Source organism: Ruegeria sp. CDSA141, assembly GCF_059612005.1.
Map to the genome: position 1 here is coordinate 1 of NZ_JBXWPT010000011.1, position 56,317 is coordinate 56,317.

The window sequence follows — 56,317 nt, forward strand, 5'->3', positions numbered from 1 at the left end:
CCTTAACGGCTTCGATGAACCAGAAATCCTCCGTTGCTCAAACCCCAAATCTGTCCGGTAGGCGCTGACGTCAGACACTATCCAGTCGTTGGTTGACGGTATTGCTTTGACCGGAAACCTTTGCGTTTTGATTTATGTTGGTTGCACCTTTTCTTCTCCAAAGAAACAATCCCACGACAGCCGCACCTGCCGTTACGATCCCTGCAATCCAGTAAATTTGTTCTAACATCTAAGCGCCCTAGCATTGTGTCATAACGAAAATGATCGGTAGCAAGTCGCACACTGGATGCTTCCACCGACATAACCAATGCCAACTAGATAGAGTGTTCAATTCAAAGACACCAGAACAACCTGTGGTGGACAAGTACGCATTTAGTCAAATGTCAACATTATACACACTGGCGAAGTTTTCGCAGTTGTAGAGAACGTCCGGTATCCATTCACAAGTACCCTTTTCATAGTCTTAGACTGCATTCCCAACGAACCAATTCCTCGAACAGTGAGTTCGATGTTTCTCCCTTCAGGTGCACCAGAAAAAAACCTGATCAAACAGAGGTCGGCGTTCCAGACGCCCGCTACCCCACTGACAGGCGCGCTAAGCGCGTTTCTCTCCGATCGAGGCGACGCCCAGAACGTCCAGTACTTTCGCCTCGATATGTTCGGCATTCATGCCGGCCACAGAATACATGTCCGCAGGATTCGCTTGATCAATGAAGATATCAGGTAAAACCATCGAGCGGTACTTCAGCCCCAGATCAAATACACCTTCTTCCGCCAGTAATTGCGCGACATGGCTGCCGAATCCACCAACAGCCCCTTCTTCGATGGTAATCAAAGCTTCGTGGCTGGACGCCAGATCCAGGATAAGGTCGCGATCAAGAGGTTTGGCAAAACGAGCGTCGGCAATCGTGGGCGTTATGCCCTTGGCTGAAAGGGATTCCGCCGCCTTCTGGACCTCGGCCAGACGTGTACCAAAGGAAAGCAGAGCCACCCGCGCGCCATTCTGGAGAATGCGGCCCTTGCCGATCTCAAGAATCTCTCCACGTTCGGGCAAATCAACTCCGACGCCTTCACCGCGCGGATAGCGGAAGGCGATAGGGCCTTCATCATGTGCGGAAGCAGTTGCCACCATATGCATCAGCTCGGCCTCATCAGCGGCAGCCATGACGACCATACCTGGAAGATTGGCCAAATAGGCAATGTCGAACGACCCTGCGTGGGTGGCGCCGTCGGCCCCGACCAACCCTGCCCGGTCGATTGCAAAACGTACGGGCAAGCGCTGAATTGCCACGTCATGTACAACCTGGTCATAGCCCCGCTGCAGGAAGGTAGAATACATAGCGCAAAACGGCTTCATTCCTCCTGCTGCAAGCGCAGCCGAAAACGTCACGCCGTGCTGCTCGGCAATCGCCACATCAAAGCAGCGCGACGGATAGCGTTCAGCGAACAGGTTCAGACCGGTACCGTCCGGCATTGCAGCGGTCACTGCGACGATCTTGTCGTCTCGCGCGGCCTCGTCCACCAGTGCCTTGCCAAATACAGATGTATAAGATGGCGCGTTTGAGGGCGCCTTCTTCTGTTCCCCAGTCACCACATCAAACTTTGCCGTGGCATGACCTTTGTCGCGTGCCTGCTCGGCGGGGGCATAGCCCTTGCCTTTTTTCGTCAATACATGGATCAGGATCGGCCCGGTTGCCCGCGATTTCACAGTGCGCAGAACCGGCAGCAGCTGGTCCATGTCATGGCCATCTATCGGGCCGAGATAGGAAAACCCAAGCTCTTCAAACAGCGTGCCGCCCACCGCCAAGCCTTTTAGCATCTCCTTGGCGCGCTTGGCGCCTTCTCGGAATGGCTCAGGCAACAATGAGACAGCGCCTTTGGCAGCAGCTTTCAGATCGTGAAACGGTTCTTCGCTATAGATACGCGACAAATAGCTGGACAAGGCACCAACCGGGGGCGCGATGCTCATCTCGTTGTCGTTCAGAATGACAATCAGACGCTTTTTCAGGTGGCCTGCATTGTTCATCGCCTCAAAAGCCATGCCCGCAGACATCGAGCCATCGCCGATCACTGCAATTGCGTCACCCAACCCTTCAGGCGTTACGCCCCCCAGATCCCGTGCGACAGCAAAACCCAGGGCAGCGCTGATCGACGTGCTGGAATGCGCCGCGCCAAATGGATCATAGGGGCTCTCGCTGCGCTTGGTGAAGCCGCTGAGGCCATCCTTCATGCGCAGAGTTCGGATGCGATCACGTCGCTCGGTCAGGATTTTGTGCGGATAGCACTGATGACCCACATCCCAGATGATCTTGTCTCGGGGCGTATCAAACACAGCGTGCAACGCCGTAGTCAATTCAACGACACCCAAGCCAGCCCCCAGATGCCCGCCGGTGACGGAAACAGCCGAGATCGTTTCCGCCCGCAGCTCCTGAGCGACCTGGTGCAGTTGCGCGTCCGAGAACTGCTTGAGATCCGCAGGGCGGCTTACAAGGTCCAGCAGTGGCGTGTTTGGGCGGTCAGACATGTGGCGCGTTCCTGGCTTAGCTGTCCCGGGCAATAACGAAGCGGGCGGCTTCCTTCAAGGTTTCTGCCTTCGGACCATACCCATCCAAAGCTGTACAGGCCTGATCCACAAGCTCACCTGCGCGGGCTTTGGCAGCGGGCAGACCCAAAAGTGAAACAAAGGTGGCTTTCCCTGCCTCGGTATCCTTTTGCAAACGTTTGCCTGCCTTTTTGGCATCGCCCTCAATATCAAGGATGTCATCGGCGATCTGAAAAGCAAGGCCCAGTGCCCGGGCATATTGGCGCAACGGTTCCGGGTCTGAATGGGCCATAGTTGCTCCAACGCAGGCAGACCACTCGATCAGAGCGCCCGTCTTGCCGGCCTGAAGACGCGTGATCTCGTCCAGCGACAGCGGTTCGGCGGCGGTTTCAGCTGCAATGTCCAGCGCCTGTCCCAGCACCATCCCTTGTGCGCCGCTGGCTCTGGCCAGCGTCAGGGCAAGATCTGCACGAATGTCTGCTCCTCCCACCTCTGTATGCATGCACAGCTCGAAAGCAAGCGTGTGAAGGGCATCGCCGGCCAGAACCGCTGTCCCTTCATCCCATTCCACGTGAACAGTGGGACGACCGCGGCGCAGGTCATCGTCATCCATGCAGGGCAGGTCGTCATGCACCAAAGAATAAGCGTGCAGCGCTTCTATAGCCGTTGCAGGCCAGATCGCACGACTCTCTTCGACATCATGAAGTCGGGCACTTTCCAAAGCCAGAAACCCGCGCAATCGTTTGCCGCCTCGGGTGGCATATGCCATGGCCCGGGTCACATCGACGTCTTCAAATGCGCCTAGAACCAGATCAAACTGGCATTGAATGCTGGCTGCATCCTGCGCAAGTCTTTCGGGGAACATTCACAGACCTTCGGCGGGCGTCGTACCAGTTGGCTGACCGTTGGCATCCAGAGTGATCGCTGCGACTTTTTCTTCTGCGCGCTTCAACTCATCCTCGCACCGCTTCTTCAGCGCCGCGCCGCGTTCATAGAGCGCAATTGATTGATCCAGCGCGACGTCGCCACGTTCCAGCTGGCCAACTACGGCCTCAAGCTCTTTCATCGCCTGTTCGAATGTCATCTGGTCTACGGAGGTCTCAGTCATCGGGCTGCCTTTATCAATTCTTCCACATGGGCGCGTGTGGCCTCAGCCAGTGCGTTCAGATCATACCCGCCCTCCAGAGTCGAGACGATACGACCGCTACAGACCTCGTCGGCAATTCTGCACAGCTCTGCGGTGATCCAGGCAAAGTCATCGGTAGCCCAGTTCAGATTGGCGAGCGGGTCGTCCTGATGGGCGTCGAACCCGGCGGAAGTGATGATCAGTTCCGGCCTAAAAGCCCGCAAGCGCGGAAAGGCCTTTGTTTCATAGGCGGCCCGCATCTCGGATCCGCCACTGCCTGGCGCCAGAGGGATGTTGACAACCGTATCATGAACACCCGTTTCCTCGGGCCGGCCCGATCCGGGCCACAAAGGCATCTGCTGGCTGGTTATCACCAATGCCCGTGCTTCATCCCACAACAGGTCCTGGGTTCCATTTCCATGGTGTACGTCGAAATCGACTACGGCCACACGATTCAAACCGTGATGGTCCAGCGCGTGTTTCGCCGCCAATGCTGCATTTCCAAACAGGCAAAAGCCCATTGCCGTTTCGGTTTCCGCATGGTGCCCCGGCGGGCGAACGGCACAGAACGCATTCGAGGCTTCACCGCTCAATACCAGGTCAACCGCCCGTACCACCGCACCCGCCGCGCGGTAGGCTGCGTCCACCGATCCCGGAGACAGGAACGTATCCCCGTCGATCTGTGCGAACCCATTCGAAGGGCGCGCGGATCGAATGTCTCGAATATAACTCTCTGGATGAATGCGCAGAAGATCGTCATCCGCAGCCAGCGGAGCCGTCACCCGCTCCAGGTCCAGGTCCAGCGCTTCCAATGCATGCAAAATGTGCTCCAGCCGCGCCACACGCTCCGGGTGCCCGTCAGGCGTCACATGGCTCAGACAATCGGCATGGGTCAATAGTGCAGTCGTCATTGGGATCCCATCTTCATCTGGCTAATAATATCCTCGCCGAAGGCCGAAATAGGCCGCGTAGCGGCACCTCAATCCGGCGCAAGCATATACCCTGCGCCCCGCACAGTCTGCAAATAGCGTGGCTGCTTGGGGTCCTGTTCGATTTTGCGTCGAAGGCGCGTGATCTGCACATCCACCGCGCGCTCCTGCGCCTGGCCCTTGTCGCGACCCAGATCCTCGACCAGCTTGGCACGGCTGATCGGCTCTCCGGGCTGGGCCGAGAATATCTTCATCAACTGGCTTTCGGTTGCGGTCAGACGGACCGGGTCTTCGCCCTGCCACATCTCACCGCGTTCAATGTCATAGCGGAAGGGCCCGAGGTTCAGGATCTTCGCCGTGGTTTCTTCTGCCGGCGTTTCCGGCATCCGGCGCAGGATCGCGTTGATCCGCAACAGCAGTTCTTTCGGCTCGAACGGTTTTGCCAGGTAATCATCCGCCCCGGCCTCAAGGCCCGCGATCCGATGTTCCGTCTCACCCTTTGCGGTCAGCAGCAGGATCGGTGTCGTATGCGTTTCCCGCAAAGCACGGGTCAGACTGACACCATCCTCGCCCGGCATCATCACGTCCATGACGATCATGTCGAAATCCAACCCCGACAATACGCGCCGCGCGTGGGCCGCATCCCGTGCCGCTGTAACCAGAAACCCGTTTCGCATCAGAAACTTCTTGAGCAGATCGCGAATGCGCTCGTCATCGTCGACAATCAGCAGATGGGCATCCATATCGCTCATGAGGTCGTATCCCGAAGTTTCGTATAGGCATGACGCATATCAGCATCCATCATTGCTTCAAGCACTTTGCGAAATCCAGCCACGGCTTCGGGACCGGCATCCTTGTAGGCGGCACGCATTCTGGCCCGCTGGGCATCTGACAGCGTGGTTTCCAGCACCGTCCCCTGTTCTGTCAGAAATAGGTGGCGTTCGCGTTTGTCCACTGTCCCCACGCGGCTTTCCACCAGACCATCCTCGATCAAGGTTCGCAAAACCCTGTTTAGAGACTGCTTTGTCACGCCAAGGATGGCCAACAAGTTGTTGACCGTCGTGCCCGGCGCGCGGTTGATGAAGTGGATTGCCCGGTGGTGGGCGCGGCCATAGGCCAGTTCCGCGAGGATACGATCGGGATCAGCGGTAAAGCCGCGATAGGCGAAGAACATGGCCTCGATCCCCTGCCGCAATTGCTCATCAGTCAAAAACAACAGGCTCTCGCCCCCATAACGCGGGGTCGGGCGGATGTCGGACATATCATGCCTCATTCGTTACTCCGGGGCCGAGTTTATGTCAGCGTTATTGACATTCCAAGAGGAGAGCGGTATCGAATCGCAGTTTTTGCGCAATATTGTGTCCGTATCGGACTTAATTGACGCAATAATCGAAAACCCAACCCGGTTCAGGAGGTTTCGCATGGCGGGGTATGATGATCGTGATGGCACCATTTGGATGGATGGCAAACTGGTGCCCTGGCGTGAGGCCAACGTGCACATTCTGACCCACGCAATGCACTATGCGTCATCGGTATTCGAAGGCGAGCGCGCATACAACGGTAAGATCTTCAAAAGCCGCGACCATTCCCGGCGTCTGATCGCCTCGGCCGAGGCGCTGGATATGCCAATGCCTTATTCGGTTGATGAAATCGAAGCCGCCAAGGAAGAAGCGCTGAAGGCCAGCGGTTTGCAGGACGCGTATGTGCGGGCGCTGGTCTGGCGCGGCTCGGGTGAGGATATGGGCGTCGCGTCGGCCCGCAACCCTGTTCGCATGGCGGTCGCGGTCTGGCCCTGGGGTGCCTATTACGGCGATGCCAAGATGCAGGGTGCCAAGCTGGACATTGCCGAATGGAAACGCCCCAGCCCGGAAACCATCCCGGTTCACGCCAAGGCAGCAGGTCTCTACATGATCTGCACCATTTCCAAGCACAAGGCCGAAGCCAAAGGATGCTCGGACGCTTTGTTCATGGACTGGCGCGGATACGTGGCCGAGGCCACCGGTGCGAACGTGTTTTTCGTCAAGGATGGCGAGGTGCATACCCCGCTGGCAGACTGCTTCCTGAACGGCATCACACGCCAGACGGTGATCCAGATGCTGAAAGACAACGGCATTACCGTGCATGAACGCCGCATCAAGCCCGAAGAAATGGCTGACTTCGAACAGTGCTGGCTTACCGGCACCGCGGCCGAGGTCACGCCTGTCGGGCAGATCGGCGCATACACATTCGAGGTCGGCGACCTGACCCGCCAAATCGCCGAAGACTACGAGAAACTGGTCCGCTCGTAAGCTTTTGCGCTCTGCTTTGTCGGGGTGTGTTTGTTACCAAACGTGCAAATTATTGTGCAAACCGTTCAGTCGTCTGGACGGATTGCACAGATTGCGTATCTTCAGCACATGTTGGACCTTCTCAGCGATATTCTCACCCGCCTTTCCCTGCGTGGCACATTTTATTTCCGCACGTCGTTCACGCCGCCCTTCGGAATTCAGGTGCCGGGGTTCGAAAACGTGGCCCGGTTTCATTTTGTGCAGCGTGGCGAGCTCAAGGTACATGTCTCGACCACGGGGGAAACCCTGCGGTTAAGGCAGGGGGACTTGATCCTGATACCCCACGGGGCGCCGCACGCGTTGCTCTGTGCCGAGGTAAAGCCGTTGGATGCACTGCCTCTGGAGCAGGTGCTGGAGCGTGCGGGCTACAAGGGCGAGGGCGTGCTGGTCTATGGCGGTGATGACGAGGAAAGGGATACGCAGCTGATCTGCGGTCATTTCTCTTTTACCGGCCCGGCCGGCCGAAACGGCACCGGGCATATGCTGATCGACCGCCTGCCGCCCTATATCCTGATCGAGAATTATGGCGAAGAGGCCGGATCGTGGATGGAATCCACCCTGCGCATGATTGGCTCTGAGGTTTCAGGCGCAAGAATCGGTGGCGACCTGATCGCGCTGAAACTGTCCGAGGTCCTGTTTGCACAGGCGATCCGGGCCTATCTGGAACGTCAGAGCCCGCAGGATTCTGCGTTGGCAGGATTTGCTGATCTGCGTATCTCGCGGGCGTTGACCGCGTTCCACCAGGCCCCGGCCAATGACTGGAGCGTTGCGTCATTGGCACGTGTGGCGGGTATGTCGCGCACTGCCTTTGCTCAGCTTTTTGCTGAAAAGATGGGTACAACACCGATACAGTACCTCACAGATTGGCGGATGCAGATCGCGTGCCATGGTCTGACCGAGGCACGATGGAACGTGGCAGATGCAGCCGCCGAGGTTGGGTATGCCTCTGAGGCAGCTTTCTCACGTGTGTTCAAGAAACAGGTTGGGCTATCGCCGGCTGCGTACCGGGCGATGCATTGATCCACCAAGTATTCTGAACGATCTGCATGGTATCAGAGACGATCAGGAATTCAGCGTTCACCTTCGGCGTCCTACCTTCTCTTTATCATTGATTGAGAAAAGGAAGATCTCATGTCCCTGCGTTTCGTTACCCGCTCTGTCCATGCTTACCTCGACTACCCTGTTGCCATTGCCCTCATGACGTTGCCGCTCCTGCTGGGATTGGGTCAGTCCAACCCACTGGCCCTGTGGCTTTCCGTTGTCACCGGTGCCGCTGCATTTGTTCTGACGGTTCTGACCGATCATCATCTTGGGATTTGGCGGGTCCTTCCCTATAAGCTTCATCTGGCCGTAGACTTGATCGTCGGCATCACCTTCCTGTTTGCCCCCAACGTTCTGGGTTTCTCAGGGCTGGATGCGGTGTTCTACTGGCTGAATGGTGCGGCTGTCGTGCTCGTCATCTCACTCAGCGCCCCCGAGCAGGAAGTCGTCGCATAAAACCGTTGCCTGCGGGTATCCCGGTTTAACAGTAACGCCTCAAAGTCTGAGCCGCCGGGATCTCTAACCGGCGGTCCTCTTTTGCAAGCAGCCAGGGTCAGGCTGGATTGATTTTCGGTGCGCTGCGTGATTCACGGCTCTCAAAACCGAGCGGTGACCTGAGCGACCTTTATTGGCTAACCGACGAGCAGATGGCGAAGCGCGCCCCCTTCTTCCCGAAGTCGCACGGCAAGCCTCGGGGTGATGACAATCGGGTGTTGGGTAGAATTATCTTCATCAATCGCAATGGTTTGCGCAGGCGAGATGGCTCTGGCGAATACGGGCCTCACAAAACGCCGATCAAGTACGACAAGCGCAGATACAAATCGCATCGAGATTATGTTTGGCAGGCTCAGGGATTGGGGGCGCGTGGCGACACGCCATGATCGTTGTCCCAAGGTCTTCATCTCAGCAATCGCACTCGCGGCAACCGTCAACTGCTGATTATGAATACTGACCTCAGGCATTTGCCGAACGAAAACTGAGCCCGCAAGTGGTTTCCTCGCGTCATTGTGGCTGATTGTTTTTCTAGCCGCGCTGTTTTGATGTCTTCACACCCCGGAAGATGGATTCGCCCCGTCACGCTGATTAAGAGCTTAACCCGACTTGAGCCTGAGCCAAGAAAAATTCCGACCGGCCCGAGCCCCGATGCGCCAACAAAGGCGGATGTGAAACTGCATTCAAATGGCACTGGGCGTTCAGGTCAGAATGGAGCAGGTTCGCGCTGAAACAACTCTTGGATATTGGCGAAATCCAGCGTGCATTCCCGGCTTGCTGGCAGCTCTGGCAGGCGTAAGATGGCAGCGATGAAAAATTCAGGAACCACGATGTCAAACAGCCTGTTTTCCCTTCCCGATCCCGTAACCATCCCTGTCGTTGGCGAGACGGCCGGGTATCCTGTCGGACACATTTTCTGCGTCGGGCGAAACTACGCCGCGCATGCAGCAGAGATGGGAAATGAAGTGGATCGCGATGCGCCGTTCTATTTCACCAAATCCGCGCCAAACGCGATCCTGTCCGGCGCGACGGTTCCGTACCCGGCGGGGACGACGAATTACCATCACGAAATGGAGCTGGCGCTGGCCATCGGAAAGCCGGTTTTTAGCGCCTCGAGTGCGCAGGCGTGGGATGCGGTTTATGCCTATGGCTGTGCGCTCGATATGACCCGCCGTGATCTGCAATTCCGCGAGCGGGACAAACAGCGGCCTTGGGACCTAGGTAAAGATGTCGAAAACGGAGCAGTCTTCGCGCCGCTGACCCCTGCGGCGGCCTGGTCACCGGACGATGACAAAAACATCCGCTTGAGTGTGAACGGCGAACTGCGCCAGGACGCTACTCTGAAAGAGCTCATCTGGAAGATCGATGAAATTGTCAGCCATCTGTCCGGTTTCTACCATTTGCGCCCCGGCGATCTGATCCTGACAGGTACACCGGCCGGCGTAGGCCCGGTTGTGGCCGGGGACATGATAGCCGGAGAGATTGATGGACTGGAGCCGATCAAACTGACCCTGACTGACGCGGAATAGGCCCTATTTAGGGTCTTTCAGCCAACCCCTTGCAAACTTGACCTGTTCAACGCCTGCCAGCCGGCGTATCCGATCCAGCTCGGCGTTCAGGCGTCGGCTGCGGGCGTCAGACCAGCGCACCCCGCGTTCGGGCCAGAGTGCCTTGACATGCAGCAGGTCGCGATCGCGATGTGCCTTCATGTCGATCCGGCCGATCAATCGATCACCTTCAAGCAAGGGGAAGACGTAATACCCATATTTCCGCCTGGCTTCGGGCACGAAAACTTCGATGCGATAGTGAAACCCAAACAGCCGCTCGGCCCGGTTTCGGTCCCGAAGCATCGGATCAAACGGGCTGAGCACTCGGATCCGTCCGGGCGGTTGCGGCAAGTCGGTTGCCCGATCCATCAAATTCGGGCGGGCAAAGGTTTTGCGCAGGCGTCCATCGGCGCAAGAGATTTCGATCTCTTCGATATTTCCTTGAGCCAACGCAGTGGCACACCAGTTTTTGGTCTCTGCAGCGCTGACCGTATCCCAGAATGCGGCGAGCTCTCCGGACGTTGCAAACCCCAACCGGTCCAGTGCCGCGTTGCACAGCCAATCCACGGTCGATTTTGCATCACACGGCATGTTACCGGGGCATAACCGGGTTTCAATCACGCGCTCGGTCAGGTCATAGCGTTTCTTGAACCCATCGCGGCCCACAACGGTCAGGGCCCCGGAACGCCACAGAAACTCCAAAGCGGTTTTTGACGGATGCCAATCCCACCAACCGCCCGAGCCTTTCTTTTCATCCTTGCCAACGTCTGACGAACACACTGGTCCATGGTCGCGGATATGTTGCAAGACCGTCTCGAACTGCTGTTCGAACCCATCCCGCCGCCAGTTCTTCCAACGGGCCTTCAAAAGATCCGCATCTCGCTGAAAGCGCAGATGCCAGTGCGGATAGAACGACATCGGGATCACGGCAGCATCATGTGTCCAGTGTTCGAACAGCGCTTTTTCCCTTTCATAGAGCCTTTTTAGGTTGGCGCTGCGATACGCAGGCCGTCGGGAAAACAGGATCATATCATGGGCGCGGGCAACCGTGTTGATGCTGTCGAGCTGTACGAACCCCAGCCGCTGGATGAGGTCCAGAAGCTCGGCGCCCTTGGCCGCCCCCGAGGGTTGTTCGGCCAATGCGTGACGATCCATGAAAATAGCCCGGGCCGTCCGGTTGTCGAGCCGTTTCAGGGGGGCGCTCATCGCCGTTTCAGAGTATCGCCATAGCTGATCTTGGGGGTCAGGGTGACCCGTGTCTCGATTTCAGAATCCGGATCCTTCAGGCGTTCAGCGATGATCTGTGCGGCCTGACGGCCTATATCCAGACGGCAGGCATCCATCGTCGCCAATTTGCGCGGCAGACCCTGCAAAAGCTCGACGTTGTTGAACCCGGCCAGACCGATCTGCCCCGGAATATCTACGCCCTGTTCCAGCAGGTACAATAGACCACCAGCGCCGATCATGTCGTTGGAATAATACAGGAAATCCAGTTCGGGCGAGCGTTCAAGCATGGCCTGCGTCATCTCGCGCCCTTTGGCCAGGGCAGAGCCGCCAGAATAGAACTCGCGATCTTCGATCTCGATCCCGTGTTTGCCCAGTACTTCGGTAAAACCTTCAAAGCGCTTCCGGGCGCGGTGATCCAACGGCATCTTGGTGCCCATGAAGCCAATATGCTGATACCCGGCCTTCAGGATCGCCTGCGCCATTTCACGTCCGGCCCGGCGGTGTGAAATGCCGACCATCGCGTCAACAGGTTTGCCATCGGTATCCATGATCTCGACCACGGGAATACCTGCCGAATCCAGCATGGCGCGGGCCGCGTCAGTGTGTTCAAGCCCTGCAATGATCACGCCCGAGGGTCGCCACGAAAGCATCTCGTACAGCACCTTTTCCTCTTTCTCGGGCAGATAATCCGTCACGCCAACCACAGGCTGCAACTCGGTATCTTCGAGCACCTGATTGATGCCGGTCATCACCTCGGGGAACACCATGTTCGAAAGCGAAGGGATGATCACCGCGACAAGGTTGACCCGGCTGGATGCCAGCGCGCCCGCGATCTTGTTGGGGACGTATCCCAGATCTTTGGCGGCGGCCAGAACGCGGGTGCGGGTGGCGTCGGACACATCCCCCCTGTTACGCAGAACCCGGCTCACCGTCATCTCTGAGACACCGGAAGCCTCGGACACATCACGAAGGGTAAGCGGGCGTTTGGTTTCACTGTTCACGGGAGGCACCTGCGTTGTTGTTTTGCCCGATGGTAGCGTGAACACGTCGGTGTGTACAACAATTGTGCAAAGGCGATGACAACCCGGAAAATCCCAGTTACAGAAGGCAAAACGCGGCCCCGTGGCTCAACTGGATAGAGCAGCCCCCTCCTAAGGGGCAGGTTGCAGGTTCGAATCCTGCCGGGGTCGCCATACTTAAATGATAACACGTTGAATTAAAACGGGTAATCACCATTCTTGGCGGATTTACCCCACGCTTTTGCCCACGATTGTCAATTAACTGGCGCAAAAAGCTCGCAATTTAGATTCGTTACCTGACGTTTGGAGTTTTTCCTGCAAGCGCACGTTTTCGGGCGTTCAGACTCAAGAAAAGCTGAGTTGCCTGTTCTTGGCTAGGCTCAGGACCCATTGGTTTTCTCTTAGCCTCGTGATTCACGGTTCGAAAACGAGCGGTGAACATGTCTGATCTTTTCTGGCTGACCGATGCGCAGATGGCACGTCTTGAACCTTTCTTTCCCAAGTCTCATGGCAAGCGAAGCGTTGATGACCGGCGTGTGTTGAGTAGAATTATCTTCATCAATCGCAATGATTTGCGCTGGCGAGATGCCTCTGGCGAATACGGGCCTCACAAAACGCCGGTCAAGTACGACAAGCGCAGATACAAATCGCATCGAGATTATGTATGGCAGGCTCAGGGATTGGGGGCGCGTGGCGACACGCTATGACCGTTGTCCCAAGGTCTTCATCTCAGCAATCGCACTCGCGGCAATCGCCATCTGCTGGTTATGAATACTGACCCTAAGACTGTTTCGGAGAGCATAGGTGCATGGCCTTCCCCCAAAGGCTAGAAGACCCTAATCAGAGCCACATATCAGGCTCGTCATATATTCCGATGCGCGGGCCGGACCGTCAGGCTAGGCGTGAGGCAACCGGCCTTAGGCCAGGCCTAACCCAAACCCGAGTCTGGCCGCCCCGTCTGAGATACCCTCTAAAATCTCCGGCGGGGTCCTTGCACAAGATTCTGATGTGCGCGACCAACGTCAGGTTTTGAGGTCTTTCAGCTCATTCAATAGATCCAGCAACAGTTCGTGTTTTTCCGGCCCCAGTTGGGAACGAATGCGTTCCGCCTGCGCCATGCTGGCGGATAGATTGGCGTGAATGATCTGAACACCGCGCTCACTGATCTCGACAATCTGGCGGCGACGGTCCGCGGGATGGCATCGTCGGGAGATCAGGCCGCGGTGTTCCAATTTTTGCAATATACGCGTCAGGCTTGGCAATAGCAGACAGGCGCGTTCGGCAATATGCGTCGGTTCCTGCGGGCCTTCTTCGTTCAAAACCCGCAACACGCGCCACTGCTGTTCCGTGACACCGGCGTCGGCCAGCATTGCTCGTATGGGTCCCATAACCTTTTCCCGCGCCCGCAAAAGCGCAATAGGCAAAGATCGCGACGTCAGTGGGAGGTCGTCGGTCATAAAAAAAATTATCACCGAAATCCGTGATTTACGCAAGGGAACCCTTGGTTTCCAATTGAAACACAAAAGCCCCTGAACCGTAGAAAACCATGAGAGCTGCGCCAACCCCACCTTCAATCTCATGGCGCACAGCCGCATTCAGACTGGACAATTCGGCACCGCAGAAGAAGATGTGGAAACGTCCAATTTCACGGTCACCGTGCACCGAAGGCTTTGCATAAAGGGAAACAGCATGACTGCGCCACGAAACTCATTCAAACAGGCTCTATTACAGGGAAAAACGCAGATTGGTTGCTGGATGAGCTTTGCTGAATCCATCACGGCCGAGATAATGGGAACGGCAGGTTTCGATTGGCTGGTGATCGATGGAGAGCATGCCCCAAACGACATCCGGTCAATCCGGGACCAGCTCTTGGCCCTTGCAGCAAGCGACTCTCATGCGGTTGTGAGGGTCCCCGTGGGTGAGACCTGGCTGATCAAGATGGTTCTGGATGCGGGTGCTCAGACCGTGCTGGTTCCGATAGTGGAAAGCGCCGAGCAGGCGCGAGAGCTGGTCCGGGCCTGTCGCTATCCCCCTGCCGGTGTCCGCGGTGTGGGCGCGATGGCATCGCGGGCGACGATTTACGGATCGGTCGGAAACTACATTCAGACCGCAGATCAGGAGGTTTGCTTGTTGTTACAGGTTGAAACCCGCGCCGGAATGGCTGCTCTCGACGAAATTCTGGAAGTTGACGGCGTGGATGGCGTATTCATCGGACCTGCCGATCTGTCGACCGATATGGGCCATCAGGGCAACAGTGCGGCGCCCGAGGTGCGAGAGGTTATCGGCGATGCACTGACCCGGATCAAAGCCGCAGGCAAAGCGCCTGGCATTTTGGCGACAAATGACGAGGCCCGGCAGGCATATCTGGATATGGGCGCGCAGTTTTTGGCAGTTGGCATTGATGTGATGCTGCTGGCGCAAACGGCACGTGATCTCGCCGCGGGATGGAAAGCCGGCTAACCGTTCAACGGTACATGGCCGCTGCGGCCTGGGCGTATCCGCCCGAGGCACCATCGACGAAATGCACATGATCGTCCCGTGTGGCCGACGGGACGAAACACGTCATCATCGCCTCGTCCTGCACGTGCAAACCGTATCGGATTTTGCCGCGCCCGCGCGCTTCTTCCAGCATTTGTTCGATCTGTCGCAAAGTGGCCGTATCACAATCCAATGTCATCTTCAGACCGTCATCAAACTTGCGGAAATCGGCATTGCTGCTGACCATAATCCTGTAGTGTTCGGGCTCAAACTGTCCCAGCTTTTTACCGGTCTTGAAGAGTATCGCGATCAGCAGGTTCTGAACCAGAAGAACGAGCTTGTGCAAAATCAAATTCCGCCCGTTGCGCGAAACATGCGCATCAATGTCAAGGCCAGGAGGCGGCCACCTCATGGGTGGACCATTCTCCGGCACCGGATGTCCGGCACGCTCCAGCTCTTCTGACGCGGACAGAACCGATTGCGCAAGATCGGCAAAATCACGTTCAGTTGCTGACGCGGTGGGTTCAATGACCAGTGAAACGATCTGACCGTGCCGCGCCGGGCTGTTGGACCATCTACACGACAAGCCTGTCAGGTTCGGCTGCGCACCTGGTTCGGCAGGCGCGATCATATGACGACCCGCTTTCATCTCTGCCTCGACCCAGGCCAATCCCCCGCCAGAAAACATGGCATAATCCACGCCGGAGGACGGAGCAAAACGGGCGACACGCAAGTCCCTGCCTGCTTTTCGGATTTCTGCCACCGACACCAGCGCCGCTCGCAACGGCATGGAAAACTCCTCTTCCGACCAGCGCCGCAAGGCTGAAAGAGTATCCCGAGCTGCTTCAACTTCGCCGGGAGGAATCGCAAACGCCGCTCCGTCGCCGCCAAAGACATAGGGAAACAGCTTGCCGTCCATCGCGTTAATCATCGCCGAGATCACGGCGGCCCCAACGGTGTTGACGGTTTTGTATCGCCCTCGCGCTATTTCCCCGGTTGAATCGACAATATCGGCGACCCCCAGAAACCAGTCGTCGGGCACCGGAGAAAACTTCGCCGGGTCTGCCAGACGGGTGAAATCCCGCAACAGGGGCAGGTTTTCATAAAATGCAGAATGGAGGTCTTTCATTTTCCCCCTCGAAATCAAACTTCCGGCAAAGATAGCCGGAATGCGGCCCAAGTCCTGTTACTGAAACATAGTACACATGCTTGTGCGTTGCATCATTGCGTGCCAAGCATTCCCTTCGGATGAGCGGAAAAGAGGCGGGCTATGCAGGCGGGTTTGGTAGTTTTGTGCCTGGGCTATGTGCTCAGCCAGTTTTTCCGTGCATTTCTGGCTGTGCTCAGTCTGGATCTTGAACGCGACATCGGCGCCACACCCGAAGATCTGGCCTTTGCGTCCGGCCTTTGGTTTCTGGTGTTCGCAGCAATGCAAATTCCAGTTGGCTGGGCGCTGGACAAGGTCGGTCCGCGGCTGACCGCAGCCGCGCTTCTTCTGGTTGGTGGTGCAGGAGGATCCGCGATTTTTGCGGTCGCGACCTCACCTTTGCATGTCAGCGTTGCCATGGGCCTGATCGGCGTCGGATGCTCTCCGGTTCTGATGGCATCTTATTTCATCTTTGCCCACGAATATCCTCCGGCCCGGTTCGCGACGCTGGCCGCCGTCATGCTGGGTGTCGGCTCGGTAGGCAATCTTGTGGCCTCCTATCCGACTGCGCTTGCTGTTGAATGGATCGGATGGCGCGCAACGATGGTTGGGCTGGCCGCGATATCTGCTGCGATTGCTTTGGGTATTTGGCTGAGCGTACGCGATCCCGCGAAGGTTGGAACGGAACACAAGGGTACGCTGCTGGACCTGTTGAAAGAACCTGCACTGTGGCTGATCATGCCTTTGATGCTAGTGGCATATGCGCCCTCAGCCGCCCTGCGCGGGCTGTGGGCTGGGCCGTATCTGAACGATGTCTTCGGGCTCAGCACTACACAGATCGGCACCGCGACACTGGTTATGGGATCTGCGATGATTGTCGGTACCTTTGTCTACGGGCCGCTGGATCGCGTTTTTGGCACCAGGAAGTGGGTTATCTTAGCAGGCAACGTGCTGGGTGCAGTGGCACTGACCCTGCTTTGCGCGTGGATTGACTATGCCACATGGCTGTCCGTTCTGCTGTTGGCCGTCATCGGTTTTGCCGGGGCCAGCTTTCCGGTCATCATGGCCCATGGACGGGCCTTCGTCCCACCACATCTGGTGGGTCGTGGTGTGACCTTGTTGAATCTCTTCGGAATCGGAGGTGTCGGCATTGCCCAATTTGTCACCGGGCGCGTTCATGCCGCCACCGCCGAGAACGGGACAACCGCGCCTTACACAGCAATTTTTGCGTTTTTTGCCGTAACCCTTGCCATCGGTTGCGTGATTTATCTATTCAGCCGGGATAGTGTGGATTAAAGCAATTGCGGAGCAAGCCGTGCAGGAAATCGAGGTTATAGCGCCGAACCTGAAACACAGCCTCTCCGGTGTCACAACAACCGTCATCCGCCTGTTGCCGATCCAGAAGCATATGATCGGGATCGTTGCCACAGGACCCGGCCTGCCGGATGATCTGCCCCACATCCGGTTGATCAAAGTTCCATTCCTTTCGAACAGGACGCCCCGGGTGTGGCATGCGCGGCGCAATACCGAAATGCTGATGGGCCTGTTTTTGAAACATGTACTGCAGCGTAATCTGAAACTGCTGTTTACATCGGCTGCGCAGCGAAATCACTCTGGGTTCACGAAATGGCTGATCTCGAAGATGGACGCCCTGATCGCCACAACTCCGGAAGCGGCATCGTTTCTTGAACATCCCGCGACTGTCATAATGCATGGTGTGAATACCGAACTGTTTCACCCGGCCGAGGACAAATCGCTGCTGCGAAATAAACTGGGGCTGCCTGATGGGACTTTGATCGGGTGTTTCGGGCGTATTCGACCTCAGAAGGGTGTCGACCTCTTGGTGGATGCGGCGATTGAGGTTCTGCCAAACCATCCCGACGCCAGCATAGTCTTTACCGGGCGCGCCACCAAAGAATTTGAATCGTTCCAACAGGAACAGGAAGCCAAGCTCAACGCTGCCGGGCTATCGGAACGGGTGCACTTCCTGGGCGAGCGTCCTTGGGAGGAAATCGTTCAAACCTACCGCGCCCTTGACCTGTTTGTGGCCCCGGCCCGTCACGAAGGGTTCGGCCTCACACCGCTTGAGGCGATGGCCTCCGGCGTGCCTGCAATCGCCTGCCGTGAGGTTGGGGCGTTCAGCGCCCAGATCGAGGACGGGGAGACAGGCCGCTTGATCGAAAAGGATAACGCCGGGGCACTGGCCGAAGCACTGGAACAGATGTTGAGTGATCCGGACAAGCTTGTGCAATCCGGTCAGGCCGCAAGACAGCGTGTAGAGCAGCATTTTCGAATCGAAGGCGAAGCGGAAGCCATCGTGCGTGTCTATCGTTCATTGCTGAACACAGGTGAAAACGCGCATCAGGGTTAAAATCGACGTCAATTCGGCCAATTCTCCCGTGATAGCCCTTTTTTCTTCGCTGCAACGCGGCTATGAACGCGCGTCCTTAACATTGGAGACATGAAATGGGCTATCGCGTCGTTGTCGCCGGCGCCACGGGTAACGTGGGCCGCGAAATGCTGAACATCCTGGCGGAACGCCAGTTCCCGGTCGATGAACTTGCCGCTCTGGCAAGCCGTCGTTCGCTGGGGACCGAGGTGAGCTTTGGCGACAAGACACTGACGACCCAGGACATCGACACCTTCGACTTCACCGGCTGGGACATGGCACTGTTCGCCATCGGCTCGGACGCAACCAAGACCTACGCCCCCAAGGCGGCTGCGGCTGGCTGTGTGGTGATCGATAACTCGTCGCTGTATCGCTATGACCCGGCCATTCCGCTGATCGTGCCGGAATGTAACCCCGAGGCGATCCACGACTACAAGAACAAGAATATCATCGCCAACCCGAACTGCTCGACTGCGCAGATGGTGGTGGCGCTCAAGCCGCTGCATGACCGCGCCAAGATCAAGCGCGTGATCGTGTCGACCTATCAGTCGGTGTCTGGCGCCGGTAAAGAAGGCATGGACGAGCTTTGGGATCAGACCAAGGCGATTTACAATCCGACGACGGACGTGCCGCCGAAGAAATTCCAGAAGCAGATCGCCTTCAACGTCATCCCGCAGATCGACGTCTTCATGGAAGACGGCTCGACCAAGGAAGAGTGGAAGATGGTTGTGGAAACCAAAAAGATCGTCGACCCGTCGATCAAGGTCACGGCCACCTGCGTCCGCGTTCCCGTTTTTGTCGGCCATTCCGAGGCCGTGAACATCGAATTCGAAGAGTTCCTGGACGAAGACGAAGCCCGCGACATCCTGCGCGAAGCACCGGGTATCATGGTGATCGACAAACGCGAAGCGGGTGGCTACGTCACACCGATCGAATGCGCGGGCGATTTCGCCACGTTCATCAGCCGTATCCGCCAGGATTCGACCATCGAAAACGGTCTGAACCTGTGGTGCGTCAGCGACAACCTGCGCAAGGGCGCCGCCCTGAACGCCGTGCAGATCGCGGAACTTTTGGGCCGCGAGGTCCTGAAAAAGGGCTGACATACCGATTTTCGCCCAAGGTTGAAAACCAGGAAACCCGCTGATTGTTCAGCGGGTTTTTTGATTATTTGTCAGTGCCAAGTTTGCGGGAGAAACTTGGCATTCGCCAATGCGCAGTATTGGAAGGCAATTTGAACGACCGCCGTGCGAATTTAACGGTCGTTTATCCAATGGCTCATGCTCTTGAGAACGCGTTGATGGAACTCGCCGAATGCATCCTCAACTGCAGGCCCTTGGACCCATTCCAAATCCAAATTCAGTGCTCCTACAGGTACGACTTCCCGCGCAACTTCGGGCGGGGTGGTTTCGTCAGTCGTTCCGTTCTTCCAATCGTGAAAGGCTGATGAGTATCGAACGACGGCTTTGCTGGCCGGCAAATCGAGCAACCCGCCCTCTGCAAAGAACGTCAAGCCATCGCCCATCTCCTCCCCAATGAGTTTGAGCCTGTTTCCCAATCGATGTTTGAGGATGGCTACAAACACGATCGCTGCGGAAAACGTGAATTTATCGACAAGCAGGACAACCTGCTTGTTTGCGCTTTCCGAGATCGCGTCGATCAAGGGCATCGTTAGAAGAAAGTCGCCCCCCGTGTTTCCGCGAACGTCAATCAAGAGCGGTTTGTTCGAACAGGCGCGCACGCGTTCCACTGCGGCTGAGATGGCTGCAAGCAGCGCACTTTCGTTCGAATCAAAGAAGCTTGGTAACGCTATTGATAGCCCAAGGTCTTGCCAGTCCTTTATCTCCACAAAAGCCTCAGGCTGCCAGGTTGGATCATCCTTGCCGTGCTCGTTTCTCGGGTATAGCACAGATCCAGGAACGGTATGTTCATTGGCCACTTTCAGATTCGTTATCTGTCCATTTTCGTCCCGCAGACGATACTCGGTCGTTCCGCCGCTTGACGAAAAACCCAAACGTGCCAAAGCGTACGGCCAAGCCAAAAAAATCGGTCCGATAACCCGTTTCCTTTGTCGCCTTCCCGCTAGAAACTGCTCAGCGGTGGCTTCAATATGGCTCAAATCTGCGCCATTGACCGCTATCAGCTCTCCTCGTGGTGCAGTTATCTCTGGTACCGCGCCGATGAATTGCACGGAACACCCTACGCTCACGAACCTCAGCGGCAGCACCTCGATCGCATCGTTCGGGATCAGCCGTGTGTGCCCATTATCGGGAAGTGCCAATAGACGCATCGCTGACATCAGGAAGGCTTCGATGGAGCCCTCCAAGGCGTATCGCCGGGTTTCACCAATACAGCTGTCTATCACGGCCTTTTCGATCTTCCCAAAGCTGGGATCGGTTGGCAGCACAGTTTCCAAAATTTGTTTCAGGTCTTCCGCGAGTGACATGTTTCACGGTGCGCATAGCCGCTCGTCAATGTCCAGATTGGGCGCACAGAGGACTTTCAACAACTAAAACGGATTCGCTCTCTTTCTTGTCTGCCAGTCAAACTTCACCTCCACGTATTTCAACCGCACCCGTCAAACCTCAAAAGAAACCAGTGCAGCCGCACAGTCTAGCACGCGGTGAAGGTCGCCAACCTGTTGACAAAACCCAACGCGCTTGCCACCTAAAAACTGAACCTTGTTCGTGGCGGAGCGGATGCGACAAGCCCGATTACAAACAGTATTCCGTGCAAGGCGGAAGAGGCAGGGAATGCACATTTCGACCAAACGCAGGATTGCCAAGTCCCTGACCATCGGATGCACATGCGTTCTGATGGCACTGGTCGTCATCGGCTTTACGGGGCAGGTCTTTGCCGTGGGAGATTCAATCGCTCTGCTTCGTCCTCAGGCTGGTGTTCTGCTCCTGCCCTGCGCCGTGATACTTCTATTCATGCGCGCCAGATTTCTTGCTTTGACCACCTTGGTCTTTGCGGGGGCGGCCATTGGATCCATCGCAGCCAGCGTTGCCGCGCCCTCGGACGATTGCAATGGCTCCTGCTTGACGCTGTACCAGAAGAATCTCATGAGCAAAGCCTGGCCCCGGTATTCACTGGCCGAAGACATCATTGAGTCAAATGCACAGATCGTGACGTTGCAGGAAGTATCCAGCCACAATCGCAAGTACATGAGCAATCTGTTCGAGCATTACCCCGAAAAGGCGGTCTGTGAATTCCGCCCTGAACAAAACGTCGCCATCCTGACGACCTTGCCGATTGTCGAGAACTCCGAATTCTGTCTGCAAGGTTATGGGCTTGTGGGGTTACAGGTCAAAGCGCCCGGCGGTGATTTGGTCTGGGTCGTATCAGTTCATCTGAACTGGCCATTTCCTTACGACCAGTCCAGGCAAAGCCAGGTGATTGCCGACCGCATCAGCCAACTTGAAGGACCGGTTCTGATTGCCGGAGATTTCAACATGGTGCCCTGGGGCGAAAGCGTCAGACGGATCGGAGCGGCCGCAAACAATCAGAGTTTTGGAACCGTCCTTAACACTCACAACCTCGGCAGTTGGAAAATCCCATTGCCGATAGACAACCTTTTGTTCCCCAAAGGAACAACAGGAACGGTTGAGCTGCGCCCCTTCATGGGATCCGATCACCTGGGAAAGCTTGCCCGGTTTCGACTGGGCTAGGATTTCCGTCAAGCACACTGCCGCATGCTTCTGTAACAAACAAAGGGCTAGCTTTGGGTTTCCACCAGTTCTTTCAGATTGGTCAGACCACGTTCATAGTCCTCGCCCACCCACGTATCCATCATCAACCCCATCCAGCGGGACATGGGGTTGAGACCCAGATCCGATTCAAACCCCCAAGTAGCTTTGGTTCCCGCCCCGTCAGGCTCAAGGGTGAATGACGCAGCGGCAGTACCCATCGGGCCAAAATCCAGCACCGTTCTGACCCGTTGGTTTTCCACGCTCTCGACGATTTCCTGTGACCCCGTGCCGACCTGCGGGTGATCCGAATCCCAGTTCAGAGTGTTCCCGACCCCGGCGGCAGGGCCGGAATACGTCAGTTTGGTTTCGGGGTCCCGGTTCAGCCAAGGAGACCACTTTTCGGTTTCCTGCATCGAATTCACGTAAGGAAAGATGGCACTCGCCGGAGCGTCGATCGCAATGCTACGCGAAACTTCTGCCTTTCCTGGCAACAGATAGGAAACCGCGACCAGAACCAGAATGCAAACGACCAATCCTGCGAAGATGCGCTTGATGACTTTCATGGTAGGCTCCGATCTTCAAATGCAATGAGTGGAGTATACCAAAAACGGCTCTGAATCAGAGCCGCTATCTTTATCGTTTCGGGCTTGCCGATGTGTCGTCGTCAGACTGGGACGAACTTTTTTTGATAAGGGTCATAGCTTTCCAACCCACCTGCACCGATATCCGTCCACAAGCCGTGCAAGCTCAGCGCTCCCTGCTCAACGGCTGACGAGACGAAGGGGAAGGTCATCAGGTTTTCCAGTGATGCGACAACCGATTGACGCTCGAACTGTCGGGCCTGTTCGACACTGTCCTCGATATCCGCGACCAGTTCGTATTTCGGCTTGAGAATATCCATCCAGCGACCAACAAAACTGTCCTTGGCATCCAGCTGCGGCGCCTGCCCCTTGCACATGTCGATACAGCCCTGCACGCCGCCGCATTGCGAATGCCCCAGAACGATCAAATGAGCGACCTTGAGCGCTGTTACGGCATATTCAATGGCAGCGCTGGTGCCGTGGTGGTCCCCATCCGGTGCATAGGGCGGCACCAGGTTGGCGATGTTTCGGTGAATAAAGAAATCGCCCTGGTCGGCTCCGAACATGGATGTCACGTGAACCCGGCTGTCGCAGCAGGATATGACCATGGCACGGGGGCGTTGTCCCTCATCGGCAAGACGGCGATACCAGACCTGGTTTTCCGAATATGTCGTGGCCTTCCATCCGTGATACCGTTTTAAAAGGTAGCTCGGCAGAGGTTTGGCAAAGTCCATTTCAATGTTCCCGTTCTTGTCGCTGACGGATGATCTAAACCGAATTCAAGGAAAATTCGAGCCATTATCCGGTTTCCCTGCAAGGTTTTGCAAAGGAATTTGCTGCCAGGATCAAGACCGCGCCGTGGGGGCGTTTGAATTAGGGTGAATGTGGTGGAAAAGATTATCACGCTTGAACACAAGGAATCCGTCCGTCTGGACTCGGATCAACTGAGCGGACTGTACCGGCAACTTGGCGACAAGAATGCGCTGGACGTTCTGTGCCGCACGATCGAGGAGCTTGCCGTGCGCCTGTCAAACTGCGAACGTTACTGGCGTCAGCGCGAATGGGCGGACTTGCGCAAATGTGCCAAGTCACTGGTCGCAATATCCGAACAGATCGGGATGACGGCCCTGGCCCGGGTGGCGGGTGACGTGGCCCACACCGTCGATGCCGGTGACGCCGTTGCGGCGGGTGCGACGCTCGGGCGTTTGATCCGTGTCGGGGAACGATCGTTGACCGCCGTCTGGGACCAGCAGGACCTTTCCGTCTGACAGGGGTTGCGGGCAGATCATGCGCGGCTAGTCTGTGCGCAGAAACCATCAGCCGAGACGCCCATGACCCTGTCCTTCGCCCCACCCTCTGACCCGTCCATACCGCTTCATGTGATTGCGCAGCCGGATTTGGACAATTGGTTGCAGGATCAACCGGATACCGTCCAGACCTGGGTTGCCGCAAACGGGTTTACAGGTGCGATGGGGCAGACACTGCTGGTACCAGGTGCGCATGGCGCGGTTGATTTTGTACTGGCCGGTTATGGAACAGAAGTCACGCGTGCGCGACAAAGGTTCCCATTGGCCGCCGCAGCCATGACACTGCCGGAAGGAACCTATCATATCGCGTCCGGCATTCCCGCTGATCGGCTGGAGATGGAGTGTTTTGGCTGGTTGATGACAGGCTACACTTTCGATCGCTACGCGTCTCAATCCGGTGGATCGGCGGCACTGATTTCACCTGAAGGTGTGGATGCCAACCGTATCGAAGCCATGGCCAATGCCGAAGTTCTGACCCGCGATCTGGTGAATACGCCAGCCTCGGATATGGGTCCTGAGCAGTTGCAGCAGGCGGCTGAGGTTCTGGCTGGCGAATTCGGTGCCACCTGCAGCGTGATCACCGGCGAGGCCCTGCTAGATCAGAATTTTCCCATGATCCACGCGGTGGGACGCGCGGCAGAGCAGGCCCCGCGGCTGATCGAACTGAACTGGGGCAGCAGCGGCCCCAAACTGACGCTTGTCGGCAAAGGTGTGTGTTTCGACACAGGCGGGCTGAACCTGAAACCGGGCGCGTCCATGGGTCTGATGAAGAAGGATATGGGGGGTGCGGCCAATGTGCTGGGACTGGCCCGGATGATCATGGCGCTGGGTATTCCGCTGCAACTGCGGGTTCTGATCCCGGCGGTCGAAAACGCGGTGGCCGGTAATGCCTTTCGCCCCGGCGACATACTGATCTCCCGCAAGGGTTTGACAGTCGAGATCAACAATACGGATGCAGAAGGGCGTCTGGTGCTGGCGGATGCGCTGTCACTGGCCGCTGAAGAAGAGCCCGATCTGGTGATCTCGATGGCGACGCTGACCGGTGCGGCACGGGTGGCCGTTGGCCCGGATCTGGCACCGTTCTACACTGACGACCAGCAATGCGCGTCTTCCCTTTCACACGCGGCAGAGGTTTCGGCTGATCCGGTCTGGCGCATGCCGTTCCACACGCCTTACGAAGCGATGATCGAACCCGGTATTGCCGATCTGGACAACGCACCATCGGGCGGATTTGCTGGGTCGATCACCGCCGCTTTGTTTCTGCGACGGTTCGTGGGCGCGCACCGCTATGTCCATTTCGACATCTACTCCTGGCAGCCCAGTAAAGAGCCCGGTCGCACAAAAGGTGGTCTGGGTCAGGGGCCGCGCGCCGTGTTAAACGCATTGCCGGAGATATTGGAGCTATGACGGATCGCAGGTTGCTTCGCTTCAACGGACGGGTGGCGCATTCATCGCTGAAAGGTCAGGTCGAAGCTGATGCTTTTTCGGATGGTGAAACATATCATATTCAATCGGTTGTGCGGGACGTTCTGGACAAACCCAATGGTCGTCGGCAGTGCCAGATGGTGTGCGGAGAAGTATTCATCATCTTGGAGCGGGCGCAGAACCACCTGTTCGGGTTTCGCGAAAAAGATGGCTATGTCGGGTGGGTGCGACAGGAAATAGAAAGACGGCCACTTCAGCCAACGCACCGCGTTTCCGTGCCAAGAGCAGTTTCATTGGAACACCCCGATGTGACTAAAAACGCGAACGAACGGATTCTGCCTTTTGGCGCTGGTATAGAATACTGGCCACGCCGTGATTCAGAACGCGAAAACACCATTCGTTCGACCGGATGGGTTTGCGTGAAAGAAGAGGGCCACATTCCAACGCCGCGATACATTCGCGAAACACAGCTGGTCGAAAAAGACTGGGTGGGTTCTGATCCAGCAGCCATTGCAGAACAGTTTCTTACCACCCCTTACATCTACGGTGGCGATACCGGACTTGGACTTGACTGTTCGGGCCTGATTCAAATCGCTTTTCATTCCTGCGGATTACCCTGCCCTCGCGATAGCGACATGCAAGCAGAGTTCTTCAAGCCAATCCCAAACCCCGAGCTTCGCCGGGGTGATCTGGTGTTTTGGAAAGGTCACGTAGGCATGATGCTGGATCAGGACACGCTTGTGCATGCAAACGCACATCACATGGCTGTTGCCAAAGAACCTTTGGAGGACGCTGTCTCTCGTATCGGCCGAAAAGAGTTCGGGGCTGTAACAGGATATGGGCGACATCCTGCGTCTTAGGCTCTAATCCGGGTTCACGGCCCGGATCAGCTTGCGTTCCAACACCCGTAAAACCGCGCGCAGATCGTGGCCGCGTTTCAGGATGCGGCCATCCATACCTATGACAGAATACATTCCCTGTCTCGATCTCAGGCGCGGATGCTTTTCGACGCGGTAGATCGGGTGTTCTGCGGTGCGCCGGAAGATCGAGAACACCGCCATGTCGCGCAGGTTGGAAATACCATAGTCGCGCCATTCCCCGGCGGCGACCATCCGACCATAAACGGATAGGATTTGAGACATCTCATGCCGGTCGAAAGCCACGGGCATCTGCGCTGCGCTTGCCGAGAACCGGCTGGGAGGCTGCATATTCATACCTCCAGCCTTGCCGGAAATCGTATTTGAATCAAGCCTGATGCGCTGTTGTCTTACAATTACGACACAAGTGTTACCGTCGGCCGACCTGACGGCAGATCAGGATTACAGGTAGCAGACCTACCGCCAGAATGACCAGCGAAGGCACAGCTGCGCCCTCCAGTCGTTCGTCAGAAGCCAATCGATATGCCTGCACCGCCAATGTATCGAAATTGAACGGGCGCATGATCAGCGTGGCGGGGAGTTCCTTCATCACGTCAACGAACACGATCAGAAGGGCCGTCAACAGAGACGGAGTCAGAATGGGCAGGTGAACACGCCGCAGAGTTCCCAACGGCGTCTGACCAAGTGAGCGGGCTGCGGCATCCATATTGGCGTGTACCGTGCTTTGGCCACCCTCATATGCGCTGAGCGCAGCAGCCAGGAACCGCACCATGTAGGCAGCGACCAGCAGCCAGATCGAACCTGTAACCAACAGCCCCGTGGACACATCGAAGGTCTGACGCATCCAAACGTCCAGCGCGTTGTCAAAGCTCGCGAAGGGGACGATCAAGCCAACCGCGATGACGCCGCCGGGCACCGCATATCCCAGACGCGCCATATAAGCAGTCGCAGACGAGGCGCGCCCCGGTCTGAGGCGTTGAAAGAACCCGACACTGATCGCCGCAAAAACGGTGATGACCGCCGCCGTACCAGCAAGGATCAGCGAATTCTGAATGAAGCCGATATAGCGCTGCGAAAACAGGTTCTGTTCGGATTCCAGGCCCATCTCGACCAGAATGATAACAGGCAGCAAAAACCCGAAAAGAACAGGTATCGCACAAAGCAAGAATGCGCCACAGGCCCGCAGGCCCGTCAGATGTACCGCCGGTTGCGCCACATGCTGTTTCCCGGCCTGATAGTATTTTGCCTTGCCGCGCTGGGTGCGCTCGGCCACGGCCATGATCAGGGCAAAGCCCAGCAGGCACAGCGCAAGTTGTGCAGCCGCAGCCCGGTCGGCCATAGAAAACCAGCTTGTGTAGATCCCGGTGGCAAAGGTCTGCACACCGAAATACGACACGGTTCCGAAATCCGCGATGGTCTCCATGACGGCCAGCAGTACACCGCCTGCAATGGCAGGCCGCGCCATCGGGAGTGAAACGCGCCGAAACGCCAGCCATGGATTGTTACCCAGCGCCCGCGCCGCCAGAAATGCGGTCGCGCTTTGCTGCAGGAACGCAGCCCGCGCCAACAGGTAGACATAGGGATAGAGCACAAGGATCAACATGACCGCTGCGCCCTCGGTCGAGCGGATTTCCGGGAACCAGTAGTCGCGCGGGCCCCAACCGGTGACATCACGCAGCGAGCTTTGAACGATGCCCGGGTGATCCAGAATGAAGGTGTAGGCATAGGCAAGAACATAGGCCGGAAAGGCCAGCGGAAGGACCAGTGCGATCTCTAGAAACCGTACTCCGGGAAAACGGGTCATCGTTACCAGCCAGGCCGCCCCGGTGCCGATACTGAACGTTCCCGCCGCGACCAACACCACGAGAATCAGGGTCGTCACGATATAGCCGGGCAGCACCGTCTCCATCAGGTGCGAGATTGTGTCCGTTCCCCCGGTTACAGCCGCCAGGACCACGGCGATCATCGGCAAAAGGCACGCGGCAGCCACGACATAGGCGATCCCCGCCAGCAGTCGGGTACCGCGTACACCGCGATTGCGCGATCCGTTCTGTGAAAACTCGATTTCGGCCATCATCCCGGCTTGTGATTGGCAAAGGCGAAGGGTTCGCCTTTAATCGACCAAAAAGCTCGGAAACACCAGTGCATCGGTAAACAAATCTGCGGCGCAAACTGCCGCAGACTTGAAACAGGCCATTATTCGTAGACGCGCTGATCCTCGATCACCACCCCGTCCCTGGGAAGGGATCCGGGGGCCACAACCTCGATCGCGCCTTTCAGCTTCAACACCTCGGCCACCGACTTGGCATATGCCGGGTCGTCACCGCGCGGGCTTTCAATCCGGACTGTCATCGTGTCCATCTCACCCTGACGGGCTGCAATAACGCGGGCTTTGACGATTTCCTCATGTTTGTCGACCAGGGCCGCTACCTGTTCCGGGCGTACAAACATCCCCTTGATCTTGGTGGTCTGATCGGCGCGCCCCATCCAGCCTTTGATCCGGATATTGGTCCGGCCACAGGGCGAGACACCCGGCAGGACGGCCGAAAGATCTCCGGTCGCAAAGCGGATCAACGGGTAATCCGGGTTGAGAGAGGTCACGACAACCTCGCCCACTTCGCCCGGCGCTACCGGCGTACCGGTTCCGGGCGTTACGATCTCGACGATCACGTGTTCATCGATGATCATCCCCTCCATCGCAGCGCTTTCATAGGCGATGTTTCCCAGGTCCGCCGTCGCATAGCATTGCAGGCACGAAATACCGCGATCCGCATATTCCTGACGCAGAGACGGGAACAGAGCACCACCACCAACGGCGGCTTTCGAGAAGTTCAGCGAAACGCCCATCTCGTCAGCCTTGTCCAGGATGACTTTCAGGTAATCAGGCGTGCCTGCATAAGCAGTGCAGCCAACGTCACGCGCGGCTGTCACCTGCAACTCGGTCTGTCCGGTTCCCGCCGGCAAAACGGCAGCACCTACAGCGCGGGCACCGTTTTCAAAGATCATGCCTGCCGGCGTCAGGTGGTAGCCAAAACAGTTCTGAACAATATCACCAGCACCAACACCCACGGCATTCAAGAACCGGCCCATACGCCACCAATCGTGATCGGTGCTGCCCGGTTCATAAATCGGCCCGGGGGACTGAAACACGTGATGGAAGTGGCGCGCTGGCTTCACGGTAAACCCGCCAAAAGGGGGGCGTTCCGCCTGCGCGCGGATCAGGTCCGACTTGCGCAGCACGGGCAGCATCGGCAAATCATCTGCCGAAATCACCTTATTAGTGTCTGAATCCGACAAGTGTGTAGCGAATCCGGGGGCAGATGCAGCACGTTTGATCTGCTCTGCAAGCGCTTTTGCCTGATCGGAAGCACGTTCGTCCGCCGAACGTGTTTCGAGTGCGTCGAAATAGGTCATCGCCAAATCCTCCATCCGCTCACAGCCACCTCTTGCGGCGGCGATAGGACCGCACGTCGCGAAAGCTCTTGCGACCCTCGTCGGACATACCAAGGTAGAATTCCTTCACGTCCGGGTTCTCGCGCAGTTCGGCGGCCGGGCCATCCATGACAACGCGCCCGGATTCAAGAATGTACCCGTAATGCGCAAACCGCAGGGCGACGTTTGTGTTCTGCTCGGCCAACAGGAAGGACACGCCCTCTTTCTCGTTGAGGTCCTTCACGATGCCGAAAATCTCTTCGACCAACTGCGGCGCGAGCCCCATCGAAGGTTCGTCCAGCAGGATCGTCTCCGGGCGCGACATCAATGCCCGGCCCATGGCAACCATCTGCTGCTCTCCACCCGACGTATAGCCAGCCTGCGAGCGGCGGCGCTCCTTCAAGCGGGGGAAGTAATTGTAGACCAGCTCCAGATCCTGCTGGATCGCCGCGCTGCCGTCTTTGCGGGTATACGCACCCGTCAGCAGGTTCTCTTCAACCGTCAGATGCTCGAAACAGTGACGGCCTTCCATCACCTGAATCACACCTTTTTCCACCAATACGGCAGGGTCGCTTTCGTGCACGCTCTGGCCACGATACTTGATCGAGCCTTTCGTGACCTCGCCGCGTTCCGAATGCAGCAGGTTCGACACTGCCTTGAGCGTGGTCGTCTTGCCCGCGCCGTTACCACCCAGCAAGGCCGTGATACCGCCCTTGGGAACAGTCAGGCTAACGCCTTTCAGCACGAGGATCACATGGTTGTAGATCACTTCGATATTGTTGACCTCAAGCAGGGTTTCCGCCTGCACGTCAGTGGTGTGTGCCGCATCCAGCATCAGCGCGTGTCCTCATGCCTGTCCCCTTCGGGACTGTTCGTGAGGAGCGGCAGTCTGCCCGCCGCTCCGAAGTTTTGAAAGCCGGCCCAAGCCGGTACGAGACTGCCTTTATTCGCAGCGCGGTTCGATGTTGTTCTCGGCTGCATAAGCTGCCGAGTCTTCCGCGATCAGAGCGTTGATCACTTCGACATCCGTTGGCTTGAAGTCCTGAACCGGGTTCCAGGTTCCGGCCGCTGCGTCCCACTGAACAACACCGACAAGACCGGGGCCGCCGTGATTGTCGCAGGAAACCGCGAACTCGGGTCCAAATCCGGACATACCAAGCGCTTCCATCTTGGCATTGGTGATCTCCAGCGCCTCCATGCCATCGCGCATCATGGACGCGTCGATATCAGCAGTTCCGTGCAATTCTTGCGCGGTTTTCACGGCTTCGGCTGCCAGCATCGCAGCATAGAGACCGCGGTTATACTGAACTGTACCCAGTTGATCGCCTGCACCTGCTGCTTTGCCCGCGTCCACAACGTATTTCTTCAGATCGTCATAGACAGGGTAGTCCATTCCAAGACCAGTGAAGGTCAGTGCCTTGTAACCATTCGCTTTTTCGCCTGCTGGTTCTACATCGAATTCAGCACCGGACCACCAGACACCGATGAAGTTTTCCATCGGGAAACGGATGTTTGCAGCTTCTTGCACGGCCACCTGGTTCATGACGCCCCAACCCCACATGATTACGTAATCGGGCTTTTCACGGCGAATCTGCAACCACTGCGACTTCTGCTCCTGACCTGGGTGATCTACGGGCAGCAAGGACAGTTCATAGCCGTGTTTTTCGGCCAGAGTTTCCAGCGTGCGGATCGGTTCCTTGCCATAAGCAGAGTTGTGATAGACCAGCGCAATCTTCTTGCCGTTCAGATCTCCACCATTCTCATCCAGCAGATAGTTGATCGCGCCCGATGCACCGTTCCAGTAGTTGGCCGGATAGTTGAACACGTGGCTGAACACTTTGCCGTTCGCAGCCGATGTTCGACCGTAACCCATCGTGTGCAGCGGGATGCCATCTGCGGTGACTTTCGGAATCAGCTGATAAGTAATGCCGGTCGACAGTGGCTGATACACCAACGCGCCTTCACCCTTGGTAGACTCGTAGCATTCAACGCCTTTTTCGGTGTTATAGCCGGTTTCGCATTCGATCACCTTCGCTGCAACACCGCCGATTCCACCGTCGCGTTCGTTCACCAGAGTGAAATAGTCGGCATAGCCGTCTGCAAACGGGATACCGCCAGCCGCATAAGGTCCGGTCCGGTAGCTAAGCGACGGAAATACAAGGTCGGCCATGGTCGGGCCTGCCGCCATCAACGCGCCCAGCGCTAAGGTTGCCAGTTTCTTGTTCATCGGGTGTTTCCTCCCTTAATAGATCCGATGTTGAGTTCGGGCTTTGCACCCGTCTTTTAGTTGGGCCTGCCCCTTAGTGCGGGAACGGCCAGAGTCTGAGTTTTTCCTTCGCCACGCGCCATAGCTGCGCCAGCCCGTGCGGTTCGAGAATCAGGAACATGATGATCAGGGCACCGACAATCACCAGTTGTAGATGCGCCACGATATCCGTGGGCCAGCCGAGAACATCGACGCCGACCACTTTCAGGACCACGGGCAGAAGTACAAGGAATGCAGCACCCGCGAAGGATCCGAAGATCGAGCCCAGACCGCCGATAATGACCATGAACAGCACCAGGAACGATTTCTGGATGCCGAATACTTCGCCGACCTCAACCGCGCCCAGATAGACCGAGAAGAACAGCGCGCCCGCGATGCCCACAAAGAACGAACTGACGGCAAAGGCAGTCAGTTTCGCCTTGAGCGGGTTCACCCCGATGATCTCGGCCGCGATATCCATATCGCGGATCGCCATCCATGTCCGCCCCGTCGTGCCGCGCGTCAGGTTGCGCGCGAGAATGGCGCAGATGGTCAGGAAAATCAGGCAAAACAGGTAAGTGGCCCAGGCCGATGCATTTGGACCAGTGATGATGATGCCGAACACATCCCGTTCCGGCGCATTGATCTGCCCCGACGCCGAATAGTTGTAGAACCACGGCACCCGGTTGAAAAGCCACACCAGGAAGAATTGCGCCGCCAGCGTCGCCACCGCAAGGTAAAACCCCTTGATCCGCAAGGATGGCAAGCCGAACAGTACACCGACGATGGCCGTTATCCCGCCGGCCAGCAACACGTGAATAAACATGCTGACATCCGGGAAAGCGGTCATCAGCTTGTAACAGGCATAGGCCCCCACAGCCATGAACCCGCCGGTGCCAAGGCTGACCTGCCCGCAATACCCCACAAGAATGTTCAGCCCAATGGCCGCGATCGCATAGATCAGGAAGGGAAGCAGAAGTGCGTTGGCCCAATAGTCGTTGATGATGAACGGGATGATCCCGAACGCCACCGCCAACACCACATAGTACCGATACCGATCGAACTTGATCGGGAAAGTCTGGCTGTCAGCAACGTAGGAGGTTTTGAAATCTCCGGCCTCACGATAGAACATGTCTTACTTTCCCCATTCTTCCTGCGCCCGGTTCCGGGCTTCGGCGTCCAGTTGATTGGACCCTTTGGCATATCCGCTCGCCTCTGAGGCGCGCACCAGTTTCAGGTAGGCCAGAACCCCCATGATCAGACCCGCAAAAGCCAGGATTGCAGAGATGGTCAGCTGGCCATCCGTCAGATCGTCCAAGGTCAGGGCGATATACCCAAACGCCCAGAACCCGGCCCATGCGATCACGTTGATGATGGCGATCAGCTTGGTCATCAGTACAAAAACCCTCTGATTTTATCGAAGTCCGTGGTTGCCCAAAAATTGATCATCCGGAATTCATCTGAAGCGGTTTCGCCAGAGATCGTGAAATAGAATATCGTGCTATCACTTTCGAACAACACGACTTCACTTATGAAGTATTCACTCTGCCGAACGCGTCTCAGAGTCACACATTTAAGTTCCCCCTCACCGGACAAACCCGAAATCTGATCTACCACGCTTTTCTTGGCCGAATCCTCGATTTCAAAAGACCCAAACGCGGTATTAAAACGCCTTTCCTGCATGCGAATCTTGATCGTTTCTAATCCCGCGTTTTCTGTCGGTTCACTGATTGCGGTGCATCCTGCCGAAGCGAAACTAGCGATCAAAACGGTAGCCGCAATGGAGCAAAAAAGAGCGATAAACTTTTTTAACCTAAACCCTCTCAATGATCTTCTCCCCAAACAGACCCTGCGGTCGGAACACCAGAAAGATCAGCGCCAGCACATAGGCGAACCAGTTCTCGGTCGCGCCGCCGACCATCGGGCCGATGGCAAACTCGAACAGCTTCTCACCCACGCCGATGATCAGCCCGCCAACGATGGCTCCGGGGATCGAGGTGAACCCGCCCAGCATCAGCACTGGCAACGCCTTGAGCGCGATCAGCGACAGCGAGAATTGCACGCCCGACTTGGTGCCCCACATGATACCTGCGACCAGGGCGACAAATCCCGCAACCGACCAGACCATGACCCAGATGAAGTTCAAAGAGATGCCAACGGACAGCGCCGCCTGGTGATCATCTGCTACCGCCCGCATCGCGCGGCCCTGCTTTGTGTATTGGCTGAACGCGACCAGCGCCGCGACCAGAAGCGCCGCGATGACCGTCGCCACGATGTCCAGATTGTCGATGAAGAAGCCATAGCCGAAGATGTTGAACGTCGTCTCGTCAATCCACAGGTTGATCCCCTGCGGCAGGCCCACATCCAGCGTCTTGATCTCGGACCCCCACATCAGGTCGGCGACGCCTTCCAGGAAATATGCCAGACCGATGGTCGCCATGAACAGGATGATTGGCTCCTGCCCAACCAGATGTCGCATGACGAACCGCTGCACACACCAGGCCAGCAACACCATCACACCCATCGTCAGAACGATCGCGAACAGCGCGGGCACATTCCACCCGAAGTAGTGGATATGGGTGCCGAAAGTCGCGTTGATCAGATGCGCAAATGGTACCTGCCCGTTCATGATCCCGACCAGCGTCATCGCCGCGAACAGGGCCATAACCCCTTGGGCATAATTGAAAATCCCAGACGCCTTGTAGATCAGTACAAAGCCCAGCGCGACCAGCGCATAGAGCACCCCGGCCATCAGACCGTTGAGGATGACCTCCATCCCGAAGATAATTTGATCAGGCATGCCAGCCCCTCCTCAATTCTGCCCAGAGCTTAGTCATGGCTGACCCCCAGATAGGCGTCGATGACTTCCTGATTGTTGCGCACTTCATCAGGTGTGCCGTCACCGATCTTCTTTCCGTAATCCATGACGACCACCCGGTCGCTCAGGTCCATCACAACGCCCATGTCGTGTTCGATCAGGGCGATGGTGGTGCCGAATTCGTCATTCACGTCGAGGATGAAGCGGCTCATGTCCTCTTTTTCTTCAACGTTCATACCCGCCATCGGCTCGTCCAACAGCAGCAGCTTGGGCTCTGCCGCCAGCGCCCGCGCCAGTTCGACGCGTTTCTTCAGACCGTAGGGCAGGCGTGATACCGGCGTCTTGCGGATGTGCTGGATTTCCAGAAAGTCGATGATCTTTTCAACCGCCTCGCGGTTTTCGGTCTCTTCCTTCTCGGCCTTGCCCTTCCACAGTGCCTGCTGAAGGATATTGGTCTTCATGTAACCCAATCGTCCGGTCATGACGTTGTCCAGAACGCTCATGCCTTCGAACAAGGCGATATTCTGAAACGTCCGCGCAATCCCCTGCTGCGCCACCTCAAAGGGCCGCATCGGCGGGCGTTTGGCCCCATGAAACCAGACCTCACCCTCCTGCGGGACATAGAAGCCCGAAATCACGTTCAGCATCGAGGACTTGCCTGCCCCGTTCGGCCCGATGATGGCGCGGATCTCGCCCTCACGAATGTCGAACGAGATATCCTTGATCGCAACCACACCACCAAAGCGCAGGGTGATGTTCTTCATTTCCATCACCACACCGCCGATCTTGCGACCATCTTCGGTGACATATCCATCGGAATTATCCAGCATCGGTCACTCCCTGACTTGCGCGAAAACGGGACGGCGGGCGGGGCGATGACCGCAGGTCGAGCGGCGCACGTACGGCCTTCATTCTGCGGCAACCTTATGTTGGGCAACGGGAACAACCGGCACGTCGACAATTTCCAGCGTCGCTGAGATCGATCCCTTGCGACCATCCTCATAGGTGACTTCTGTGGTGGTCGAGACCGTCTTGGACCCGTCATAAAGCGCGGCAATGATGTCGCTGAACTTGTCTTCGACAAAACCGCGCCGCACCTTCCGCGTCCGGGTCATCTCGCCATCATCCGCATCCAGTTCCTTGTGCAGCACCACAAAGCGATGCACCTGACAACCCGACAGCATTTCATCGGCGGCAACCGACTTGTTCACTTCTTCCACGTGGCTCCGAATCGTCTCTAACACGCGCGGATGCCCCGCCAGTTCCTGATACGAGGCATATGCGACGTTGTTGCGCTCGGCCCAGTTGCCGACCGCCGTCAGGTCGATATTGATGAAGGCCACGCAACGATCCTTGCCATTGCCGAACACGACGACCTCAAGGATATCCGGATAAAACTTCAGCTTGTTCTCGACGTATTTCGGCGCGAACATCGACCCGTCGGCCATCTTGCCCACGTCCTTGGCGCGATCGATGATCCGCAGATGCCCCGAGCTTTCCTCGATGAACCCGGCATCACCTGTGGCCACCCAGCCTTCGACATCCTTGGTCGAGGCCGTGGAGTCCGGATTGTTGAAATACTCCACAAACACACCGGGTGAGCGATAGTGAATTTCGCCCTTGTCGTCGATTTTCAGCTCAACGTCCGGCGCAGGAACACCAACAGTATCCGCGCGCACTTCGCCATCCGGCTGGACAGTGATGAACACGGTCGCTTCGGTCTGGCCATACAGCTGTTTCAGGTTGATGCCTAAAGAGCGATAGAAATCAAAAATCTCGGGCCCAATCGCCTCACCCGCCGTATAGCCCACCCGGAAGCGCCCGTACCCCAGCGTGTCTTTGAGCGGCCCGTATACCAGCAGATTGCCCAGTGCGTATTTCAACTTGTCACCCAAGCTCACCGGCTTGCCATCCAGCAACCGACCGCCGACCTTCTTGGCATGCGCCATGAAGTAGTGGAACATGCGCTGCTTGAGCTTGCTGGCATCTTCCATCCGGATCATCACATTGGTCAGTTGGGTCTCGAACACGCGTGGTGGGGCGAAGAAATAGGTCGGCCCGATCTCGCGCAGATCGGTCATCATCGTGTCGGCGCTTTCAGGACAGTTCACGCAGAAGCCGCACCAATAAGCCTGACCGATGGAAAAGATGAAATCACCAACCCAGGCCATCGGCAGGTATGACAGGATGTCTTCATTCCGGGTCAGATGATCAAATTCGGCCGAGTTCTTGGCACTTTCGATCACGTTGCGGTTCGACAGCACCACACCCTTGGGCTTGCCCGTGGTGCCCGAGGTATAGAGCATCACGCAGGTGTCGTCATAGGTGAGCTCACCGATGCGCTTATCCAGTTCCGCGTCAAACCGCGCATGACCGGCGCTGCCTTCGGCCTTGATGTCGTCAAGGGCATTCATCTGGCTGTGGTCGTATTTCCGCATCCCCCGCTTGTCGGTATAGAGGATGTGTTTGACCTGATGCAGGTTTTCCTGAATCTCGATGACCTTGTCGACCTGCTCCTGATCGCCGCAGACGACATATTTCGCACCGCAATGCTCCAGCACATAGGCCATCTCTTCGGCAACCGCGTCCTGATAGAGAGGGACCGGAATGGCACCGACCATCTGCGCCGCAACCATTGACCAGTAATGTGCCGGACGGTTGCGCCCGATCACGGCGATGTGGTCGCCCTTTCCAACGCCAAGCTCCAAGAACCCCAGCGCGATGGCGCGGATTTCCCTGGCCGCTTCGGCCCAGGTCCAGCATTGCCAGATCCCAAATTCCTTTTCCCGGTAGGCCGGGGCGTCCCCGAACTGGGCCGCATTGCGGTGTAGCAGCGCCGGAAGAGAGTGCATCCCTTCAGCGCCCGACTGCGTCTGAGCCAATCTCTTTCTCCTCCCCATCCGACCCCTCCTCTGGGCCGGAAACGGCGGACCGGGGATCAACCCCGGACGCCAACGCCCCGATAAGGGACGCAGGAAAGATCAGCGTCAACTTTTTCCTGATGTTTTCTCAATTCTTACGAATTGTAACAGGGGTGGAGAGGTGGCCATTCGAGCTGTACAAGCTGCGTAACTGGTCAGTCTGTGCAGGCCAAACGGCTGCGGGCACCGCTGCAAAATTTAGATTTGGATAAGAAGGTAACTCGAACATGCAGCTTGGTTGGAAGCATCTGTCCAGTAGGCAGAAGACATTGCGCTCAATAGTTTTCGGGGCAATTGCTATGGTCGCCTGCACAATCTGGTACGACAGCATTGTACAGTGGCCGCGCGGTCGGGGTCATGTAGTCATTGCCTGTGCCTTTATCGGCTTTCCCATTCAGGCGCTTTACTACGGATTCCGATGGCGTAAGGAGCGTAATACCTAGGAATCAAACAAGTTATATGCTCCAAGATCTACGACTAACGATCATTAAGATACAAACTTCTTCCACTTAAGTACTGTATCGTTTGCTTGTTTGTCTCATCCTTACAACCAATCCCTTAAAATCGGGATCAGCGGCACATCCGCGGCTGGCATAGGGTAATTCCGCAACTCATTTGCACGCGCCCATTTCAGCGCCTGCCCTTCCTTGGACTGCGGAATGCCGTCCCACTTGCGACAAGCAAACAGCGGCATCAGCAGGTGAAAATCGTCATAGCTGTGGCTGGCAAAAGTCAGCGGGGCGAGGCACGAGGCCCAGGTGTCGATGCCCAGCTCTTCGTGCAATTCGCGGATCAGAGCGACCTCGGGGGTTTCGCCTGGTTCGATCTTGCCACCGGGGAATTCCCAGAGACCGGCCATAGATTTGCCCTCGGGTCGTTGGGCCAGTAGCACCCGGCCCTCAATGTCGATCAGGGCAACGGCAGACACTAATACAGTTTTCACGAGCGATAATCCGCGTTGATCTCAACATAGCCGTGAGTCAGGTCACAAGTCCAAACGGTGGACTTGCCTACGCCCAGTCCCAGATCAACCGCGATCACCAGATCCTGACCTTTCATATAGGCGGCGGCTTCATCCTCGCGGTAGTTCGGACTGACCCAGCCCTTTTCGGCAACCAGAATATCACCGAAGGAAATACTTAGCAGGTCGCGGTCGGCGGCGGCGCCGGATTTGCCGATGGCCATGACAATGCGGCCCCAATTCGGGTCTTCCCCGGCAATGGCCGTTTTGACCAGCGGAGAGTTGGCGATGGCCAGACCATGTACTTTGGCATCCGAATCCGAAGCGGCGCCGGTCACACGGATTTCCACGAATTTGGTGGCGCCTTCCCCGTCGCGCACCACTTGTTGCGCAAGGTCCAGCATCACCGTTTCCAATGCCTCCGCGAAGGCGGAATTGCCGGTGGCATCAACGCCCGAAGATCCGGTCGCACACAGCAACAGGCTGTCTGAAGTCGAGGTGTCGCTGTCCACAGTGATGCAGTTGAAGGTGCGGTCTGTCTGTGCGCTCAGCATTTCCTGCAACGCGGGTTGCTCAACCCGTGCGTCAGTGAAGATATAGACCAGCATCGTCGCCATGTCCGGTGCGATCATGCCAGACCCCTTCGCAATTCCTGCAATAGAGACTGTATTGCCGTCAATTTCGACCTGTGCGCTCGCCCCTTTCGGGAACGTGTCAGTTGTCATGATCGCCCGTGCGGCATCTTCGATAGCATGGCGGCTGAGGCCGGATTTCAACGCCTCAAGCTGAACCACGATACGGTCATGTGGCAGCGGTTCGCCGATGACACCGGTGGACGAGGTAAAGACCCGCTCGACCGTAACGCCTGTTGCTTTTGAAACGGCCTGCGTCACCTCGGCCACGGAAGTTTGACCAAAATGGCCAGTGAACGCGTTGGCATTGCCCGAGTTTACAAGGATCGCCGCCGGTCCATCGTTGGGGCCACCTATTTTCTCCTGACAATCCAGAACCGGCGCGGCCCGCGTGGTCGAGCGGGTGAAGACACCCGCCACTGACGTGCCCGGATCAAGAACCGCCAGCATGACATCTGTACGGCCCTGATAGCGCACGCCCGCTTCGACGGTGGCGAAGCGCACACCATCGATCGCGGGCAGTTCAGGGAAAGACGCGGGCGCCAGCGGCGAAACCTTGGTGATCGTGGCCACGGGTCTTTACTCCTGAATCAGGTCCAGTTGGCGCATGATCTCGGGGCCCGCGCCTTCGAGTACGGGGCGTTCGATCTGTGCCTGCTGCGTCAACTCGTCGATCCGCGCCTGAATGGCATCCTGTTGTATGGACTGAGCCAACTCATCGCGCACCGCGTCCAATTCGGGTGCCTCGGTTTTGCGCTTGTCGTTCAGCTTGACCAGATGCCAGCCAAATTGAGTTTGCACCGGTTCCGACACCTGTCCTTTTTCAAGCGCGATCACTGCTTCCTCGAATTCGGGTACCATCTGGCCTTTTCCGAACCATCCCAGCGCACCACCGTTCGGGCCGGACGGACCGGTCGAGTTCTCGCGTGCGAGTTCCGCAAAATCGGCACCATCATCAAGCTGTGCCTTGAGCGCTTTGGCTTCTTCTTCCGTTTCAACCAGAACATGGCTGGCGTCGAATTCGTCTTCACCCGCAAATTCATTGAAGCGCGCGTCATAAGCGGCCTGAATGGCTTCGTCCGTAACAACATCGTTGGTCAGGGCTGCGACTGTCTGAACCGCCTGAAGCGACCGCTTTTCATTGTCGAGTGTCAGCGCGTTCTGCTTGTTCAAACCTTCCTGTTGCTGTCCCAGCAATTGCTGCTGGATCAGCTGTTCCAGAACGAAATCAAACAGAACATCATCTTCCGCTTGCTGGTATTGCGCCGGTAGAGACGCGACGGTGGCGATCACGTGACCCAGTGTGATCTCATCCCCGTTTACCCGAGCAACTATGGTTGACGCATCCGGCTTGGTTTCGGCGGCCAGAGGCAGGGCCATCACGGCAGCGAGGGCCAGCGATGGCAGAAAAGTGAGGCCTTTGGGCATTGAATCATCCTATTTTCTTGCCGCGACAGGGCGCAGCGTTGACACTCTGGAACCTGCCGCTTACATCGCTTCGTAGCCTTGGACAGGGCCGCCTTTCACCCCCCGTATCTATGGGTTGCGCGCAAGGTGGGCAAGCCTGTCGCAACCACGAAAAGAACAGATCCGCTGGAGTGAACATGCTGGGACTCGGAACGCTCGCCAAAAAGGTGTTCGGAACACCGAACGACCGCAAGATCAAGGCGACCCGCCCGCTGGTCGAAAAGATCAACGCACTGGAACCAGAGTTTGAAAAGCTGTCGGATCAGGACCTGATCGACAAGACTGAAGAACTGCGTAAGCGCGCACTGGATGGTGAAAGCCTGGATGACCTGCTGCCCGAGGCTTTTGCCAACGTGCGCGAGGGCGCCAAACGCGCGCTTGGACTGCGGGCCTTTGATGTGCAGCTGATGGGCGGCATTTTCCTGCATCAGGGCAACATCTCGGAAATGAAGACGGGCGAGGGCAAGACTCTGGTCGCCACCTTCCCGGCTTATCTGAATGCGCTGACCGGCAAGGGCGTGCACGTCGTCACGGTGAACGAGTATCTGGCCAAGCGTGACGCGGAATGGATGGGCAAGGTTTTTGCTGCCGTGGGCATGACCACCGGCGTGATCTGGTCGGGCCAGTCCGACGCGGAAAAACTGGCCGCGTATTCCTGCGACATCACGTATGCCACCAACAATGAGCTGGGCTTCGACTATCTGCGCGACAACATGAAGGCGGATCTGGAGCAGGTTTACCAGAAGCATCACAACTTTGCGATTGTGGACGAGGTCGACTCGATCCTGATCGATGAAGCGCGGACGCCGCTGATCATCTCGGGTCCTGCGCAGGACCGTTCGGACCTGTACACCGCCATTGATGCCTTGATCCCGACGCTGAGCGAAGATCACTACACCCTGGACGAAAAATCGCGCAATGTGACCTTCACCGATGAAGGCAACGAGTTTCTCGAGGGCCAACTGCTTCAGGCAGGCCTGATTCCCGAAGGCCATTCCCTGTATGACCCGGAAAGCACCACCGTCGTGCATCACGTCAATCAGGCGCTGCGAGCACACAAGCTGTTCCAGCGCGACAAGGATTACATTGTGCGCGACGGCAATGTTGTTCTGATCGATGAATTCACCGGCCGCATGATGCCGGGCCGTCGCCTGTCCGAAGGTCTGCATCAGGCGATCGAAGCCAAGGAAAAGGTTCAGATCCAGCCGGAAAATGTCACATTGGCCAGCGTGACATTCCAGAACTATTTCCGCCTGTACGACAAACTGAGCGGCATGACCGGCACCGCGCTGACCGAAGCCGAAGAATTTGCCGAGATTTACGGTCTGGGCGTGGTCGAAGTTCCGACCAACCTGCCGATTGCCCGTATCGACGAAGATGATCAGGTCTATCGTACAGCCGCCGAAAAATACAATGCGATGATCGCCCAGACAAAAAAGGCACAGGAAAAGGGCCAGCCTGTTCTGCTGGGGACCACATCGATCGAAAAATCCGAACTGCTGAGCCAGATGCTGGCGAAGGAAGGAATCGAGCACAACGTTCTGAACGCCCGTCAGCATGAACAAGAGGCTGAGATCGTCGCTGATGCCGGTCGTCTGGGTGCGGTAACCATCGCCACCAACATGGCCGGTCGCGGCACCGACATTCAGCTTGGCGGCAATGTCGAGATGAAGGTGCTGAAAGCGCTTGCCGAAAATCCTGACGCTGACCCGTCCGAGCTGCGGGCCACAGAAGAAGCACGCCACGCCGAGGAAAAAGAAAAGGTGCTGGCTGCTGGTGGCCTTTACGTCATTGCGTCTGAACGCCACGAAAGCCGCCGCATCGACAACCAGCTTCGGGGTCGTTCGGGCCGTCAGGGCGACCCGGGTCGCACGGTATTCTACCTGAGCCTCGAGGATGACCTGATGCGCATCTTTGGCTCGGAACGGCTGGACAAGGTCCTGACCACGCTAGGCATGAAAGAAGGCGAGGCGATCGTCCATCCCTGGGTGAACAAGTCGCTGGAACGCGCACAATCCAAGGTCGAAGGCCGCAACTTTGATATGCGCAAGAACGTTCTCAAGTTTGACGACGTGATGAACGATCAGCGGAAGGTGATCTTCAGCCAGCGCCGCGAAATCATGTCGGCGAACGACCTGTCCGAGATCGTCTCGGATATGCGAGAACAGGTGATCGACGACCTGATTGACGAATACATGCCGCCGAAATCCTATGCCGATCAGTGGGATACGGAGGGTCTGCACGAGGCGATCAAGGACAAGCTGTCCATCGACGCCCCGGTACAGGACTGGGCGGCCGAGGAAGGCGTGGATGACGAGCAAGTGCGCGAGCGTCTGATCAAGGCCGCCGATGAGATGATGGCCCAGAAGGCCGTCGCCTTTGGCCCTGAAAACATGCGCAACATCGAGAAGCAGGTTCTGCTGCAGACCATTGACAGCAAGTGGCGCGAACACCTGCTGACACTGGAACACCTGCGTTCGGTCGTCGGCTTCCGCGGGTACGCCCAGCGCGATCCGCTGAACGAATACAAGAACGAAAGCTTCCAACTGTTCGAAAGTATGCTGGATTCCCTACGCGAAACCGTGACACAGCAATTGTCGCGCGTGCGCCCGCTGACCGAGGAAGAACAGAAAGAAATGCTGGCACAGATGGCCGGGCAGCAGGCTCAGGCGCAGCAGGCTGTGGACAAAGCCACGAATCAGGCCGAAGCAAAAGCCGAAGCTGCGGCTTCCGGTGACGCGCTGCCGGGCTTCGACGAAAACGATCCCTCAACCTGGGGCAACCCATCCCGCAATGACCCATGTCCCTGCGGGTCAGGCAAGAAGTTCAAACACTGCCATGGCCGCCTGACCTAACGTCACCCGTCAAATCCACAATGTGTTCGTCTCGCGGCCACAAATTGGCCGCGATTCGTGGCGAAAGTGCGATTTGCTCCTTCAACTGGGGAGGGTGTCTTGTTTGTAGTTCGAAACTACGTAACCATGTGCGGAACGGTCGCTTGTGCATTGGGCATTGGCTACCTGATGCAAAACGGATCACCTGCGCAGCCTGCCGGTGCGCAGCAAGGGGTCGACGTCGCGTCGGCATCCGAGCAGTCTTCGGTTCTGTCGGGGCTGGATGGTATCGTACAGACTTCGGCTACTGTCTCTGACGCGATTCCGGGCAACGCCACGCCCGTATCCCGTGCAGTTCCGGCGCCTTCCAGGCCTTCTGATTGCAGTATAAGTGCACGCGCTGTTGCAGTTCCCGGCGCGATGGCGCGCCTGTCCCTCAAAGCGCCGTGCCACAAGAACGAGCGGGTTGAAGTCCACCATAGCGGCCTGACGGTCAGCCAGAAAACCAACGAATCCGGTGCTCTGGACATGACAATCCCGGCACTTTCGGAATATGCGATTTTTCTGATTTCATTTGAAAATGAAGTGGGCACTGTCGCCACCACTCACGTTACCGATATTGCCGAATATGACCGCGTCGCCCTACAATGGCAGGGTGATACTGAGTTGCAGATTCACGCGCTGGAATTTGGGGCAAGCTATGGCAGCAGCGGCCATGTATGGGATGATGCATCGGCAAAAGGCGCAGGAGAAGTTCTGCGCCTAGGCCAGGCGGGTCTGGGTGATACCAAGAATGTCCAAGTGTATTCCTTTCCGGCAGGCACAACGGATCGGTCCGGCACCATCGACCTGACAGTCGAAGCTGAAGTGACCGAAGCCAATTGCGGGCACACGTTGAATGTGCAGGCGCTGGAACTTCTTTCGGACCGCCGCCTGCGGTCGCGCGACATGTCCCTGACCCTGCCGGATTGTTCACAGGCCGGTGAGTTTCTGGTGTTGAATAATCTGCTCTCAGACCTGACAATTGCGGCAAAGTAATCCGCAGGCAGGCTCGGCTCTCTTATGACTTTCTTTCGTGCGGTGGTGACCGCGCTGTTTTTTGTTGCAAGTGCGACCTGTGCCGTGGCGCAGGACATCACGCTGACGTCTCATGACGGCAAGGTCGAAGTAACAGGCAACCTGCTGGGCTTTGACGGCGAATTCTACCGCGTTGACACGCAGTTCGGTGAGTTGACCGTTGATGGTTCGGGCGTCACATGCGACGGACCTGCGTGCCCCAGCCTGACGGATTTCGTAGCCGAGTTGCGGTTTTCCGGATCATCGGTAATGGCCGAAACGGTCTTGCCCGCGCTGATCATCGGGTTTGCGCGGCAGGAAGACCTGACCGCAACGCCTGCCCGCGTGGATTCGGACACCTTCGTCTATGAGCTTTTTCAGGCAGGCCGTCAGGCCCCGCTGGCGCGGTTCTACTTTGACGTCGGGACCACGGATCGCGGGTTTGCCAAGCTGATCGAGGATCAGACAGATATCGTGATGGCCCTGCGCGAAGTACGCGAGGTGGAACGGGATGCAGCAGAATCCGCAGGGCTGGGTGATCTGAAACGGGCCCGACGATCCAGGGTTGTTGCATTGGACGCCATGGTTCCGGTGGTGGCACCCGATAGTGTGATGCGTCAGATTTCGCTGGCCGATTTGGCGCGCGTTCTGTCTGGTGAAGTGAAGAACTGGGTGGACCTTGGCGGGCCGGATGCACCGATCGCCTTGCATGTGCCGGATCCGGGGTCGGGGCTGGCGCAGGCCGTCGAGGATCAGGTCCTGAAAACGGCCGATGTGGAAATGTCTGAAAGTGCGATCCGCCATGCGCGCGCACGCGATCTGATCAGGGCTGTGGCCAAAGATCCGTTTTCCATAGGAATCGCCAGCAAGGCGACAGCCGACAACGTCCGAGCCCTGCCGCTAACCGGAGGTTGTGGGCATCCGCTGGCGGCAACCCGTCAATCGATCAAGACCGAGGATTATCCGCTGAATCTGCCGATGTTCCTGTATCTGCCCGAACGCCGCCTGCCGCGGATCGCGCGACAGTTTCTGGCCTATAGCCTAAGCCCCGGGGCCCAGATGGCCATTCGTGACGCAGGTTACGTGGATCAATCGCCCGAAATCTTGCCGATTGGCGTACAAGGCGGCCGGCTGGCCAACGCCATCGCCACCGGAGGGCCAGAGGTTGGGCTGGACGAGCTTCAGCGCATGATCAAAACACTGCGTCCCCTGTCGCGCCTGTCCCTATCGGTCCGGTTCGAGCCGGGGTCGTCCCGCCCGGACGCACAGTCACGCTCCAACATTCAGCAGTTGGCGCATATGCTTGATGCCGGAACACTGAACGCACGCAAGCTGGTGTTTGCCGGCTTCAGCGACGGGGATGGCGGGGCCGCCGCCAACGCCCGCATTGCCCTGCGGCGTGCGCAAACCGTGCGAAACGCGGTTCTGGCCGCAGCTGAGACATCAATATCAGACAGTATCGAGGTATCCGCCGAAGGATTTGGCGAAGCAATGCCGATGGCCTGTGACGACACCGAATGGGGGCGCAAGGTCAACCGCCGGGTCGAGATCTGGGTGCAGTAGACGTTACAGATGCCCTTCCGCGCGAAAGCTCAACTCGGTCGATTTTCCTATGATTAGGTGGTCGTGCAGGGTCAGGCCCAACGCCGAACAGGCATCCTGAATACGGTTGGTCATGTCGATATCCGATTGCGAGGGCGTCGGATCACCCGACGGGTGGTTGTGCACCAGAATCAGGGCCGAGGCATTCAGCTCGAGCGCCCTTTTCGCGACCTCGCGCGGGTACACCGGCACATGATCCACAGTGCCCTTGGCCTGTTCCTCATCCGCGATCATTACGTTCTTGCGATCCAGATAGAACACGCGGAACTGTTCGATCTCACGATGCGCCATCGTGGTGTGACAGTAATCCAGCAGCGCGTCCCAGCCCGAGATCACATGCCGCTGCATCACTCGGGCGCGGGCCATCCGGTGGGCACAGGCCTCAAGGATCTTCAGGTCTGTGATTATAGTATCCCCAACGCCCTTGATCTGACGCAGCCGTTCCTCGGGCGCGGTCAGGACACGATTGAAATCACCAAAGGTATCCATCAACGCCCGTGCCAGTGGCTTCACATCCTGCCGGGGAATGGACCGGAACAGGACCAGCTCCAGCAGCTCATAATCCGGCATTGCGGCCGACCCACCCGCCATGAACCGTTCACGCAGTCGCCTGCGGTGGTCTTTGATGTAGGAGGGTAAACGACCAGAGGGCAGCGGCTGCGCCGGCGCTTCGTCCGTATCAAACAGCATCGGGGCTTCGGCAAAGGCGTCCTGTGTCATAACCTCACCCTGACCCAGAATCGGTTTCTGATTGGTTAACGCATCTCACCTGCCATGCGTGCCGTGGCCCGGCGGACAATCATGTGCAGAAGGATCGAGAACACACCGAGCGTCAGCATCGCGGCAAACATGAGATCGGTCTTGGCCCGCCCATTGGCCAGCAGCATCAGATAGCCCAGCCCCTGCGACGAGCCGACCCATTCACCGATCACTGCCCCAATCGGAGCATACACCGCCGCCAGCCGCATCCCCGACGCCAGCGACGGCAGAGCGGCCGGAATACGGATATGCCACAATACGGCGCGCTTGCTGGCCTGCATCGTTCGGGCCAGATCCAGATACCCCGAAGGGGTGCGCATAAGCCCGTCGAAGAAAGACGAGGTGATCGGGAAATAGATGATCAGCACTGCCATGGCGACCTTGGACCAGAGCCCGTAGCCCAGCCACAGTGTCAGCAACGGCGCCAATGCGAAAACCGGCAGAGCCTGCGTAAACACGAGCATCGGCTGTACCAGCACCCGCGCCGCCCGAGAGTTTGCCAACTGCAACGCGGTGATGACACCCAGCAGCGTCCCGCACGCCATACCGATAACCACTTCGATCGCCGTGATCCAGGTATGTTCCGCTATCACCCAGCGATTCTGCCACCAGGTCTCGGCCACCACTGCAGGCCCAGGCAGGATGAATTTTGGCAATCCGGTCAGGGTCACGATGCCCTGCCAGATCAACAAAGCAAACAAAGTTGCGGCCAATGCAGAAAAATACTTCATGCCGCGCCCTCACGGAGAAGACGCAGCAAGGCACCTTGGGTTTCCAATGTCTCCAAGTCGTCCACGCTGCGCGGGGCCGGGGCGTGCGGCGGATCGCAGGGCGTCAATCCGTGTTCAGTCATCACTACGATGGATTGCCCCAAACGCGCAGCTTCCGCCGGATCATGTGTCACAAGAAGGACGGTGCGGCCGTTCAAAGCTTCGGCGGCCAGTTCCTGCATGTCAGCGCGGGTGCGGGCATCAAGCGCCGAAAAGGGCTCGTCCAGCAAAACAACGGGGCGATCTTCCATCAAGGTCCGGGCCAAAGCGACACGCTGGCGTTGCCCACCGGACAACGCGTTGGGCTTCTTGTTCATGTGATCCTGCAGCCGCATACGTTCGATAAGGCGGTCGCGTCGATCAAGATCAACGGTTTCACCACGCAAACGCGCGCCCAGAGAGACATTCTGCGCGACGGTTGCCCAGGGCAACAGAAGATCATCCTGAGCCATGTATGAGACACGCCCAGATACCGGAAAGCCATCACTGGCCGTGATTCGACCAGCAAAAACCGCCCCGGTCTCGAGCCCGGCAATCAACCGCAGAATTGTGGTTTTTCCCACGCCCGAACCGCCCAGCAGGCACGTCCACGCCCCGGCCCCAAGGGTCAGGGACAGCGGCGCAAACAGGGTCGCGCCGTCGATCGTGGCGGTACCGCTGATGGTCAGATCGGGCGCAGGGGTCATGGAGTCAAACCCATCTGCCAGAAGTCAACCTCAAGCTCTGTCGCCTTGCGGAAGGTCTGGCACAGTCGATCCCAGCGTGGCGAATCCTGAAAATCTGCCCCAATGCGTCTTGTTAGAGCCTGATCCAGCAACTCGCCGACCGCCGCACATGCGTCTTGGTAGTCTTCGCCAGCATAAGTGTCGATCCAGCCGCGATATGTCCCCGAAGTTTCTTCAGCGGACAGACGCGTACCGATCTCACCATATCCCATGACGCAAGGAACAAGCGCCGCTAGCAGATCCAGAAGGTCTCCGCTGTAGCCTGCTTCCAGGACAAAACGGGTATAGGCCAGATTCTCGTGACGCTCCGGTGTGGCAAACAGCTCAGCCTGCGAGATGCCTTCTGCCGCGCAGATACCGATATGCAGTTTCATCTCTTCGCTGATCAAACCGTTCGCGGTTCGCGATGCGGCAAGCATTTCTTCATGCGTTTCCGATTTCACCACCGCCAAGGCCCACGCGCGGCTGAAGTGGATAAGGAACACATAATCCTGCCGCAGGTAGTGCAGAAACGCCTCGCGCGGCAGCGTTCCATCTTTCATGCCCTCCACGAAGGCGTGGCGGGTATAATCCCGCCACGGCCCTGCCGCAGCATCACGCATCAGCGCAAAGGCTTTGCCATAGTTGCTCATTGCGCGGTCACGTCGATGGTGATGTCACTGACCGGAAGGACGCTGTCGATCATCCCGCTTTCGTTCAGGAAGGTTTCGAACCGAGCATAACGACCGGCATCAAAACCTGCCGGACGCAGTGCAAAGCGCGGCAGTGTATCAACCCAGGCGCGGGCATTCAGCTCGTCCTGAAGTTCGGGCGAGGTGGCCGCAAAGATCTCCCAGCTTTTCTCCGGATTGTTGACGATATATTGAGTCGCTTTTTCTGTCGCGGCGAGGAACCTGGAAATCTTGTCCTTGTCCATCGTATCCGGGTTGGCGACATAGATCAGTTCGTCATAAGACGGAACGCCCTCTTCCTCGATGTAGAAGCAGGTGCCGGGACGACCTTCGATATCCATCTGGTTCAGCTCGAAGTTGCGATATGCGCCAATGACCGCATCCACCTGGCCGGTCATCAGCGACGGCGAGAGGGAAAAGTTGACGTTGATCAGTTCAACATCGTCCAGAGCAACACCATATTTGCCCAGAACGGTACCAAGGATGGCTTCTTCCACCCCTGCAACCGAGAACCCGATTTTTTTACCCTTGAGGTCGGCCGGCGACTTGATTGGCCCGTCTTCCAGCACCAGAAGACAGTTCAGTGGTGTTGCGACCAATGTTCCAACGCGCTTCAAGGGCAAGCCCTCGTGAATCTGCAGGTGCAATTGCGGTTGGTAAGACACTGCCAGATCAGCCTGACCGGCAGCCACCAAGCGTGGCGGGGCGGACGGATCGGCGGGCGGAACGATCTCGACCTCAAGCCCCTGTTCGGCAAAATAGCCGTTTTCCTGCGCCACGATGATGGGACCATGGTCAGGGTTGATGAACCAGTCCAGCAGGACGGTCATCTGGTCTTCGGCCCATGCTGGCGCGGCGGCCAGAAGGACGATGGCTGTCATCAGCTTTTTCATGTCTCGCGTTTCCTTTTTCTTCACGAGGTTGAAGCCGCGACGAGGACAATCTCGCCCGGCCAATCTGGTTGAATCTGTTCGGCGGCGCGCCATGCACGCAGACCGGTGGCACAGCAAATCACCAGCCGTTTTCCTTTGTTAGGGTCTATTTCGTGTAAGTTATCCGGTGATATGCGCGTCGCGTTCGAATGGGCGGGTGCGGGCGCTTCCTGCGAACTGCGTAGCTCGATTATTTGATCCGTGTCCTTCAGCTGGCTTGTGGACAGAAAGCGAAAGCAGCTGTCGGGCTCGGGTGCATCATCAAAGCGAAACCCGGTGCTACGCAGGGTTCTTGCGTCATATTGAACCAACTGCCCAAGGGGCGAGGGATCAAGCCCAAGGATCACGTTAAGCGCCATCTGCGCTTGCATCGCCCCGATCACGCCAACCACGGGGCCCAGAACCCCCGCAGTGGCGCAGCTGGCGCCACTGTCCGGCGCATCGGGAAAGACAGCGCGCAGGGACGGGCCCCCACCGCAGAACCCACCCACATAACCCGAAAGCCCCAGAACCGAGGCACTGATCAAAGGCTTGCCTTGCGCCAGACAAGTATCCGACAGGATGTAGCTGGCCGCGTAGCTGTCAGCGCAATCCAGGATGATATCAGCTCGCGAGACCATTTCAGGCGCGTTCTCGCCAGTCAGAACCTGATTCAAACCGGTGACATCAGTTTCACCATTCAGCGCGCGACAACGGGCAGCGGCGGTTTCCGCCTTGGATTGCCCGCAATCGGCCTCGGAGAAAAACGTTTGACGGTGCAGGTTCGACAGATCGACGGTGTCACCATCCAGTATCGTTACTTGTCCGACCCCGGCCCCCGCCAAAAGCGGCAGAACCGGTGCAGCAAGGCCGCCCGCACCGACGACCAGAACACGGGCCACTGATAGACGTGCCTGCCCTTGCGCCCCAACTTCGGGCAGAAGCGTCTGGCGGGCATATCGGCTCATCGTGTGACCTCGATCCACGCACGCAGCCGGGCTTCGGGGTCGGCATTCAGTGTGATGTCCGTGACCGCCGAGACAATGTCCGCCCCGGCCTCCAGCACACCTGCCGCGCGCTCAACACTCATCCCACCAATACCAACCAAAGGAATACCACCGACCCGCACCTTCCATTCCGTTACGCGGGGCAGGCCCTGCTGATGCCATTTCATCTTTTTCAGAATGGTGGGGTAGACTGGACCCAGGGCCACGTAGTCGGGATCCATGGCCAGTACACGCTCAAGCTCATCATCGTCATGGGTGGAAACACCCAGTTTCAGACCCGCTTTTCGAATGGCTTTCAGGTCTGCATCGTCCAGATCTTCCTGTCCCAGATGAATCCAGTCGCAACCCAGATCGATCGCGTGCTGCCAATAGTCATTGATAACCAGAACCGCCCCATGGTCGCGGCACAGATCGCGGGAGACTGCAATCTGGTCGCGCACCACATCGTATGGCTGATCCTTGACGCGCAGCTGCACCAGTTTCACGCCCAGCGGCAGCATCCGCCGCAGCCAGTCCGAGTGATCAAAGATTGGATAGAAACGGTCCAGCGTCATGACAGGAATGCCTTTCCAACAACGGGAGTGGAAGGTTCAGCCATATCGCGCGCCTCGATCGGGTCTGCCTGATGGGCCAACTGCCCGGCAAGGGTTGCCTGCGCCATCGCTCTGGCCATCACAACAGGATCTCCGGCGCGGGCCACAGCGGTGTTGAGCAGAACCGCGTCATAGCCTAGTTCCATCGCGTGGGCCGCGTGGCTGGGCAAGCCGATACCGGCATCCACGACCAGGGGTATGTCAGAAAACTCGGCCCGCATCGCGCGTAGGGCATATTCGTTGTTCAAACCACGCCCGGACCCGATAGGCGCACCCCAGGGCATCAGCACCTCGCACCCCGCTTCAAGCAGGCGTTCCCCCACGATCAGGTCATCGGTGGTGTATGGAAAAACCTGAAACCCGTCCTCGGTCAGAATGCGCGCGGCTTCGACCAGTTGGAAGACGTCTGGTTGCAGGCTGTCCGTGTGTCCGATGAGTTCCAGCTTGACCCATCGGGTCTCAAACACTTCGCGGGCCATATGGGCAGTCGTCACGGCCTCTTTCACCGTATGGCAACCGGCGGTGTTGGGCAGGATGCGTACACCCAAGTCGCGGATCATGTTCCAAAAGGTCTGGCCCGCGCCCGCTTCGCGCCGAAGGGAAACCGTCGCAACGCCTGCGCCGCTTTCGCGGAAGGCGTTTTCCAGAATGGCCGGGCTTGGATATTGCGCCGTGCCCAGCATCAGCGGGTTGGGCAGTTCAGTGCCGTAAAACGTCTTCATCTTCAGCCCCCCTGCATCGGAGCGACAACTTCAACCCGGTCGCCTTCAGCCAGTTTGTGAGCGATGCGCAGGCTTGAGGGCACGAAATCTTCGTTCACGGCGGTCGCCACACGACCCGAGAAACCACACTCTTCCAACAATTCCGACAGGGTTTCGGCGTGCACCTCGCGCGCCTCGCCGTTAAGCACGATCTTCATCGACCATCTCCGAATGTGTGTTGTCCAGCGCCAGATCCGCAACGCCCCGCGCCAGTGCCGGTGCCAGCAGATACCCGTGGCGATAGAGCCCGTTGGCATAGATCGTCCGGCCCAAACGTCGGATACGCGGCAAGTTGTCAGGGAAGGCGGGGCGCAGATCGACGCCTATCTCCAAAACTTCAGCTTCGCCAAAAGCCGGGTTCACGGCATAGGCTGCGCTGAGCAGTTCCAGCATCGAACGGGCGGTGATGCGACCGCTATCCTCGGATTCGATCATGGTCGCACCCAACATATAGACGCCGTCGCCGCGCGGAACGATATAGAGCGGCATCCGCGGGTGCAGCAATCGAACCGGGCGTGTCAGTTCCACGTCAGGGCATCGAATAACCAACATCTCGCCCTTCACGCCGCGTAGATCATGCAGGTATTCGCGCGCGTGAAGACCACGGCAGTCAATGGAATTTTCCAACTGGGCAGGTGCCAGTTTCCGGTGGAACTCCACGCCCTGGCTTAGCAATTGACGATGCAGATCGCGCAGCGCCTGGCGCGGATCGACATGGGCTTCGTGTGCGAAGAACAGGCCCTGGCCAAACCCTGCCAGATCTGGCTCTAATTCGGATATTTTTGCCCGTTTGACCATTGTGAACTCTTTTGTTCGACGCGCGAAGCGGTGCAGGTCCGGCACATCACGGGCGCTCGCGACAACAAGCGTTCCCCGCTGGGTCACCTTGGTGCGTTGGGCCCACCATTCGATCGCAGACTGCCCCAGGCGCAGCACCGGTTCTTCCGCGTTTTCATATTCGCACCACGGTGCCAGCATTCCCCCGGCCCACCACGAACAGCCGTGCGGGCCCGGTGGCCCGCCGGGGTCGAATATCTGCACTTTCGCACCGCGCGACGCCAGTTCGCTGGCAACGGCAAGACCGGCAACCCCTGCTCCTATGACAGACCAAAGCGTCACGAGGGCCAAACCCGGTGGAAATGATGCACCGGGCCGTGCCCAGCGCCGACATTCAACTCATCCGCGCGCGCGATGGCCCCTTGCAGATAGTCATGCGCCTGCGCAACCGCGTCCCTCAGGGCCAACCCATTAGCCAAACCGGCAGTGATGGACGACGACAAAGTACACCCTGTCCCATGGGTGTTTTTCGTATCCTGACGCGGGGCCTGAAACTCGGCCACGGTACCCGAAGGATCAATCAGCATATCGTGGCAGATATCACCCGACCCGTGTCCGCCTTTCATAACTACTGCATCCGCACCCAAGGCGCACAATGCCTGGCCCTGTTCGGCCATCTCTTCCGGGGTTTCCGCCGATTGCGTGTTCAGCAGACACGCCGCCTCAGGCAGATTTGGCGTGAGAACCGTCGCCATTGGCAACAACACATCGCGTAGCGTCCGGACCGCCTCTTTCGCCAGCAGGGCATCGCCGGATTTGGCGATCATAACCGGATCAAGAACGACAGGACCTTCAAACCCCGCTAAACCCCTGGCGACTGTATGAATGATCTCAGGTGTCGCGAGCATGCCGATTTTGACGGCCTTGACGTCCAGATCACTCAGAACCGTCTCAATTTGGGCAGCAATTACGTCCAGTGGAATCCCATGCACCGCGGTGACAGCTTGCGTGTTCTGCGCGGTCACGGCGGTGATGACACTCGCCCCAAAAACACCCAGCGCTGACATAGCCTTTAGGTCGGCCTGAATGCCCGCGCCACCGCCGCTATCAGATCCTGCTATGGTCAGGGCAATTGCCGCCATGTCGTTGCTCCATCTTCTTTGGGCAACGGGGTAAGGAAAACGTCTGTGTTCAAGAGACCGTTCCCTACGCCGGAATTGCCCGGATCAGGTTCGATGGGTTAACGCGATTGCGCCTCTCAGCCCTGTTACAGGGCACCCCAACGGTTGAGGCGGACAATCTCAGGGTCGAGGATCAGAATCAAGACTCAATTTCCAAGACGTATTGCCACTTTCAGCTTTCTGCTAAGGCCAAAACATTATGAGAATAATAGTGTCCAGCGAGGCTCCCCCTCGCGCTCCGGGATATTTTTAGCCAGATGAAGAACGGGTCCCTTGCTTCATCTGGCCATCAATATCCCGGGGGAATCGCCCTAAGGCTGTGGGGGCAGAGCCCCCATCAGTGCACGATCTCAGCCTTTCATTCCGTCCCAGAAGGATTTGACGGATGAGAAAAAGCTTTTTGATTCCGGATGGTTGTCTTCGCCCAGATCATCAAACTCGCGCAGCAGCTCTTTCTGGCGGCTGGTCAGGTTGACCGGGGTTTCCACGGCCAGTTCAATGAACATGTCGCCGACGCCACCGCCGCGCAGCGCTGGCATGCCTTTTCCGCGCAGGCGCATTTGCCGACCCGACTGGCTTCCGGCGGGAATCTGAACGCGGCCGCGGCCGCCATCGATGGTCGGAACCTCGATCGATCCGCCCAACGCCGCCTTTGCCATGCTGACCGGCACGCGGCAATAGAGATTGACGCTGTCACGTTCGAACAGTTTGTGCTCGGATACTTCCACGAAAATGTACAGATCGCCCGGAGGACCACCACGCAGTCCGGCCTCACCTTCGCCCGCCAGGCGAATGCGCGTTCCGGTTTCGACACCAGCAGGGATGTTCACCGACAAAGCACGGTCTTTTTCGACCCGGCCAGCCCCCTGACAGGATTTACAAGGGTTCTTGATGATCTGACCCAGTCCCGAACAGGTCGGGCAGGTTCGTTCCACGGTAAAGAAGCCCTGTTGTGCCCGTACTTTCCCCATGCCTGAACAGGTGGGGCAGGAAGTGGGCTCAACGCCACCTTCGGCCCCGGTGCCGTCGCAAGACGAACACGCCACAGCCGTTGGCACATTTATGGTTTTTTGCAGGCCAGAGAAAGCCTCTTCCAGCGTCACACGCAGGTTGAAGCGCAGGTCCGAGCCGCGCGCGGCGCGACGCCCGCCGCCACCCCGTTGACCACCCATGAAATCACCGAACAGGTCGTCAAACACATCCGAGAATGCGCTGGAGAAATCGCCTTGCCCGCCAAAGCCGCCACCTGAGCGACCACCTCCGCCCATGCCGTTTTCAAAAGCAGCATGACCAAAGCGATCATAAGCAGCCTTTTTTTCGGCATCGCGCAGAACATCGTAAGCTTCGTTGGCTTCCTTGAACTGCGCCTCAGCATCCGGGTTGTCTTTGTTGCGGTCAGGATGCAGCTCTTTGGCTTTCCTGCGAAAACCCTTCTTGATCTCGTCCGCCGAAGCGCCCTTGGACACGCCGAGCACTTCATAGTAGTCGCGCTTTGACATTTGTTATTCCTTCGTGCCGCCGGACGCGGTGCTTTCATTGAGTCTGTACACGCCGTTGGTGTTGTTTGCAAAACTGGCCACGTAACCTGCCTTATTCAAGATCTGGTCAAGCCCATCGTCCGAATGCTTGATTTCTATCAGCAGCACTTCAGGCCAGATTTCCCGCGGGGCATCTTCAAAAAAAGCGCGCAATACGCGGGTTTCCTGGCCTTCAATATCCATTTTCATCGCATCAACCCTGGTCAGCCGGGCATCGCGTATCGCGTCCAGCAACGGAACCGCCTGAACGCACAGATCGCCCGACTCGGCAACTTTGGCGTGCCCCCTGTCACCGAGATTCGCAGACTCGAACCACACCTTACCCGGTTTGTCAGACAGTGCTTTATCGCAATGAGTGACTTCACTGGCTTGATTGGCAGCCAGATTGGTACCGAGACGGGCCTTGTTGACCGGATCCGGCTCAACAGCCAGAGCCCTTAGGTTGCGCCCAAACTTCTGCGCAACTGATCTGACCCACAGGGTGTAATGCCCGAGATTCGCACCAGCGTCGA

General features: G+C 57.6%; 56 protein-coding genes, 1 tRNA gene, 2 pseudogenes and 1 riboswitch (1 of these 60 cut by a window edge). Of the genes and pseudogenes, 18 read left to right on the plus strand and 41 right to left on the minus strand.

Features of this window, described 5'->3' with window-relative positions; genetic code table 11:
* Positions 1-70: 70 nt before the first annotated feature.
* The 7 genes from AC2FLP_RS15100 to AC2FLP_RS15130 all read right to left on the minus strand — a co-directional run bounded on the left by AC2FLP_RS15100 (position 71) and on the right by AC2FLP_RS15130 (position 5,858).
* Positions 71-229 carry a hypothetical protein gene (locus tag AC2FLP_RS15100; protein ID WP_496684895.1) on the minus strand — a complete coding sequence of 53 codons (159 nt, stop codon included), beginning with the start codon at positions 227-229 and terminating at the stop codon, positions 71-73.
* A 366-nt stretch (positions 230-595) separates the two neighbouring features.
* The gene (gene dxs, locus AC2FLP_RS15105) at positions 596-2,524 is read right to left on the minus strand and encodes a 1-deoxy-D-xylulose-5-phosphate synthase (RefSeq protein WP_299899945.1); all 1,929 of its coding nucleotides are present in this window, start codon (positions 2,522-2,524) and stop codon (positions 596-598) included.
* A gap of 16 nt (positions 2,525-2,540) precedes the next feature.
* On the minus strand, positions 2,541-3,407 hold the full coding sequence (locus tag AC2FLP_RS15110; protein WP_117871434.1) for a polyprenyl synthetase family protein: 867 nt from the start codon (positions 3,405-3,407) through the stop codon (positions 2,541-2,543).
* Entirely contained in the window at positions 3,408-3,650 is a 243-nt protein-coding gene (locus tag AC2FLP_RS15115) for an exodeoxyribonuclease VII small subunit (protein WP_117871432.1), read from the minus strand. It abuts the gene before it with no gap.
* Positions 3,647-4,579 (minus strand): histone deacetylase family protein, encoded by a 933-nt coding sequence (locus AC2FLP_RS15120; protein WP_496684893.1) that lies wholly within the window; start codon positions 4,577-4,579, stop codon positions 3,647-3,649. Before AC2FLP_RS15120 ends, AC2FLP_RS15115 begins: the two co-directional genes overlap by 4 nt.
* Before the next feature lie 68 nt (positions 4,580-4,647).
* On the minus strand, positions 4,648-5,349 hold the full coding sequence (locus tag AC2FLP_RS15125; protein ID WP_117871428.1) for a response regulator: 702 nt from the start codon (positions 5,347-5,349) through the stop codon (positions 4,648-4,650).
* Complete coding sequence (locus AC2FLP_RS15130; RefSeq protein WP_117871426.1) at positions 5,346-5,858, minus strand: MarR family winged helix-turn-helix transcriptional regulator; 513 nt, start codon at positions 5,856-5,858, stop codon at positions 5,346-5,348. The genes AC2FLP_RS15125 and AC2FLP_RS15130 overlap by 4 nt, the downstream gene beginning before the upstream one ends.
* A gap of 160 nt (positions 5,859-6,018) precedes the next feature.
* Between AC2FLP_RS15130 and AC2FLP_RS15135 the strand changes: the two genes are divergently transcribed.
* From AC2FLP_RS15135 to AC2FLP_RS15155, 5 genes and pseudogenes are all read left to right on the plus strand, one after another.
* Entirely contained in the window at positions 6,019-6,885 is an 867-nt protein-coding gene (locus AC2FLP_RS15135) for a branched-chain amino acid aminotransferase (RefSeq protein WP_117871424.1), read from the plus strand.
* A gap of 108 nt (positions 6,886-6,993) precedes the next feature.
* Positions 6,994-7,944 (plus strand): AraC family transcriptional regulator, encoded by a 951-nt coding sequence (locus AC2FLP_RS15140; RefSeq protein WP_496684900.1) that lies wholly within the window; start codon positions 6,994-6,996, stop codon positions 7,942-7,944.
* A gap of 111 nt (positions 7,945-8,055) precedes the next feature.
* Complete coding sequence (locus tag AC2FLP_RS15145) at positions 8,056-8,421, plus strand: hypothetical protein (RefSeq protein ID WP_496684891.1); 366 nt, start codon at positions 8,056-8,058, stop codon at positions 8,419-8,421.
* Positions 8,422-8,579: 158 nt separating this feature from the next.
* Positions 8,580-8,904 (plus strand): annotated as a pseudogene (locus AC2FLP_RS15150) (hypothetical protein).
* A 383-nt stretch (positions 8,905-9,287) separates the two neighbouring features.
* Positions 9,288-9,986, plus strand: a complete 699-nt coding sequence (locus AC2FLP_RS15155; RefSeq protein ID WP_496684890.1) for a fumarylacetoacetate hydrolase family protein — start codon at positions 9,288-9,290, stop codon at positions 9,984-9,986.
* Between the two features lie 3 nt (positions 9,987-9,989).
* Here the strand turns inward: AC2FLP_RS15155 and AC2FLP_RS15160 are convergent, their stop codons facing one another.
* On the minus strand, positions 9,990-11,210 hold the full coding sequence (locus tag AC2FLP_RS15160) for a winged helix-turn-helix domain-containing protein (protein ID WP_496684889.1): 1,221 nt from the start codon (positions 11,208-11,210) through the stop codon (positions 9,990-9,992).
* The gene (locus AC2FLP_RS15165; protein WP_299643949.1) at positions 11,207-12,232 is read right to left on the minus strand and encodes a LacI family DNA-binding transcriptional regulator; all 1,026 of its coding nucleotides are present in this window, start codon (positions 12,230-12,232) and stop codon (positions 11,207-11,209) included. Before AC2FLP_RS15165 ends, AC2FLP_RS15160 begins: the two co-directional genes overlap by 4 nt.
* A gap of 115 nt (positions 12,233-12,347) precedes the next feature.
* On the opposite strand from AC2FLP_RS15165, the gene AC2FLP_RS15170 reads away from it, so the two are divergent.
* Positions 12,348-12,424, plus strand: a tRNA-Arg gene (locus AC2FLP_RS15170).
* A gap of 266 nt (positions 12,425-12,690) precedes the next feature.
* Positions 12,691-13,021 (plus strand): annotated as a pseudogene (locus AC2FLP_RS15175) (transposase).
* A 251-nt stretch (positions 13,022-13,272) separates the two neighbouring features.
* On the opposite strand, the gene hpaR reads toward AC2FLP_RS15175, so the two are convergent.
* The gene (gene hpaR, locus AC2FLP_RS15180) at positions 13,273-13,707 is read right to left on the minus strand and encodes a homoprotocatechuate degradation operon regulator HpaR (RefSeq protein WP_299643324.1); all 435 of its coding nucleotides are present in this window, start codon (positions 13,705-13,707) and stop codon (positions 13,273-13,275) included.
* Positions 13,708-13,939: 232 nt separating this feature from the next.
* On the opposite strand from hpaR, the gene AC2FLP_RS15185 reads away from it, so the two are divergent.
* Positions 13,940-14,710: an aldolase/citrate lyase family protein gene (locus AC2FLP_RS15185; protein ID WP_496684888.1), complete on the plus strand. Its 771-nt coding sequence runs from the start codon at positions 13,940-13,942 to the stop codon at positions 14,708-14,710.
* Positions 14,711-14,714: 4 nt separating this feature from the next.
* Here AC2FLP_RS15185 and AC2FLP_RS15190 read toward each other — a convergent pair whose 3' ends face one another.
* Positions 14,715-15,857 carry a DUF3095 domain-containing protein gene (locus tag AC2FLP_RS15190; protein ID WP_299899916.1) on the minus strand — a complete coding sequence of 381 codons (1,143 nt, stop codon included), beginning with the start codon at positions 15,855-15,857 and terminating at the stop codon, positions 14,715-14,717.
* A gap of 141 nt (positions 15,858-15,998) precedes the next feature.
* On the opposite strand from AC2FLP_RS15190, the gene AC2FLP_RS15195 reads away from it, so the two are divergent.
* From AC2FLP_RS15195 to AC2FLP_RS15205, 3 genes are all read left to right on the plus strand, one after another.
* Entirely contained in the window at positions 15,999-17,171 is a 1,173-nt protein-coding gene (locus AC2FLP_RS15195; protein WP_496684887.1) for an MFS transporter, read from the plus strand.
* A 19-nt stretch (positions 17,172-17,190) separates the two neighbouring features.
* Entirely contained in the window at positions 17,191-18,246 is a 1,056-nt protein-coding gene (locus tag AC2FLP_RS15200; RefSeq protein WP_496684885.1) for a glycosyltransferase family 4 protein, read from the plus strand.
* Between the two features lie 95 nt (positions 18,247-18,341).
* Positions 18,342-19,364, plus strand: a complete 1,023-nt coding sequence (locus AC2FLP_RS15205) for an aspartate-semialdehyde dehydrogenase (protein WP_117871411.1) — start codon at positions 18,342-18,344, stop codon at positions 19,362-19,364.
* A gap of 152 nt (positions 19,365-19,516) precedes the next feature.
* On the opposite strand, the gene AC2FLP_RS15210 is transcribed toward AC2FLP_RS15205, so the two are convergent.
* The gene (locus AC2FLP_RS15210; RefSeq protein WP_496684882.1) at positions 19,517-20,452 is read right to left on the minus strand and encodes a S41 family peptidase; all 936 of its coding nucleotides are present in this window, start codon (positions 20,450-20,452) and stop codon (positions 19,517-19,519) included.
* Between the two features lie 562 nt (positions 20,453-21,014).
* Here AC2FLP_RS15210 and AC2FLP_RS15215 point away from each other — a divergent pair.
* Positions 21,015-21,932, plus strand: coding sequence for an endonuclease/exonuclease/phosphatase family protein (locus AC2FLP_RS15215; protein ID WP_496684880.1), 918 nt, complete (start codon positions 21,015-21,017; stop codon positions 21,930-21,932).
* Positions 21,933-21,979: 47 nt separating this feature from the next.
* Here AC2FLP_RS15215 and AC2FLP_RS15220 read toward each other — a convergent pair whose 3' ends face one another.
* Positions 21,980-22,516 carry an SRPBCC family protein gene (locus tag AC2FLP_RS15220; RefSeq protein WP_496684879.1) on the minus strand — a complete coding sequence of 179 codons (537 nt, stop codon included), beginning with the start codon at positions 22,514-22,516 and terminating at the stop codon, positions 21,980-21,982.
* A 101-nt stretch (positions 22,517-22,617) separates the two neighbouring features.
* A complete protein-coding gene (locus AC2FLP_RS15225; protein WP_299899906.1) occupies positions 22,618-23,268 on the minus strand; it encodes a carbonic anhydrase in 651 nt (216 codons plus the stop codon).
* A gap of 144 nt (positions 23,269-23,412) precedes the next feature.
* Between AC2FLP_RS15225 and AC2FLP_RS15230 the strand changes: the two genes are divergently transcribed.
* The 3 genes from AC2FLP_RS15230 (at position 23,413) to AC2FLP_RS15240 (ending at position 26,126) form a co-directional block, all read left to right on the plus strand.
* Positions 23,413-23,802, plus strand: coding sequence for a hypothetical protein (locus AC2FLP_RS15230; RefSeq protein ID WP_496684877.1), 390 nt, complete (start codon positions 23,413-23,415; stop codon positions 23,800-23,802).
* A 63-nt stretch (positions 23,803-23,865) separates the two neighbouring features.
* Positions 23,866-25,248 (plus strand): leucyl aminopeptidase family protein, encoded by a 1,383-nt coding sequence (locus AC2FLP_RS15235; RefSeq protein ID WP_496684875.1) that lies wholly within the window; start codon positions 23,866-23,868, stop codon positions 25,246-25,248.
* Positions 25,245-26,126: a C40 family peptidase gene (locus AC2FLP_RS15240; RefSeq protein ID WP_496684874.1), complete on the plus strand. Its 882-nt coding sequence runs from the start codon at positions 25,245-25,247 to the stop codon at positions 26,124-26,126. Before AC2FLP_RS15235 ends, AC2FLP_RS15240 begins: the two co-directional genes overlap by 4 nt.
* Before the next feature lie 3 nt (positions 26,127-26,129).
* On the opposite strand, the gene AC2FLP_RS15245 is transcribed toward AC2FLP_RS15240, so the two are convergent.
* The 14 genes from AC2FLP_RS15245 to AC2FLP_RS15310 form a co-directional block, all read right to left on the minus strand.
* Entirely contained in the window at positions 26,130-26,480 is a 351-nt protein-coding gene (locus AC2FLP_RS15245) for a DUF2794 domain-containing protein (RefSeq protein ID WP_117871396.1), read from the minus strand.
* Positions 26,481-26,553: 73 nt separating this feature from the next.
* On the minus strand, positions 26,554-28,218 hold the full coding sequence (locus tag AC2FLP_RS15250) for an ABC transporter permease (protein ID WP_496673744.1): 1,665 nt from the start codon (positions 28,216-28,218) through the stop codon (positions 26,554-26,556).
* A gap of 122 nt (positions 28,219-28,340) precedes the next feature.
* Positions 28,341-29,558: a phenylacetate--CoA ligase family protein gene (locus tag AC2FLP_RS15255; RefSeq protein ID WP_496684871.1), complete on the minus strand. Its 1,218-nt coding sequence runs from the start codon at positions 29,556-29,558 to the stop codon at positions 28,341-28,343.
* A gap of 19 nt (positions 29,559-29,577) precedes the next feature.
* A complete protein-coding gene (locus AC2FLP_RS15260) occupies positions 29,578-30,411 on the minus strand; it encodes an ABC transporter ATP-binding protein (RefSeq protein ID WP_117871394.1) in 834 nt (277 codons plus the stop codon).
* A 108-nt stretch (positions 30,412-30,519) separates the two neighbouring features.
* Complete coding sequence (locus tag AC2FLP_RS15265) at positions 30,520-31,803, minus strand: ABC transporter substrate-binding protein (protein WP_496684869.1); 1,284 nt, start codon at positions 31,801-31,803, stop codon at positions 30,520-30,522.
* Between the two features lie 73 nt (positions 31,804-31,876).
* Positions 31,877-32,953: a branched-chain amino acid ABC transporter permease gene (locus tag AC2FLP_RS15270; RefSeq protein ID WP_117871390.1), complete on the minus strand. Its 1,077-nt coding sequence runs from the start codon at positions 32,951-32,953 to the stop codon at positions 31,877-31,879.
* 3 nt (positions 32,954-32,956) lie between these two features.
* The gene (locus AC2FLP_RS15275) at positions 32,957-33,214 is read right to left on the minus strand and encodes a hypothetical protein (protein WP_496684867.1); all 258 of its coding nucleotides are present in this window, start codon (positions 33,212-33,214) and stop codon (positions 32,957-32,959) included.
* Positions 33,214-33,648, minus strand: a complete 435-nt coding sequence (locus tag AC2FLP_RS15280) for a hypothetical protein (RefSeq protein ID WP_299899889.1) — start codon at positions 33,646-33,648, stop codon at positions 33,214-33,216. The genes AC2FLP_RS15275 and AC2FLP_RS15280 overlap by 1 nt, the downstream gene beginning before the upstream one ends.
* Positions 33,635-34,621: a branched-chain amino acid ABC transporter permease gene (locus AC2FLP_RS15285; RefSeq protein WP_117871384.1), complete on the minus strand. Its 987-nt coding sequence runs from the start codon at positions 34,619-34,621 to the stop codon at positions 33,635-33,637. Before AC2FLP_RS15285 ends, AC2FLP_RS15280 begins: the two co-directional genes overlap by 14 nt.
* 29 nt (positions 34,622-34,650) lie before the next feature.
* Positions 34,651-35,469 (minus strand): ABC transporter ATP-binding protein, encoded by an 819-nt coding sequence (locus AC2FLP_RS15290; protein ID WP_117871382.1) that lies wholly within the window; start codon positions 35,467-35,469, stop codon positions 34,651-34,653.
* A gap of 78 nt (positions 35,470-35,547) precedes the next feature.
* Entirely contained in the window at positions 35,548-37,491 is a 1,944-nt protein-coding gene (locus AC2FLP_RS15295) for an AMP-binding protein (RefSeq protein ID WP_205512005.1), read from the minus strand.
* Between the two features lie 613 nt (positions 37,492-38,104).
* Positions 38,105-38,503 carry a (deoxy)nucleoside triphosphate pyrophosphohydrolase gene (locus tag AC2FLP_RS15300; protein WP_299899886.1) on the minus strand — a complete coding sequence of 133 codons (399 nt, stop codon included), beginning with the start codon at positions 38,501-38,503 and terminating at the stop codon, positions 38,105-38,107.
* Positions 38,500-39,726 (minus strand): bifunctional glutamate N-acetyltransferase/amino-acid acetyltransferase ArgJ, encoded by a 1,227-nt coding sequence (argJ, locus tag AC2FLP_RS15305; RefSeq protein ID WP_496684864.1) that lies wholly within the window; start codon positions 39,724-39,726, stop codon positions 38,500-38,502. Before argJ ends, AC2FLP_RS15300 begins: the two co-directional genes overlap by 4 nt.
* Before the next feature lie 6 nt (positions 39,727-39,732).
* On the minus strand, positions 39,733-40,581 hold the full coding sequence (locus tag AC2FLP_RS15310) for a peptidylprolyl isomerase (protein WP_496684863.1): 849 nt from the start codon (positions 40,579-40,581) through the stop codon (positions 39,733-39,735).
* 176 nt (positions 40,582-40,757) lie between these two features.
* Between AC2FLP_RS15310 and secA the strand changes: the two genes are divergently transcribed.
* From secA to AC2FLP_RS15325, 3 genes are all read left to right on the plus strand, one after another.
* Positions 40,758-43,475, plus strand: coding sequence for a preprotein translocase subunit SecA (gene secA / locus AC2FLP_RS15315; protein ID WP_496684862.1), 2,718 nt, complete (start codon positions 40,758-40,760; stop codon positions 43,473-43,475).
* A 99-nt stretch (positions 43,476-43,574) separates the two neighbouring features.
* Complete coding sequence (locus AC2FLP_RS15320; protein ID WP_299899879.1) at positions 43,575-44,492, plus strand: hypothetical protein; 918 nt, start codon at positions 43,575-43,577, stop codon at positions 44,490-44,492.
* 24 nt (positions 44,493-44,516) lie between these two features.
* A complete protein-coding gene (locus AC2FLP_RS15325; protein ID WP_496684861.1) occupies positions 44,517-46,073 on the plus strand; it encodes a phosphate ABC transporter substrate-binding/OmpA family protein in 1,557 nt (518 codons plus the stop codon).
* Between the two features lie 3 nt (positions 46,074-46,076).
* Here the strand turns inward: AC2FLP_RS15325 and radC are convergent, their stop codons facing one another.
* The 13 genes from radC to AC2FLP_RS15390 all read right to left on the minus strand — a co-directional run.
* Positions 46,077-46,832, minus strand: coding sequence for a RadC family protein (radC, locus tag AC2FLP_RS15330; RefSeq protein ID WP_299899875.1), 756 nt, complete (start codon positions 46,830-46,832; stop codon positions 46,077-46,079).
* Positions 46,833-46,867: 35 nt separating this feature from the next.
* The gene (locus tag AC2FLP_RS15335) at positions 46,868-47,602 is read right to left on the minus strand and encodes an ABC transporter permease (RefSeq protein ID WP_299899873.1); all 735 of its coding nucleotides are present in this window, start codon (positions 47,600-47,602) and stop codon (positions 46,868-46,870) included.
* Positions 47,599-48,327, minus strand: a complete 729-nt coding sequence (locus tag AC2FLP_RS15340) for an ABC transporter ATP-binding protein (protein ID WP_299899871.1) — start codon at positions 48,325-48,327, stop codon at positions 47,599-47,601. The genes AC2FLP_RS15335 and AC2FLP_RS15340 overlap by 4 nt, the downstream gene beginning before the upstream one ends.
* Complete coding sequence (tenA, locus tag AC2FLP_RS15345) at positions 48,324-48,998, minus strand: thiaminase II (RefSeq protein WP_117871358.1); 675 nt, start codon at positions 48,996-48,998, stop codon at positions 48,324-48,326. The genes AC2FLP_RS15340 and tenA overlap by 4 nt, the downstream gene beginning before the upstream one ends.
* Positions 48,995-49,930, minus strand: coding sequence for an ABC transporter substrate-binding protein (locus AC2FLP_RS15350; RefSeq protein WP_496684859.1), 936 nt, complete (start codon positions 49,928-49,930; stop codon positions 48,995-48,997). Before AC2FLP_RS15350 ends, tenA begins: the two co-directional genes overlap by 4 nt.
* 20 nt (positions 49,931-49,950) lie before the next feature.
* On the minus strand, positions 49,951-50,916 hold the full coding sequence (locus AC2FLP_RS15355; protein ID WP_299899867.1) for a HesA/MoeB/ThiF family protein: 966 nt from the start codon (positions 50,914-50,916) through the stop codon (positions 49,951-49,953).
* Positions 50,913-51,509, minus strand: coding sequence for a thiamine phosphate synthase (locus tag AC2FLP_RS15360; protein ID WP_299899865.1), 597 nt, complete (start codon positions 51,507-51,509; stop codon positions 50,913-50,915). Before AC2FLP_RS15360 ends, AC2FLP_RS15355 begins: the two co-directional genes overlap by 4 nt.
* Positions 51,506-52,270: a thiazole synthase gene (locus AC2FLP_RS15365; protein ID WP_117871349.1), complete on the minus strand. Its 765-nt coding sequence runs from the start codon at positions 52,268-52,270 to the stop codon at positions 51,506-51,508. The genes AC2FLP_RS15360 and AC2FLP_RS15365 overlap by 4 nt, the downstream gene beginning before the upstream one ends.
* A 2-nt stretch (positions 52,271-52,272) precedes the next feature.
* The gene (thiS, locus tag AC2FLP_RS15370) at positions 52,273-52,467 is read right to left on the minus strand and encodes a sulfur carrier protein ThiS (protein ID WP_117871347.1); all 195 of its coding nucleotides are present in this window, start codon (positions 52,465-52,467) and stop codon (positions 52,273-52,275) included.
* Positions 52,451-53,428, minus strand: coding sequence for an FAD-dependent oxidoreductase (locus AC2FLP_RS15375; RefSeq protein WP_496684856.1), 978 nt, complete (start codon positions 53,426-53,428; stop codon positions 52,451-52,453). The genes thiS and AC2FLP_RS15375 overlap by 17 nt, the downstream gene beginning before the upstream one ends.
* Positions 53,425-54,228, minus strand: coding sequence for a bifunctional hydroxymethylpyrimidine kinase/phosphomethylpyrimidine kinase (thiD, locus tag AC2FLP_RS15380; RefSeq protein WP_299899859.1), 804 nt, complete (start codon positions 54,226-54,228; stop codon positions 53,425-53,427). The genes AC2FLP_RS15375 and thiD overlap by 4 nt, the downstream gene beginning before the upstream one ends.
* Before the next feature lie 44 nt (positions 54,229-54,272).
* A riboswitch (TPP riboswitch) is annotated at positions 54,273-54,378 on the minus strand.
* Between the two features lie 239 nt (positions 54,379-54,617).
* Complete coding sequence (gene dnaJ / locus AC2FLP_RS15385; RefSeq protein ID WP_496684853.1) at positions 54,618-55,766, minus strand: molecular chaperone DnaJ; 1,149 nt, start codon at positions 55,764-55,766, stop codon at positions 54,618-54,620.
* 3 nt (positions 55,767-55,769) lie between these two features.
* A protein-coding gene (locus tag AC2FLP_RS15390) for an FkbM family methyltransferase (protein ID WP_496684852.1) crosses the window boundary here: on the minus strand, positions 55,770-56,317 show its 3' portion. The gene runs 178 nt beyond the window's last position; 548 of the gene's 726 nt are visible here — the last part of the coding sequence; its start codon lies off the right edge, out of view; its stop codon occupies positions 55,770-55,772.

What these genes read in the sequence shown, in the direction of transcription:
- AC2FLP_RS15310 (WP_496684863.1), bottom strand. Translation starts at nt 40,581, where the DNA reads ATGCCCAAAGGCCTCACTTTTCTGCCATCGCTGGCCCTCGCTGCCGTG.
- AC2FLP_RS15120 (WP_496684893.1), bottom strand. Translation starts at nt 4,579, where the DNA reads ATGACGACTGCACTATTGACCCATGCCGATTGTCTGAGCCATGTGACG.
- AC2FLP_RS15260 (WP_117871394.1), bottom strand. Translation starts at nt 30,411, where the DNA reads ATGCTGGATGCGGCACACACCACTGACGTGCAGGCGGAAACCCTGCTT.
- radC (WP_299899875.1), bottom strand. Translation starts at nt 46,832, where the DNA reads ATGACACAGGACGCCTTTGCCGAAGCCCCGATGCTGTTTGATACGGAC.
- dxs (WP_299899945.1), bottom strand. Translation starts at nt 2,524, where the DNA reads ATGTCTGACCGCCCAAACACGCCACTGCTGGACCTTGTAAGCCGCCCT.
- AC2FLP_RS15145 (WP_496684891.1), top strand. Translation starts at nt 8,056, where the DNA reads ATGTCCCTGCGTTTCGTTACCCGCTCTGTCCATGCTTACCTCGACTAC.
- AC2FLP_RS15135 (WP_117871424.1), top strand. Translation starts at nt 6,019, where the DNA reads ATGGCGGGGTATGATGATCGTGATGGCACCATTTGGATGGATGGCAAA.
- AC2FLP_RS15100 (WP_496684895.1), bottom strand. Translation starts at nt 229, where the DNA reads ATGTTAGAACAAATTTACTGGATTGCAGGGATCGTAACGGCAGGTGCG.
- AC2FLP_RS15225 (WP_299899906.1), bottom strand. Translation starts at nt 23,268, where the DNA reads ATGGACTTTGCCAAACCTCTGCCGAGCTACCTTTTAAAACGGTATCAC.
- AC2FLP_RS15185 (WP_496684888.1), top strand. Translation starts at nt 13,940, where the DNA reads ATGACTGCGCCACGAAACTCATTCAAACAGGCTCTATTACAGGGAAAA.
- AC2FLP_RS15125 (WP_117871428.1), bottom strand. Translation starts at nt 5,349, where the DNA reads ATGAGCGATATGGATGCCCATCTGCTGATTGTCGACGATGACGAGCGC.
- AC2FLP_RS15265 (WP_496684869.1), bottom strand. Translation starts at nt 31,803, where the DNA reads ATGAACAAGAAACTGGCAACCTTAGCGCTGGGCGCGTTGATGGCGGCA.
- AC2FLP_RS15285 (WP_117871384.1), bottom strand. Translation starts at nt 34,621, where the DNA reads ATGCCTGATCAAATTATCTTCGGGATGGAGGTCATCCTCAACGGTCTG.
- AC2FLP_RS15115 (WP_117871432.1), bottom strand. Translation starts at nt 3,650, where the DNA reads ATGACTGAGACCTCCGTAGACCAGATGACATTCGAACAGGCGATGAAA.
- AC2FLP_RS15160 (WP_496684889.1), bottom strand. Translation starts at nt 11,210, where the DNA reads ATGAGCGCCCCCCTGAAACGGCTCGACAACCGGACGGCCCGGGCTATT.
- AC2FLP_RS15240 (WP_496684874.1), top strand. Translation starts at nt 25,245, where the DNA reads ATGACGGATCGCAGGTTGCTTCGCTTCAACGGACGGGTGGCGCATTCA.
- AC2FLP_RS15245 (WP_117871396.1), bottom strand. Translation starts at nt 26,480, where the DNA reads ATGAATATGCAGCCTCCCAGCCGGTTCTCGGCAAGCGCAGCGCAGATG.
- AC2FLP_RS15340 (WP_299899871.1), bottom strand. Translation starts at nt 48,327, where the DNA reads ATGACCCCTGCGCCCGATCTGACCATCAGCGGTACCGCCACGATCGAC.
- AC2FLP_RS15275 (WP_496684867.1), bottom strand. Translation starts at nt 33,214, where the DNA reads ATGACCAAGCTGATCGCCATCATCAACGTGATCGCATGGGCCGGGTTC.
- AC2FLP_RS15155 (WP_496684890.1), top strand. Translation starts at nt 9,288, where the DNA reads ATGTCAAACAGCCTGTTTTCCCTTCCCGATCCCGTAACCATCCCTGTC.
- AC2FLP_RS15205 (WP_117871411.1), top strand. Translation starts at nt 18,342, where the DNA reads ATGGGCTATCGCGTCGTTGTCGCCGGCGCCACGGGTAACGTGGGCCGC.
- AC2FLP_RS15140 (WP_496684900.1), top strand. Translation starts at nt 6,994, where the DNA reads ATGTTGGACCTTCTCAGCGATATTCTCACCCGCCTTTCCCTGCGTGGC.
- AC2FLP_RS15215 (WP_496684880.1), top strand. Translation starts at nt 21,015, where the DNA reads ATGCACATTTCGACCAAACGCAGGATTGCCAAGTCCCTGACCATCGGA.
- thiD (WP_299899859.1), bottom strand. Translation starts at nt 54,228, where the DNA reads ATGGCGGCAATTGCCCTGACCATAGCAGGATCTGATAGCGGCGGTGGC.
- AC2FLP_RS15335 (WP_299899873.1), bottom strand. Translation starts at nt 47,602, where the DNA reads ATGAAGTATTTTTCTGCATTGGCCGCAACTTTGTTTGCTTTGTTGATC.
- hpaR (WP_299643324.1), bottom strand. Translation starts at nt 13,707, where the DNA reads ATGACCGACGACCTCCCACTGACGTCGCGATCTTTGCCTATTGCGCTT.
- AC2FLP_RS15295 (WP_205512005.1), bottom strand. Translation starts at nt 37,491, where the DNA reads ATGCACTCTCTTCCGGCGCTGCTACACCGCAATGCGGCCCAGTTCGGG.
- AC2FLP_RS15190 (WP_299899916.1), bottom strand. Translation starts at nt 15,857, where the DNA reads ATGAAAGACCTCCATTCTGCATTTTATGAAAACCTGCCCCTGTTGCGG.
- AC2FLP_RS15365 (WP_117871349.1), bottom strand. Translation starts at nt 52,270, where the DNA reads ATGAAGACGTTTTACGGCACTGAACTGCCCAACCCGCTGATGCTGGGC.
- AC2FLP_RS15255 (WP_496684871.1), bottom strand. Translation starts at nt 29,558, where the DNA reads ATGACCTATTTCGACGCACTCGAAACACGTTCGGCGGACGAACGTGCT.
- AC2FLP_RS15220 (WP_496684879.1), bottom strand. Translation starts at nt 22,516, where the DNA reads ATGAAAGTCATCAAGCGCATCTTCGCAGGATTGGTCGTTTGCATTCTG.
- AC2FLP_RS15235 (WP_496684875.1), top strand. Translation starts at nt 23,866, where the DNA reads ATGACCCTGTCCTTCGCCCCACCCTCTGACCCGTCCATACCGCTTCAT.
- AC2FLP_RS15195 (WP_496684887.1), top strand. Translation starts at nt 15,999, where the DNA reads ATGCAGGCGGGTTTGGTAGTTTTGTGCCTGGGCTATGTGCTCAGCCAG.
- AC2FLP_RS15325 (WP_496684861.1), top strand. Translation starts at nt 44,517, where the DNA reads ATGACTTTCTTTCGTGCGGTGGTGACCGCGCTGTTTTTTGTTGCAAGT.
- tenA (WP_117871358.1), bottom strand. Translation starts at nt 48,998, where the DNA reads ATGAGCAACTATGGCAAAGCCTTTGCGCTGATGCGTGATGCTGCGGCA.
- AC2FLP_RS15110 (WP_117871434.1), bottom strand. Translation starts at nt 3,407, where the DNA reads ATGTTCCCCGAAAGACTTGCGCAGGATGCAGCCAGCATTCAATGCCAG.
- dnaJ (WP_496684853.1), bottom strand. Translation starts at nt 55,766, where the DNA reads ATGTCAAAGCGCGACTACTATGAAGTGCTCGGCGTGTCCAAGGGCGCT.
- AC2FLP_RS15130 (WP_117871426.1), bottom strand. Translation starts at nt 5,858, where the DNA reads ATGTCCGACATCCGCCCGACCCCGCGTTATGGGGGCGAGAGCCTGTTG.
- thiS (WP_117871347.1), bottom strand. Translation starts at nt 52,467, where the DNA reads ATGAAGATCGTGCTTAACGGCGAGGCGCGCGAGGTGCACGCCGAAACC.
- AC2FLP_RS15270 (WP_117871390.1), bottom strand. Translation starts at nt 32,953, where the DNA reads ATGTTCTATCGTGAGGCCGGAGATTTCAAAACCTCCTACGTTGCTGAC.
- AC2FLP_RS15250 (WP_496673744.1), bottom strand. Translation starts at nt 28,218, where the DNA reads ATGGCCGAAATCGAGTTTTCACAGAACGGATCGCGCAATCGCGGTGTA.
- AC2FLP_RS15290 (WP_117871382.1), bottom strand. Translation starts at nt 35,469, where the DNA reads ATGCTGGATAATTCCGATGGATATGTCACCGAAGATGGTCGCAAGATC.
- secA (WP_496684862.1), top strand. Translation starts at nt 40,758, where the DNA reads ATGCTGGGACTCGGAACGCTCGCCAAAAAGGTGTTCGGAACACCGAAC.
- AC2FLP_RS15350 (WP_496684859.1), bottom strand. Translation starts at nt 49,930, where the DNA reads ATGAAAAAGCTGATGACAGCCATCGTCCTTCTGGCCGCCGCGCCAGCA.
- AC2FLP_RS15355 (WP_299899867.1), bottom strand. Translation starts at nt 50,916, where the DNA reads ATGAGCCGATATGCCCGCCAGACGCTTCTGCCCGAAGTTGGGGCGCAA.
- AC2FLP_RS15360 (WP_299899865.1), bottom strand. Translation starts at nt 51,509, where the DNA reads ATGACGCTGGACCGTTTCTATCCAATCTTTGATCACTCGGACTGGCTG.